Annotated in this window: 52 protein-coding genes and 1 riboswitch; of the genes, 23 read left to right on the top strand and 29 right to left on the bottom strand. The window is 57.2% G+C overall.

Features of this window, described 5'->3' with window-relative positions:
* Positions 1 to 232: 232 nt before the first annotated feature.
* From C1J03_RS01605 to C1J03_RS01595, 3 genes are all read left to right on the top strand, one after another.
* Positions 233 to 2026: an alpha/beta fold hydrolase gene (locus tag C1J03_RS01605; protein ID WP_114883050.1), complete on the top strand. Its 1794-nt coding sequence runs from the start codon at positions 233 to 235 to the stop codon at positions 2024 to 2026.
* Between the two features lie 49 nt (positions 2027 to 2075).
* The gene (locus C1J03_RS01600) at positions 2076 to 2540 is read left to right on the top strand and encodes a DUF1203 domain-containing protein (RefSeq protein ID WP_114888793.1); all 465 of its coding nucleotides are present in this window, start codon (positions 2076 to 2078) and stop codon (positions 2538 to 2540) included.
* A gap of 78 nt (positions 2541 to 2618) precedes the next feature.
* The gene (locus C1J03_RS01595; RefSeq protein WP_114883049.1) at positions 2619 to 2798 is read left to right on the top strand and encodes a zinc-finger domain-containing protein; all 180 of its coding nucleotides are present in this window, start codon (positions 2619 to 2621) and stop codon (positions 2796 to 2798) included.
* A gap of 51 nt (positions 2799 to 2849) precedes the next feature.
* On the opposite strand, the gene C1J03_RS25200 is transcribed toward C1J03_RS01595, so the two are convergent.
* On the bottom strand, positions 2850 to 3038 hold the full coding sequence (locus C1J03_RS25200; RefSeq protein WP_162798424.1) for a hypothetical protein: 189 nt from the start codon (positions 3036 to 3038) through the stop codon (positions 2850 to 2852).
* A gap of 94 nt (positions 3039 to 3132) precedes the next feature.
* Between C1J03_RS25200 and polA the strand changes: the two genes are divergently transcribed.
* On the top strand, positions 3133 to 5922 hold the full coding sequence (gene polA, locus C1J03_RS01590; protein ID WP_114883048.1) for a DNA polymerase I: 2790 nt from the start codon (positions 3133 to 3135) through the stop codon (positions 5920 to 5922).
* On the top strand, positions 5922 to 6122 hold the full coding sequence (locus C1J03_RS01585) for a YdeI/OmpD-associated family protein (RefSeq protein WP_114883047.1): 201 nt from the start codon (positions 5922 to 5924) through the stop codon (positions 6120 to 6122). Before polA ends, C1J03_RS01585 begins: the two co-directional genes overlap by 1 nt.
* A gap of 4 nt (positions 6123 to 6126) precedes the next feature.
* On the opposite strand, the gene C1J03_RS01580 is transcribed toward C1J03_RS01585, so the two are convergent.
* From C1J03_RS01580 to C1J03_RS01570, 3 genes are all read right to left on the bottom strand, one after another.
* Positions 6127 to 6354 (bottom strand): DUF2798 domain-containing protein, encoded by a 228-nt coding sequence (locus C1J03_RS01580; protein ID WP_114883046.1) that lies wholly within the window; start codon positions 6352 to 6354, stop codon positions 6127 to 6129.
* Positions 6351 to 7106 carry a hydroxypyruvate isomerase family protein gene (locus tag C1J03_RS01575; RefSeq protein WP_114888792.1) on the bottom strand — a complete coding sequence of 252 codons (756 nt, stop codon included), beginning with the start codon at positions 7104 to 7106 and terminating at the stop codon, positions 6351 to 6353. The genes C1J03_RS01580 and C1J03_RS01575 overlap by 4 nt, the downstream gene beginning before the upstream one ends.
* A 213-nt stretch (positions 7107 to 7319) precedes the next feature.
* Positions 7320 to 7904, bottom strand: a complete 585-nt coding sequence (locus C1J03_RS01570) for a DUF1285 domain-containing protein (protein WP_114883045.1) — start codon at positions 7902 to 7904, stop codon at positions 7320 to 7322.
* A 70-nt stretch (positions 7905 to 7974) separates the two neighbouring features.
* Between C1J03_RS01570 and C1J03_RS01565 the strand changes: the two genes are divergently transcribed.
* From C1J03_RS01565 to C1J03_RS01550, 4 genes are read left to right on the top strand one after another with little or no spacing between them, the layout of a single operon-like run.
* Positions 7975 to 8982: an AAA family ATPase gene (locus tag C1J03_RS01565; protein ID WP_114883044.1), complete on the top strand. Its 1008-nt coding sequence runs from the start codon at positions 7975 to 7977 to the stop codon at positions 8980 to 8982.
* A complete protein-coding gene (locus C1J03_RS01560) occupies positions 8979 to 9863 on the top strand; it encodes a DUF58 domain-containing protein (protein ID WP_114883043.1) in 885 nt (294 codons plus the stop codon). The genes C1J03_RS01565 and C1J03_RS01560 overlap by 4 nt, the downstream gene beginning before the upstream one ends.
* Positions 9860 to 12628: a DUF4159 domain-containing protein gene (locus C1J03_RS01555; RefSeq protein WP_114883042.1), complete on the top strand. Its 2769-nt coding sequence runs from the start codon at positions 9860 to 9862 to the stop codon at positions 12626 to 12628. Before C1J03_RS01560 ends, C1J03_RS01555 begins: the two co-directional genes overlap by 4 nt.
* Positions 12625 to 14670, top strand: coding sequence for a glutamine amidotransferase (locus C1J03_RS01550; RefSeq protein WP_114883041.1), 2046 nt, complete (start codon positions 12625 to 12627; stop codon positions 14668 to 14670). Before C1J03_RS01555 ends, C1J03_RS01550 begins: the two co-directional genes overlap by 4 nt.
* On the opposite strand, the gene pbpC is transcribed toward C1J03_RS01550, so the two are convergent.
* Both pbpC and C1J03_RS01540 read right to left on the bottom strand, forming a co-directional pair.
* Complete coding sequence (gene pbpC, locus C1J03_RS01545) at positions 14667 to 16694, bottom strand: penicillin-binding protein 1C (protein WP_114883040.1); 2028 nt, start codon at positions 16692 to 16694, stop codon at positions 14667 to 14669. The two genes, C1J03_RS01550 and pbpC, sit on opposite strands and share 4 nt — an antisense overlap.
* Positions 16691 to 22117, bottom strand: coding sequence for an MG2 domain-containing protein (locus C1J03_RS01540; RefSeq protein ID WP_114883039.1), 5427 nt, complete (start codon positions 22115 to 22117; stop codon positions 16691 to 16693). Before C1J03_RS01540 ends, pbpC begins: the two co-directional genes overlap by 4 nt.
* A 131-nt stretch (positions 22118 to 22248) precedes the next feature.
* Here C1J03_RS01540 and C1J03_RS01535 point away from each other — a divergent pair, with 131 nt between their 5' ends.
* Positions 22249 to 24420 (top strand): response regulator, encoded by a 2172-nt coding sequence (locus C1J03_RS01535; protein WP_114883038.1) that lies wholly within the window; start codon positions 22249 to 22251, stop codon positions 24418 to 24420.
* Here C1J03_RS01535 and yaaA read toward each other — a convergent pair.
* The 3 genes from yaaA to C1J03_RS01520 form a co-directional block, all read right to left on the bottom strand.
* Entirely contained in the window at positions 24405 to 25184 is a 780-nt protein-coding gene (gene yaaA, locus C1J03_RS01530) for a peroxide stress protein YaaA (RefSeq protein WP_114883037.1), read from the bottom strand. The two genes, C1J03_RS01535 and yaaA, sit on opposite strands and share 16 nt — an antisense overlap.
* Before the next feature lie 30 nt (positions 25185 to 25214).
* Positions 25215 to 27260, bottom strand: coding sequence for a DNA helicase RecQ (gene recQ / locus C1J03_RS01525; RefSeq protein WP_114883036.1), 2046 nt, complete (start codon positions 27258 to 27260; stop codon positions 25215 to 25217).
* 85 nt (positions 27261 to 27345) lie between these two features.
* Entirely contained in the window at positions 27346 to 27633 is a 288-nt protein-coding gene (locus tag C1J03_RS01520; protein ID WP_114883035.1) for a YggT family protein, read from the bottom strand.
* A gap of 124 nt (positions 27634 to 27757) precedes the next feature.
* Here C1J03_RS01520 and C1J03_RS01515 point away from each other — a divergent pair, with 124 nt between their 5' ends.
* The 6 genes from C1J03_RS01515 (at position 27758) to arfB (ending at position 33130) form a co-directional block, all read left to right on the top strand.
* Positions 27758 to 28306, top strand: a complete 549-nt coding sequence (locus C1J03_RS01515; RefSeq protein WP_114883034.1) for a thioesterase family protein — start codon at positions 27758 to 27760, stop codon at positions 28304 to 28306.
* A gap of 108 nt (positions 28307 to 28414) precedes the next feature.
* Positions 28415 to 29788 (top strand): MFS transporter, encoded by a 1374-nt coding sequence (locus C1J03_RS01510; protein ID WP_114883033.1) that lies wholly within the window; start codon positions 28415 to 28417, stop codon positions 29786 to 29788.
* Positions 29785 to 30723, top strand: coding sequence for a penicillin-insensitive murein endopeptidase (mepA, locus tag C1J03_RS01505; RefSeq protein WP_114883032.1), 939 nt, complete (start codon positions 29785 to 29787; stop codon positions 30721 to 30723). The genes C1J03_RS01510 and mepA overlap by 4 nt, the downstream gene beginning before the upstream one ends.
* 8 nt (positions 30724 to 30731) lie before the next feature.
* Positions 30732 to 31592, top strand: a complete 861-nt coding sequence (locus C1J03_RS01500) for an esterase-like activity of phytase family protein (RefSeq protein WP_114883030.1) — start codon at positions 30732 to 30734, stop codon at positions 31590 to 31592.
* Positions 31593 to 31695: 103 nt separating this feature from the next.
* Positions 31696 to 32322, top strand: a complete 627-nt coding sequence (locus tag C1J03_RS01495; protein WP_114883028.1) for a queuosine precursor transporter — start codon at positions 31696 to 31698, stop codon at positions 32320 to 32322.
* A 388-nt stretch (positions 32323 to 32710) separates the two neighbouring features.
* A complete protein-coding gene (gene arfB, locus C1J03_RS01490) occupies positions 32711 to 33130 on the top strand; it encodes an alternative ribosome rescue aminoacyl-tRNA hydrolase ArfB (RefSeq protein WP_114883026.1) in 420 nt (139 codons plus the stop codon).
* Here arfB and cobF read toward each other — a convergent pair.
* Genes cobF through cbiE form a run of 7 tightly spaced genes read right to left on the bottom strand, consistent with a single transcriptional unit; the run spans position 33127 to position 38550 of the window.
* On the bottom strand, positions 33127 to 33867 hold the full coding sequence (gene cobF / locus C1J03_RS01485) for a precorrin-6A synthase (deacetylating) (protein ID WP_114883024.1): 741 nt from the start codon (positions 33865 to 33867) through the stop codon (positions 33127 to 33129). The two genes, arfB and cobF, sit on opposite strands and share 4 nt — an antisense overlap.
* The gene (locus C1J03_RS01480; RefSeq protein WP_114883021.1) at positions 33864 to 34163 is read right to left on the bottom strand and encodes a DUF1636 family protein; all 300 of its coding nucleotides are present in this window, start codon (positions 34161 to 34163) and stop codon (positions 33864 to 33866) included. The genes cobF and C1J03_RS01480 overlap by 4 nt, the downstream gene beginning before the upstream one ends.
* Positions 34164 to 34165: 2 nt before the next feature.
* Entirely contained in the window at positions 34166 to 34891 is a 726-nt protein-coding gene (gene cobA / locus C1J03_RS01475) for a uroporphyrinogen-III C-methyltransferase (RefSeq protein WP_114883019.1), read from the bottom strand.
* Entirely contained in the window at positions 34888 to 36213 is a 1326-nt protein-coding gene (locus C1J03_RS01470) for a cobyrinate a,c-diamide synthase (protein ID WP_114883017.1), read from the bottom strand. The genes cobA and C1J03_RS01470 overlap by 4 nt, the downstream gene beginning before the upstream one ends.
* Entirely contained in the window at positions 36210 to 36992 is a 783-nt protein-coding gene (gene cobM / locus C1J03_RS01465; RefSeq protein WP_114883015.1) for a precorrin-4 C(11)-methyltransferase, read from the bottom strand. The genes C1J03_RS01470 and cobM overlap by 4 nt, the downstream gene beginning before the upstream one ends.
* Positions 36989 to 37372, bottom strand: a complete 384-nt coding sequence (locus C1J03_RS01460; RefSeq protein ID WP_114883013.1) for a cobalamin biosynthesis protein — start codon at positions 37370 to 37372, stop codon at positions 36989 to 36991. The genes cobM and C1J03_RS01460 overlap by 4 nt, the downstream gene beginning before the upstream one ends.
* Positions 37369 to 38550 carry a precorrin-6y C5,15-methyltransferase (decarboxylating) subunit CbiE gene (gene cbiE / locus C1J03_RS01455; protein ID WP_114883011.1) on the bottom strand — a complete coding sequence of 394 codons (1182 nt, stop codon included), beginning with the start codon at positions 38548 to 38550 and terminating at the stop codon, positions 37369 to 37371. The genes C1J03_RS01460 and cbiE overlap by 4 nt, the downstream gene beginning before the upstream one ends.
* 1 nt (position 38551) lies before the next feature.
* On the opposite strand from cbiE, the gene C1J03_RS01450 reads away from it, so the two are divergent.
* The gene (locus tag C1J03_RS01450) at positions 38552 to 39298 is read left to right on the top strand and encodes a cobalt-precorrin-6A reductase (protein WP_114883009.1); all 747 of its coding nucleotides are present in this window, start codon (positions 38552 to 38554) and stop codon (positions 39296 to 39298) included.
* Here the strand turns inward: C1J03_RS01450 and cobJ are convergent.
* The 10 genes from cobJ to C1J03_RS01400 all read right to left on the bottom strand — a co-directional run bounded on the left by cobJ (position 39274) and on the right by C1J03_RS01400 (position 48608).
* Positions 39274 to 40008, bottom strand: a complete 735-nt coding sequence (gene cobJ, locus C1J03_RS01445; RefSeq protein WP_114883007.1) for a precorrin-3B C(17)-methyltransferase — start codon at positions 40006 to 40008, stop codon at positions 39274 to 39276. The two genes, C1J03_RS01450 and cobJ, sit on opposite strands and share 25 nt — an antisense overlap.
* Positions 40005 to 40736 (bottom strand): precorrin-2 C(20)-methyltransferase, encoded by a 732-nt coding sequence (gene cobI, locus C1J03_RS01440; protein WP_174234490.1) that lies wholly within the window; start codon positions 40734 to 40736, stop codon positions 40005 to 40007. Before cobI ends, cobJ begins: the two co-directional genes overlap by 4 nt.
* A gap of 5 nt (positions 40737 to 40741) precedes the next feature.
* Positions 40742 to 41371 (bottom strand): precorrin-8X methylmutase, encoded by a 630-nt coding sequence (locus C1J03_RS01435; RefSeq protein WP_114883003.1) that lies wholly within the window; start codon positions 41369 to 41371, stop codon positions 40742 to 40744.
* Positions 41371 to 42501 (bottom strand): precorrin-3B synthase, encoded by a 1131-nt coding sequence (cobG, locus tag C1J03_RS01430; RefSeq protein WP_114883001.1) that lies wholly within the window; start codon positions 42499 to 42501, stop codon positions 41371 to 41373. Before cobG ends, C1J03_RS01435 begins: the two co-directional genes overlap by 1 nt.
* Positions 42498 to 45740, bottom strand: coding sequence for a cobaltochelatase subunit CobN (cobN, locus tag C1J03_RS01425; protein ID WP_114882999.1), 3243 nt, complete (start codon positions 45738 to 45740; stop codon positions 42498 to 42500). The genes cobG and cobN overlap by 4 nt, the downstream gene beginning before the upstream one ends.
* Before the next feature lie 3 nt (positions 45741 to 45743).
* Entirely contained in the window at positions 45744 to 46778 is a 1035-nt protein-coding gene (gene cobW, locus C1J03_RS01420) for a cobalamin biosynthesis protein CobW (protein WP_114882997.1), read from the bottom strand.
* Positions 46775 to 47137 carry a DUF1636 family protein gene (locus C1J03_RS01415; protein ID WP_114882968.1) on the bottom strand — a complete coding sequence of 121 codons (363 nt, stop codon included), beginning with the start codon at positions 47135 to 47137 and terminating at the stop codon, positions 46775 to 46777. Before C1J03_RS01415 ends, cobW begins: the two co-directional genes overlap by 4 nt.
* Positions 47138 to 47209: 72 nt before the next feature.
* Positions 47210 to 47695: a hypothetical protein gene (locus C1J03_RS01410; RefSeq protein ID WP_114882966.1), complete on the bottom strand. Its 486-nt coding sequence runs from the start codon at positions 47693 to 47695 to the stop codon at positions 47210 to 47212.
* A 42-nt stretch (positions 47696 to 47737) separates the two neighbouring features.
* Entirely contained in the window at positions 47738 to 48430 is a 693-nt protein-coding gene (locus C1J03_RS01405) for a CbtA family protein (protein WP_114882964.1), read from the bottom strand.
* A gap of 1 nt (position 48431) precedes the next feature.
* Positions 48432 to 48608: a CbtB domain-containing protein gene (locus tag C1J03_RS01400; RefSeq protein ID WP_441351124.1), complete on the bottom strand. Its 177-nt coding sequence runs from the start codon at positions 48606 to 48608 to the stop codon at positions 48432 to 48434.
* A gap of 32 nt (positions 48609 to 48640) precedes the next feature.
* A riboswitch (cobalamin riboswitch) is annotated at positions 48641 to 48863 on the bottom strand.
* A 98-nt stretch (positions 48864 to 48961) separates the two neighbouring features.
* Between C1J03_RS01400 and C1J03_RS01395 the strand changes: the two genes are divergently transcribed.
* Positions 48962 to 49876, top strand: a complete 915-nt coding sequence (locus C1J03_RS01395; RefSeq protein ID WP_114882962.1) for a DMT family transporter — start codon at positions 48962 to 48964, stop codon at positions 49874 to 49876.
* Here C1J03_RS01395 and pncB read toward each other — a convergent pair.
* On the bottom strand, positions 49849 to 51141 hold the full coding sequence (gene pncB, locus C1J03_RS01390) for a nicotinate phosphoribosyltransferase (RefSeq protein ID WP_114882960.1): 1293 nt from the start codon (positions 51139 to 51141) through the stop codon (positions 49849 to 49851). The two genes, C1J03_RS01395 and pncB, sit on opposite strands and share 28 nt — an antisense overlap.
* A gap of 151 nt (positions 51142 to 51292) precedes the next feature.
* Between pncB and C1J03_RS01385 the strand changes: the two genes are divergently transcribed.
* The gene (locus tag C1J03_RS01385) at positions 51293 to 51928 is read left to right on the top strand and encodes an NYN domain-containing protein (protein ID WP_114882958.1); all 636 of its coding nucleotides are present in this window, start codon (positions 51293 to 51295) and stop codon (positions 51926 to 51928) included.
* Between the two features lie 62 nt (positions 51929 to 51990).
* Positions 51991 to 52278 carry a DUF1330 domain-containing protein gene (locus tag C1J03_RS01380; RefSeq protein ID WP_216825888.1) on the top strand — a complete coding sequence of 96 codons (288 nt, stop codon included), beginning with the start codon at positions 51991 to 51993 and terminating at the stop codon, positions 52276 to 52278.
* Here the strand turns inward: C1J03_RS01380 and pncA are convergent.
* The gene (gene pncA / locus C1J03_RS01375) at positions 52275 to 52868 is read right to left on the bottom strand and encodes a bifunctional nicotinamidase/pyrazinamidase (RefSeq protein ID WP_114882954.1); all 594 of its coding nucleotides are present in this window, start codon (positions 52866 to 52868) and stop codon (positions 52275 to 52277) included. The two genes, C1J03_RS01380 and pncA, sit on opposite strands and share 4 nt — an antisense overlap.
* A 90-nt stretch (positions 52869 to 52958) precedes the next feature.
* Between pncA and trhO the strand changes: the two genes are divergently transcribed.
* Positions 52959 to 53870 carry an oxygen-dependent tRNA uridine(34) hydroxylase TrhO gene (trhO, locus tag C1J03_RS01370; protein WP_114882952.1) on the top strand — a complete coding sequence of 304 codons (912 nt, stop codon included), beginning with the start codon at positions 52959 to 52961 and terminating at the stop codon, positions 53868 to 53870.
* A 130-nt stretch (positions 53871 to 54000) separates the two neighbouring features.
* On the opposite strand, the gene C1J03_RS01365 is transcribed toward trhO, so the two are convergent.
* A complete protein-coding gene (locus C1J03_RS01365; RefSeq protein ID WP_114888790.1) occupies positions 54001 to 55236 on the bottom strand; it encodes an MFS transporter in 1236 nt (411 codons plus the stop codon).
* Between the two features lie 153 nt (positions 55237 to 55389).
* On the opposite strand from C1J03_RS01365, the gene C1J03_RS01360 reads away from it, so the two are divergent.
* Positions 55390 to 56235: a flagellar motor protein MotB gene (locus C1J03_RS01360; protein ID WP_114882949.1), complete on the top strand. Its 846-nt coding sequence runs from the start codon at positions 55390 to 55392 to the stop codon at positions 56233 to 56235.
* A gap of 101 nt (positions 56236 to 56336) precedes the next feature.
* The gene (locus C1J03_RS01355) at positions 56337 to 57647 is read left to right on the top strand and encodes a flagellar hook protein FlgE (protein ID WP_114882947.1); all 1311 of its coding nucleotides are present in this window, start codon (positions 56337 to 56339) and stop codon (positions 57645 to 57647) included.
* Positions 57648 to 57671: the final 24 nt, after the last annotated feature.

The following is a 57671-nucleotide window of genomic DNA, read 5'->3' as shown; positions in this document are numbered from 1 at the left end:
GCGCGCTCCCCACCTTGGGGAGAAAAAAACTTAGCACAAAAACGAACCATTAAAATTCATTGAATATGCTTAATATTTTCTCAGGATAGGCGGATTGTCGCAAGGTTCAGGTGTGTCCCCCGCCGACGCGCAAGCGTTAAGCGCGCGGGAATTGCACGAATATTTGGCTGGATACCCTATTTGAGGTATAGAGAATTTTCGAGATTCCCGCCCTAAAATACGGATTTCCCGCATGCCTAGAACCGAATCGAAATTAGTCGCGAATGACGGGCCTCATCACGACCGATTGGTCGAAAGCATCTATAGAATTGCTCTACAACCACAGACCTATGACAGCTTCATGGGAGAGTGGGATGCCTACATTTCTGAGCAGTTGGCTGAGTTGGCGACATTGCGGAAAGCTGATACGACTCAAGCAGAGGCGCTAAATCGTCCCGAAATTACTGCGCATTTTGAAATCGCAGAGCAACTTCTCGATCAGATCGGCCGCCCTGACCCAAGGACCGGCGGCACCACGTCAAGCAAAGCGCGCAATTTCCAGATCCTTGTCGACACCAAAGGCCAACTTGTTTGGACAACTGCTGCTGCAACTGAGCTTTTTGCCCTCCCACATCAGGCCAGTATTGATGATTTGGCCTTGGAGTCGGAGCAAGCTGAGCGGCTGTATGAGATGGCCGCAGCACTCGAAGACCCAGCAACCGGCAAGCAGATAGGCCCCTTGGTGATCCATGCCAACGCAAAGGGACGCAAAGGCCAACGTCAGCATCTTGTAGCGCAAGTTATGACCGATCCGCCAGGGGACGCCGTGTTGATCATTACAAAGGTTGCCCCCGAATGGCCCCCTGCGATGACGAGGATGCTTCGGGAAGGATATGCGCTCAGCCCGACCGAAATCGAGATTTGTGAACAGATTGCGGACGGACGTGGTGCTGGGGATATTGCTGAACTGCGTGGCAACGCCGTTTCGACGGTCCGCACGCAGATCAAGAGCATCATGGCCAAAACCCACAGCAACGCTCAATCAGAACTAGTCCGCCTGATGCACTCAATCATGCGCGTGGCCGAACAGAACCCTGATGCGACGGAGAGCCAAGGTTCTAATGCGCAGCGGGTCAGCGCCATTGTGTTGCCCGGACGCACGATGCCGGTGGACCATTTTGGCAATCCAGACGGATATCCTGTGATCTTTCTACATGGGATGTTGGATGGCACGGCGCTCAGCAAAGCCATGCAGGAAGAGATTGAACGCAACAACCTGCACCTGATTTGTCCGATCCGCCCGTATTTTGGCAATGCCGCCGGCCGCGCAGATACACCTGAGAATGCTCCTGAACGATATGCCCAAGACCTTGGCCAAATGATCACACATATGCAGCTAGAACAGCCCATTCTGTTGGGCCACATGGCTGGCTCTATTTACGCAAATGCCGCAGCCAGCACCTTGCCGCAGGGAACATTTCGCGCAATCCTGAACGTATCTGGAGGGGTGCCAATTCTCTCCATTCAGCAGTTCGCGACGATGTCAAAGCGCCAACGGCTTGTAGCCTACACCTCAAGGTTCACACCGGCGATCTTGCCCTTTGTCTTGCGCGCGGGCGTCAGCCAAATCGACAACGGTGGCGGGCCGCAATTCCTTCATTCGCTCTATGAAAGCGCCCCGGATGATCTGGCGATGACCCGCGACCCTGAAACCCGCGATCTGGTCCTGTCGGGTTACCGTTTTGCAACCCAGCAGGGACACCGCGCTTTTGAGGCTGATGGTAAGAATGTGGTGAAAGACTGGACGCATCTTGTGACGGGCCATGACGTCCCAATCCACTTGCTACACGGTGAAAGTGATCCGGTTGTGAGTGCATCCTCGGTCCGTGATTTCGCAGCACGTCACGCAGAGAAGGTCACACTGGAAGTCATGGAAAACACAGGCCAGTTGTTATTTTACCGGCATCCCGGTCATCTGGTGCGCGCATTATGTGCCTTGCGTGACGGAGAAAAGCCCGAGACCTATGCGCAGGTTCCGGGTCGGTGAATTGGGCGGCCGATCCTATGGTGATTTTGAAACCAACGGAGCCAAAGACATGATCACATTCACTGCCCTACCCACCGCTACTGTGCGCGCTTACCAGTCCGGCGCTCCCGACGCCCACGGTCAGCCGCCCGAAAACCATGTGTCCGATGGGGGCGGCAACCCGTGCCGGCATTGCCTGCGCAACATTCCCGCTGGTGCCAAGATGTTGGTGCTCGCGCATAAGCCGTTCGACGGTGTGCATCCTTACGCCGAAACCGGTCCGATCTTTCTATGTGCCGACAGTTGTGCGCGCGGCGGCGGGACGGATCTGCCACAAGTTTTGCAAAGCTCACCGGACTATCTGCTTAAGGGGTATGATGCCACGGACCGCATTGTCTATGGAACCGGGGCGATCACTTTGGCAGGCGATATCCCAACCCGTGCCGAAACAGTTTTCAACGACCCTAGCGTGGCCTATATTCACGTGCGATCTGCCCGTAACAATTGTTATTCCGCACGGATTGACCGCAGTTAAGCACTCCCTCGCTGGCCCTTGCCCCGCACCTCCGCATTGGTCATAACGGGACGGGTAAATGCCCGCTGAGGAACGCCCATGACAGCCCCTGCCCCCGAAACCCGGATCGTGAACACCAACCGCATCGCCTGTGATGGCGGCGAAGGCGCATTGGGGCATCCACGGGTCTGGCTTCAAATCCCGGCAGACAAGGGTTTTGTTGAATGCGGCTACTGCGACTGCAAATTCATCCTTGAGGAATTTGAGGGCAAGGTCTGAGGCAGACTGCCCGTTAAACGGGGGCCTGCGTTTATAACTTTGTATTCTAACCTAACCTTCGACGCGGTGTGGCTTTTGCCAAAAGACTAAAAGCTCAACATGATTGGGATGACCGCCTCGTGTTTCGATCGCATGCGTGTCCAGCTCCACATCACGCAAACCTGCACCCTTTGGATCAAAGACGGTGCTGCGCTTTGGCATCTGGACATGACGGTCCGATCCCGGCGCATTGTCCCTCACTTTCTTTCAGGCCTACGGGTCCACAAGAGCGAAACAGCACTGGCGAGCCCGCCGGGGCCGTGGCAAAAGGGGGCATTCCAAAGGAGAACGCGTCATGAGTTTCGGCAAAGGCCACCATCTGCATCTGATCGACGGCTCGGCGTTTATCTTTCGCGCCTACCATGCCTTGCCGCCTTTGACGCGCAAATCTGACGGGCTTCCGATTGGGGCTGTTTCGGGCTTTTGTAACATGTTGCAGCGCTATGTGGATGGCAACATTGGCAGTGATGTCACCCATGTGGCAGTGATCTTTGACAAAGGCAGTCACACGTTTCGAAACGAAATGTACGACCTCTACAAAGCCAACCGCGAGGCCATGCCCGAAGACCTGCGTCCGCAAATGCCGCTGACGCGCGCAGCGACCATCGCCTTCAACATCGCCTGTGAGGAAAAGGAAGGCTATGAGGCGGACGACATCATCGCCACCCTTTCGGTTCAAGCGCGTGAGGCCGGGGGGCGCTGCACGATCATTAGTTCGGACAAGGATCTGATGCAGCTGGTCGGTGGCGGGGTCGAAATGTTCGATGCGATGAAGAACAATCATATTGACCGCGACGGTGTATTTGCCAAATTTGGCGTCTATCCGGAACGTGTGGTTGATGTGCAGGCACTTGCGGGTGACAGCGTGGACAACGTGCCGGGCGCACCAGGTATCGGGATTAAGACGGCCGCCTTGCTGATCAACGAATACGGCGATCTGGAAACGCTTCTGGAACGCGCCGGCGAGATCAAGCAGCCCAAACGTCGCGAAACCCTGATCAATAATGTTGAGCAAATCCGGCTGTCGCGTCGGCTGGTGCTCTTGGACGATAAAACACCCTTGGATTTCACGCTGGATGATCTTGAGGTCCGCGATCCCGACCCCGAAAAACTCCTAGCGTTTCTGGCCGAGATGGAATTCCGCACCCTCACCAAACGGGTCGCTGATCAGATGGGGCGCGAGGCCCCTGTTATTGTCGATGCACCAGTCTCTGCGGATGCAGCACTCTTGGCGGATGTGCCATTTGATGCCGCGAACTACGAACAGGTGAGCGATGCCGCCGCGCTGCAAAAATGGATCGACCAGATTTACGAGCGTGGCTATGTCGCCGTGGATACAGAAACCACAGGTCTGGATGAGATGATCGCAGATCTGGTGGGCATTTCACTCGCCGTTGAGGCGGGCACCGCGTGTTATATCCCGCTGATTCACAAGGCGAGCCGTGCGGATGATCTTTTTGGCTCGGATGATCTGGCCGAGGGGCAGATGCCCACCGAGGAAGTGTTGCAAATGCTGACCCCGATGTTGGAGGATCCGAGCATCCTCAAGATCGGGCAAAACATGAAGTATGATGCCAAGATATTTGCCCAAATCGGCATCACTGTTGCGCCATTTGATGACACAATGCTAATGTCTTATGCGATGCATGCGGGACTGCATGGCCACGGGATGGACACCCTGTCCGATCGCTATCTGAACCATACCCCAATCCCGATCAAACCTCTGTTGGGGGTCGGCAAATCGGCGATCACCTTTGACAAAGTGCCACTGTCTGATGCCGTCGCCTATGCCGCTGAAGACGCAGATATTACGCTGCGCCTTTGGCAGATGTTCAAGCCGCTACTACACCGCGCACAAACAACCCGTGTTTATGAAACGCTAGAGCGCCCCCTTGTGCCTATCTTGGCCAAGATGGAACGGGCTGGCATCAAGGTTGATCGCGATGCGCTCAGCCGGATGTCCAACGCCTTTGCTCAAAAAATGGCCGGGCTTGAGGATGAAATCTACGGACTCGCCGGGCGCAAATTCAACGTCGGCAGCCCTAAGCAGCTGGGTGAAATCCTCTTTGATGAGATGTCGCTTGAGGGTGGTAAAAAGGGCAAGACGGGGGCCTATGCCACCGGTGCCGACGTGCTTGAAGATTTGGCTACCGAGCATGAGTTGCCCGCGCGTGTGCTGGACTGGCGCCAGCTTAGCAAATTGAAATCAACCTATACGGACGCGTTACAGGACCACATCAACAAGGACACGGGCCGCGTGCACACGTCCTATTCAATTGCAGGTGCCAGCACCGGGCGATTGGCCTCCACCGATCCAAACTTGCAAAACATCCCAATCCGCACCGAGGAAGGCCGCCGTATCCGCGAGGCCTTTATCGCAGAACCAGGCAAGGTGCTGGTGGCGCTGGATTACTCCCAGATCGAGCTGCGGATTTTGGCACATATCGCCGATATTCCCGCGCTCAAGGATGCGTTCAAGAAAGGTCATGACATCCATGCCATGACCGCTTCCGAGATGTTCGATGTGCCGATGGACGAGATGACGCCAGACATCCGCCGCCGCGCCAAGGCGATTAACTTTGGCGTGATCTACGGCATTTCCGGCTTTGGCTTGGCCCGCAACCTGCGCATTCCGCGCAGTGAAGCACAGGGGTTCATCGACCGTTACTTTGAGCGCTTTCCGGGCATTCGGACGTATATGGATGACACCAAGGCCTTTGCCAAAGAACACGGCTACGTCCAGACGTTGTTCGGCCGCAAGATCAACACGCCTGAGATTTCAGCAGGTGGCCCGCGTGCCGGCTTCGCCCAGCGCGCAGCGATCAATGCGCCTATTCAAGGCACGGCAGCCGACGTAATCCGGCGCGCGATGATCCGGATGCCGGATGCCATCGCCGACCTGCCGGCAACGATGCTGTTGCAGGTACATGATGAACTCTTGTTCGAAGTCGAAGCAGGGGCCCAGGACAAACTCATCGCAGCCGCCCGCGACGTGATGGAAAACGCCTGCGACCCAGTGGTAAAGCTGGATGTGAAACTGACTGTGGATGCTGGCACTGGTGCCAATTGGGCGGAGGCACATTGATGACTGAACTACCTGAAGACCTCTCACAAGCCCTCGACGAGACCAGCGCACGCAGCGGGTGGGACGCGTATTCAGAAGAGCTGAAACAGGACGCGCTTGACTGGATTGAGACCGCAAAAACGACAACCGCGCGATCAAAACGGATCGACGATGTCGCACGGCACGCGGGCAAAGGTCTGCCGCCGAGCGCCCTTCAATAAGCAATCATTCCTTGCGTACGAGCGTCATCACCAATCTGCGCGCCAGTGGTGCCACAATCAGAACAGTAGGGAAGGCGACCATCCAGTTGGGCAACCACGCGCCCAGCCACTGACCGACGAAACCCGTCATCGTGTCAACCGTGCGGTAGGTGACAATACCCGAGACCATGAGCGACATTAGCCCTGACAGGATGAATCCAAAAAGGACTGTGGCATAGCGCGCCGGAATCATGAGAACTGCATCCAATCCAATGTGTCTTCAGTAGGACCACCGGGATGATATTCGCCAGCGATATACCCGTCATAGCCGCTCGCGCGTATCTCTTCAAATAGGGCGGAAAAATTCACATCTCCCGTACCCGGAGCACTCCGTGTCGGCGTATCGCCAATCTGGATATGCCTGATCAGAGGTGCGTAATCCTGAAAGACCTTAACCGCATCGCCGTGCAGCATTTGCGCGTGATAGCTGTCAAACTGCAGGCCAAGGTTATCCGCATTCACAGATGCGATGATGTCAGCCGCCAGTGCGTAATCATTGAGGAAATAGCCCGGCTTAGCTTCTGTGCACAGCGGTTCAATTGTAAGCGTCAGGCCCTTTGGCGCAGCTTTTGTAGCCCAGCGCAAATTGTCGATCATTGCTGCCAGCGCGCTTGCGCCGGTGGCCTTTCCAGACATCACATGCAGAAACGAGACATTCAGCGCCTCGACGTATCGAAACGATCGGCGCATGTCGTATTGAAAACGATCTTTGCCATCTACGATTGCGGCATAGCCTTCGGGGGCACCGGTATAGCTGGGCGGCGGCGCATTCATCAACGTCAGGCGCAACCCACAGCGGCGCAACGCGTTCTGCGTCTCTTTTGCGGGCATATAATAAGGGGCCAGCACTTCAACCGCGGTAAAGCCAGCGGCAGCGGCAGCATCAAAACGGTCGATATAGGGAAGGTTTGCCCACAACAGGCTCAAGTTCGCAGATGGCGTCATATCAGAGGGTTGTTCCAGATTATCTAAGTATTGAAGTGCAGCAAGATCACCACTTTGCGATGCCACGACTAGCGCGGTTTGATCTCGGGCAACGATCAAGCCAAAATATGCCCTTGTAGTAAATCTGACCGCGACAAAAGCCGGATCAAAAGTGATTGCGCGACCGTCTAGCTCTCAATACGCGGTCAATCTGTTTCATCATATTTTGATATTCTAGCTCTCAGGAGGCAATTCCTCTGAAGGGATGATGCCAAAGAAAGTTCCACCTGACCAAACACCAAACCATCCATCGTGATGCACACCCAAATCTACCAACCGATAAAAGCTCTTGCGATCAATCAGCGCCTCTAGATTGCGCCGGATGTGGATATAGGGCGACGGCTCTCCGGTCTTAGGATCACGCTCCACACGAATGGGGTGATCGGGCCCGGCCCCAGCCACATCTTCCAAATTGGTCACAAACTCCAGCTCTTGCGCCTTCCCCTGCCCGCTTGCGTCGAAATCCACCGCAACAAACGGCGCGTCCTCAACCGTGATGCCTACTTTTTCAACCGGGGTAATCAGAAAGTAAGTGTCGCCCTCGCGCCACAGAATCGATGCAAAAAGTTTGACCAATCCGGGCCTGCCAATCGGTGTGCCCTCATAGAACCATGTGCCGTCACGTTTTATTTGCATGTCGATGTCACCGCAAAACGGTGGGTTCCACGTCTCCAGCGGCGGCATTCCGCGTGTCTTTGCCGCTTTTATCGACTCAGCGAGGCCTGCTGCAGATGGTGTCACGGTTTTTTGTCCGCTCATTGCTTTTGCCATTCCATGGATGCGAGATACACTTACACTGAACGAATATAGCCCGAGGAGCATAAAAGCCATGACCCAAGCCGATGATATGATCGCGCAAATCGAAGCGCTTGGCGAAAAGCTGGCGGAAGCAAAGCAGTCGATCACCGCCCGCTTTATTGGCCAAGAGCGGGTCGTGGACCTGACTTTGACGGCGCTATTGTGTGGCGGGCATGGATTGCTCATTGGCTTGCCGGGCCTTGGCAAGACCCGCCTGGTTGAAACGCTCAGCACGGTCATGGGCCTGGATGGCAAGCGCGTTCAATTCACACCAGACCTCATGCCGGCGGACATTGTGGGCTCTGAGGTTTTGGACACGGCTGCTGATGGTACCCGCGCGTTTCGCTTTGTCGAAGGGCCGGTATTTTGCCAGTTGTTAATGGCGGATGAGATTAACCGAGCCTCACCACGGACCCAATCTGCGCTGCTGCAAGCGATGCAGGAAAAGACCGTCACCGTTGCGGGACAAAACCGGGCTTTGGGTGTGCCGTTTCACGTATTGGCTACGCAGAACCCGATCGAACAAGAAGGCACCTACCCCCTGCCCGAAGCACAGTTGGACCGCTTCTTGGTGCAAATCGACGTGCCCTATCCCGACCGTGACACCGAGCGTGACATTTTGATCGCTACAACCGGCGAGGCCGAGGCACAATCTGTCGCCGTCTTTACCACTGGCGAGCTGTTGGATGCCCAGCGTCTGCTCCGGCGTATGCCGGTTGGCGATTCCGTGGTTGAGATGATACTGGATCTGGTGCGCGCCTTCCGCCCCGATGAACCTGACGCATCTGCCCAAGTCCGCGAGACAGTTGCTTGGGGTCCAGGCCCCCGCGCGGCGCAAGCGTTGATGCTGGCGGTGCGCGCGCGCGCCCTGCTAGATGGTCGCTTGGCCCCATCGGCCGAAGATGTCATCGACATGGCGCGGCCAGTCCTAAGCCACCGAATGGCGCTAAACTTTGCCGCGCGTGCACGGGGCGACAGCCTGCAAGGCCTGATCGATAGCACAGCGGCCAATCTGTCCGGGTCTAAGGCTGCCGCGTGATCAACCCTAAATCCCTTCGCGCTGATTCTGAGGCGCAGGCCGCTCGGTTGCCCGCGCTGTTGGCACGTGCGGACCATCTGGCCGGTGCCGTTCTTTTGGGAGAACACGGCAGACGGCGTGCGGGGATGGGCGACGATTTTTGGCAATACCGCCCTGCCCAAGTAGGCGACAGCCGCCGGTCAATAGACCACCGTCGCTCTGCCATGGGCGACACGGAATTTGTACGTGAACGCGAATGGCAAATCGCGCAATCGGTCATGCTTTGGGTGGATCAGGGCGCGTCCATGCGTTTTACTTCCGACCCCACGTTGCCACAAAAAGCAGATCGGGCACGGCTCTTGGGCTTGGCCCTTGCGATCCTTTTGAACAAGGGCGGCGAACGCGTTGGGCTGACTGGCACCGATTTACCACCGCGGTCAGGTCGCGCGCAGATCCTGCGTCTGGCCGATCTTTTTTGCAACGATGACCCAACGGATTATGCCCCGCCGGAACACCGCGCGATGATTCCCCATGCCCGCGCAGTATTTATCTCAGATTTCATGGGCGATATCTCTGCCGTCCAAATGGCGCTGACCAAGGCCGCAGACCGCGGTGTTCGTGGTATTTTATGTCACGTGCTTGACCCGACGGAAGAAGCATTTCCCTTCGCGGGCCGCACAATTTTTGAAAGCGTGGGCGGCACGATCAGCCATGAAACGCTGAAAGCAAACGATTTGCGCGACCGCTATTTGGAACGCCTTTCTGAGCGCAAGGCAGAATTGCAAGCGCTGTGCGCGCTCACCGGTTGGCGCTATGGATTGCATCATACAGACAGCTCCGCACAATCGGGTCTGTTGTGGCTTTATGGTGCACTAGATGCGCGCGCGGGGGTGGCAGCATGATGATCCTAGGCGGCATTGGGTTTACCGCACCCTGGCTTTTACTCGCCTTGTTTGCGCTGCCAATCCTTTGGTTGATCCTTCGGGCTGTTCCGCCTGCACCCATCCGTCAGCGATTTCCCGGGGTGGCGTTGCTGTTAGGTCTCAAGGACGACGAAAGCGTATCGGACCGCACACCGTGGTGGTTGCTTTTGCTCCGCATGCTGGCAGTCGCCGCGATTATTTTGGGGCTTGCGGGCCCGGTGCTGAACCCAGAGGCCGATCAGGCTGATGGCTCTGGTCCGTTGCTGTTTGTCTTAGATGGTTCATGGGCAGGTGCCACTCGTTGGCCCCAACAGATGGAAACGATCGATGCCCAACTCACCCGCGCCAGCCGTCTAGGACGCACCGTTGGGTTCCTGACGCTGACCAAGCCTGAGGCACCAGTGTTCCAGTCTGCAGATGTTTGGCGCACGCGCCTTGCCGGTCTTGCACCCGCACCGTGGCAGCCCCGCCCTAAGATGCTGGAGCGGGCGCAGGAGGCCTTGGCCGACAGTGGCGATTTCGACACACTTTGGTTCAGTGATACGCTGGCCTTTGACGGGCGCGATGAATTGCTCGCAACCCTTCAAGCCCGCGGATCCGTCGAAGCGTACCAGACGGCGGCCAATGTGCTTGCGATTGCGCCTGCACGTTACGAGGACGGGGCAGTTCAATTGCGCGCACTACGCACTTCAGCAGGCCCAGCTCGAGAGATTGTCATTCAGGCGCAAGGCCGCGATCCTGCTGGCAACGCGCGCATCCTTGCCTCAGCGACCGCAACATTTGACGAAGGTGCGACCGAGGCCGAAACCGCGCTGGCGCTCCCTTCCGAGTTACGCGCACGGATCACCCGGTTTGATATTGCCGGACAACGCTCTGCCGGGGCCACAACTCTTTCCGATGACGGGCTGCGCCGCCGCGAGGTCGCGCTGATTTCCGCGCGCGAGGACCGCGAAGGGCTGCAACTTTTGTCGCCACTGCATTACATTGAGCAGGCTCTTGCACCTACGGCCGACCTGATCGACGGGTCACTCAGTGATGTGCTCCCCGCCAATCCAGATGTTATCGTACTTGCCGACGTCGCTACTTTGTCAGCCGCCGAAGCAGAACCACTTGCCGCGTGGATCGAAGAAGGCGGAATGTTGATACGTTTCGCGGGTCCGAGGGTCGCGGCCAGTGACATCAGCCGCATTGATGAGGCCCCCTTGATGCCTGTTCGTTTGCGCGCCGGAGGCCGGAGCGTCGGTGGAGCCATGAGTTGGGGAGAGCCCAAGGGGCTGGCTCCCTTCTCAAACGCCTCGCCCTTTTCGGGTTTAGCGATCCCCGATGACGTCGTGGTCACCGCCCAAGTTGTTGCCCAACCGGACCCAACGCTGGCCGATCGCGTGATTGCGGCACTCAGTGACGGCACACCGTTGGTTACCCGCAAACCCATCGGTCAGGGCCAAGTCGTGCTTTTCCATGTTACCGCCACGGCGGAATGGTCCACCTTGCCCCTCTCGGGGCTTTTTGTTGAAATGATGGAACGGCTTGCCGTTTCTTCAGCCGCGGCAAGTGCAGATGCACAAAGCCTTGAGGGCACGACATGGACGCCCCAGCGGGTGCTTGACGGTTACGGAGTTCTTTCTGACGCGGGGACGCTGCCGGGCGTGGACGGCGCAGAATTGCTCTCGGCGCCGCCCGGCCCTGCCATCCCGCCCGGCGTCTACAGTTCAGGCGAACGACGGATGGCACGCAATGTCGTATTAGAAGACACACAGCTGGCCCCGGTTAGGTGGCCATCCGATGTCCCCGTGCGCGGTCTTGCGGTCGCACCAGAACAACCCGTTGCCGGTTGGCTTCTGAGCCTTTCGATCTTGTTGTTATTGGCAGATGTCGTGGCCTCACTATCTTTGTCGGGTCGCCTCCTGAAACGCAGCAATGCGGTAGCCACCATCACCCTTGTCCTGCTGACCCAGCCCCAAACGGGCGAGGCCCAAGTTTCCGAAGAAGAAGAATTCGCCATCAATTCTACCTCTGAATTGGTACTGGCCCATGTTCTGACCGGGGATGAAGAATTAGACCGCATCGCTCAGGCTGGGTTAACGGGCCTCAGCGATACGCTGTTTTTCCGCACCTCTATTGAGCCCGCAACACCACTTGCCGTCAATTTGGAGACGGATGAGTTGGCGTTTTTCCCAATCCTTTATTGGCCGGTCACACCCAGCCAACCGCGCCCGTCAGATGAAGCATACGCAAAGCTGAACGACTATTTACGCTCCGGTGGGTTAATCTTGTTTGATACGCGCGATGCGGATATCGCGAAATTTGGCGCATCCAGCCCGAATGGCCGCAAGCTGCGCGATCTTGCTGCTCCGCTGGACATTCCCGCGCTAGAGCCGCTGCCATCTGATCATGTCCTGACCCGAACCTTCTATCTGCTGCAAGACTTCCCCGGCCGCCACAACAGTCGCGATGTTTGGGTAGAGGCGGCACCTCCAAATGCACAACAAATCGAGGGGATGCCCTTTCGCAATCTAAATGATGGTGTGACGCCGGTTGTGATTGGGGGCAATGATTGGGCATCCGCATGGGCCGTGAACCGAGACGGCGGGCCGATGTTGCCCGTTGGGCGTGGGTATACGGGCGAGCGCCAGCGCGAAATTGCCTTTCGGTTTGGCGTTAATCTGGTCATGCACGTGCTGACCGGCAACTATAAATCTGATCAGGTCCACGTGCCTGCACTGCTGGACAGGTTGGGCCAATGACCTCAACAATCGTCTTTGATCCCCTGATCCCGTGGGCTCTTCTGGTCATGGTGGCCGTGATCGCTTTTCTTGGTGTGCTGTTGGCTGTTTTGCGCGGATTGCAGGGTTGGGCATTGCGTGGGCTGGCCACACTTGTGATTCTGGGCGCGCTCGCGGGGCCGTCGTTTCAGCAAGAAGAGCGCGCACCGCTAACTGACATCGTGATGTTGATCGAAGACAACAGCGCCAGCCAAAATCTAGGCACACGCCCCGCACAGATGAGCCGCGCCATTGACGCGCTGAGCGCGCAGATTGACGCCCGTGCCAACACCGAACTGCGCCGCGTTTCTGTCCCTGACGGGCTGAGTGACGCGGGCACAGAACTCATGACCACGCTCAGCGATGCCCTTGCCGAAGAACCCCGCGCCCGGATCGCAGGTATTATCGCACTGAGCGACGGCCGCGTGCATGACGCCAATCGACCAGTTGACCTGCCCGCACCCATGCATCTGCTGCTCACCGGCGAGCAAACCGATTGGGACCGCCGGCTGTCGATCAGCAACGCGCCTGCCTTCGCCATCATCGGGGAACCGGTCACGCTGACCTTGCGCGTTGATGACCTCGGCGCGACCCCAAACGACGACAAATTGGCCGAGCTCGATATCTCTGTTGATGGCGACGATCCGCAGCGGTTCCGCGTGCCCATTGGTGAGGACATGGAAATCCCGGTAACTCTGCCTCATGGCGGTCGCAACGTTATCCGTTTTGCACTCCCTCAAGCCGAAGGGGAACTGACGGATCGAAACAACGCTGCCGTGATCCAAATCAATGGCGTGCGTGACCGTTTGCGCGTGCTTCTTGTGAGTGGAGAGCCGCACCCTGGTGGGCGGACTTGGCGCAACCTTTTGAAATCCGACAGCTCCGTTGATCTTGTCCATTTCACCATTCTGCGGCCTCCGGAAAAACAGGACGGCGTGCCAGTTTCCGAACTTTCATTGATCGCTTTCCCGACCCGGGAACTTTTCATGGACAAGATTGACGATTTTGATCTGATCATCTTTGACCGGTACAAAAGGCGCGGCATCCTGCCATCGCTCTATCTTGAAAACGTTGCCAATTATGTGCGCAACGGCGGAGCGGTGCTGGTTGCTGCGGGACCAGATTTCGCAAGTGCGGACAGCCTGTACCGAACCCCTCTGGGTGCAGTGCTTCCCGCCACACCAACTGCACGTGTCCTCGAAGAGCCTTACTTGCCCGTTGTGACAGATTTAGGTGACCGTCACCCCGTGACAACAGGCTTGCCCACCGGCGGGGATTGGGGCCGGTGGTTGCGCCAGATTGACCTGAGTGATGCGAAAGGCAGCGTTGTCATGTCTGGGATTGATGACCGTCCATTGCTGGTGCTGGACCGCGTTGGCGAAGGGCGTGTTGCTCTGCTTGGGTCTGATCATGCGTGGTTATGGAATCGCGGCTATGAGGGCGGCGGCCCACAATTGGAATTGCTGCGCCGATTGGCCCATTGGATGATGGGCGAACCTGAGCTGGAAGAAGAAGCGCTCACCGCCACTGCCGAAGGCCAAACCATGCGCATCCAGCGCCGCACACTGGGCGACAACGTTCCTCCGCTGAGCGTCACTGGACCAGATGGCACCGTCATGAACCTCACACTTGAACCCGCCGGCCCGGGTCGGTTTGAGGCCGTGTTTACGGGCCCCGAAATCGGCCTTTACCGGTTGGAGAATGGCGATCAGCTAAGTGTCATCGGTCTTGGCCCTGCGGCACCGCGCGAATTTGTTGAAACGATTGCTGATGGCACGGCGATGGAGCCGGTTTTGGCAGCGGGACGCGGTGGTATTTTGCGGCTTGAGGAAGGCCTGCCGCGCTTGCGTAATGTCCGCGCAGGACGGCCCGCTGCCGGGCGCGGTTGGATCGGTCTGACACCGCGCGCAGCATATGAAACCCGCGATATACGCCAAACGCCAATCTTGCCCAGCTGGCTTGTGCTGCTGCTTAGTGCCGCGCTCATTACCGCGGCTTGGCTCGTTGAGGGTCGCCGTCGTTAATCGAGACGTATCTCAACCTGCGCAGCGCGGCCTTTCGCGTCCACCACGGAAATACGACTAAACCCCAGTCCGGAGATATCCAACATTGCGTTGCGCTGGCGCAACTGCGTCAGAACTGGCACGCCGTTTACCAGCACGGTCATCGGCATCACGCCTGCCCTTAAGCGCAGAGGAATACCGTCGCCAGTGCTACGCAGAATCGCGCCTTCTGGTGGAAAATCCACAATCGGCGCGTCGGGTGCAGGTGTGAATGCAGCTGTCCGGCTGCGAAACCGCTGAAGCGGTGGCGGCAAGGCAGCGGTTGTTACAATAAGCGCGTCAGACGGTGGGTTCGGCAATGGCGTCCGTTTTGAAGCAACACGGCCAAACGCCTCAAACAGAATTGGCGCAGCCAGTTCGCCACCAAAAGCACCCGGCACGGGAGTGCCATCGGGCCGCCCCAACCAAACACCGATCACATGCGCACCGTCATAACCAATCGCCCAAGCATCCCGGTGCCCGTAAGACGTACCGGTTTTGTAAGCCACCTCGCCATCTCGGGCCGCAGTGCCGGCCGGCGGCGTGATCCCTGACAAGATATGACCAACCTGCCAAGCAGCAACGTCGCTGACAAAGCGACGAGTCGACAAACCTTCGCGTCCTAAAGCAGTTGACAACAGAGGGGCTTCGCCACCTTGCGCAAGACCTGCGTAAAGTTGCACCAGCTCTTCGAGGGTCATACCAACGCCGCCCAAAGCGATCGCAAGGCCGGGTTTGCCTCCCGGTAATTTTGGCGCTGTGCCCGCAGCCCGCAATCCGGCCATAAGTCGCGCGGGACCAAGCTCTTGGGTCAGCAAAACCGGTGGGATGTTCAGCGAGAACTTCAACGCCTCTCGGACAGTCAACTCGCCACGAAATTGGCCATCAAAATTCTGCGGAGCGTATCGGCCAAAACTGACCGGAGCATCGTTGATAAGCGTGTCGGGATGCACCAAACCTTGGTCGAAGGCCAACGCGTAGATGAGCGGCTTTAGCGTGGAGCCGGGGGACCGCGTCGCCCGCGTCATATCCACAAATCCCAACGCACCGCCCTGCGCGCTGTAGTTTGGCGACCCGGCGCGCGCCAACACTTCACCTGTTCGATGATCGGCCACCAAAATCGCCGCAGAAACACCCCGCGGTTGGCCATTAACTGCCCGTTTGGCCAGCGCACTGATTTGGGCCTGCAAGCGGGCGTCAATGGTCACGTCATGGCGCAGCGCACTGGGATCAACAGCGCGCAGATGATCTGCCAAATGAGGGGCAAGGCGCGGATACGGGCGCATCATGCGTGGCACATCCGCTTGGTACATGTGTGCCATGGCACCAACCCGGGCGAGCACGCGTGCGCGCGCGTCACGCGCCGCCAGTGGATGCCGATCAGGCCGCCGCGCTTCCGGGGCTTGGGGCAAGGCGACCAACAGCGCCGCTTCGGCTTGGGATAACCGCAGGGGTTCTTTACCAAACCACGCGAAGGACGCGGCACGTAACCCTTCGACGGGACCGCCATAGGGCGCATGGGCGAGGTAGACCTCTAGGATTTGCGTTTTGGTCAGCCGCCGTTCCATCGCGAGTGCCAGCCGCATCTGGCGCAGCTTTCCTTGCCAGTGCCCGGTTCCTGAATTTTCCAAAAGTCGGGCGGCCTGCATGGTCAATGTCGAACCGCCAGACCGGACCTGACCTTGCCAAAGTGCCTGCCTCGTGGCCCGCAATAGGGCGATTGGATCAACACCTGCATGGGAATAAAACCGCTTGTCCTCATACGCGATCAACATCGCAATAAAGTCGGGATCGGTTTGCGCGAGGCTAAGGGCCAAACGCGTGCGCCCATCCTCAACAGTAAAGCTCCGCAGCAACGATCCATTGCGGTCTCGCACTTCCACCGATGTCTCGATCAACACAGATGGCAACTTGGTCGCATCAACCCAAGTGTCAAACTGATCCCGCAGACCAGCACCCACGCCCAAAATCAGCACTAAAGCAAAGAGGCCATACCGCCTGATCACGGCGTAACCGTCACTGCGCCCGTCTGGGTATTCGCCCGATACTCTGGGCGGTACATATCACCCACCGTCGCCGCAGGATGATGGTAAGAACCCGGCGTCACAGCGCGCACAACATACGACACCACAAAAGGCTCTGTGCCTGAATGGTTCACCGCCGCCACAAACCGGTCCGCACGGAACTCAGCGTTCTCTGCGCTTTTGGGTTCAAGCCAGTCGAGCGCTTTGACATCACCGCCACGGATCAGGTTGGGGTTGTCGATCTCAAACCCACCGGGCAGCGGGTCATCGATAATAAGCCGCGCGCCAAGATCCTCAAATGGGGTGACCTTAAGCACAGTCACCAGCCGTGTGCCGGAAGCAACTGGCCCAGTTATCTCAGCACCGTCCAAGGTGTAATACCGTCGGTCGATGCTATAGCCATAACCGCCTTTCTCAGGCGGAATTTCCAGCACGCCAAAGGTGGTCATCGTGACGTCCATCGCGGCGGTTGAGTTGTTTTGGATACGCACATCTTTTGTCGCACCATCATCGATCTGAGTTACAAAAGGGCCATCAGGAATTTCACCATCCACCAACAGTCCGCTGCTTACTGAGCCGTCATTCAGCGCATGCGCGGCCATCGTGACTTGCGCCGCTTCTTGCGTAGACAGGCGCCGCCTGGACGTGCTGATCTGCTTGGCAATCTGGGCGGTGTTGATGGCTGTGCTGCCTACCTCGGAGGCTAGCGTTAGGAGCGCCGCAGAATCGCGCAACTCACTCCCAAAATCACTCCGCCAGCCCGTGGTCTTAGCGGTGCGTTCCAACAACTCACTTGCACGCACAAACATCCTATCAGCGCGCGAAGGGTCGCCATAGGCCGCAAGCGCACTGCCCAATTGGGCTGCTGCCATCGGCGTTCTAAAATCATTGCCCTTCGTGTCGGCATAATAGCGCAAATCGCTCATGCTCGCCGCACCTGCGCGGGCAAGAACCAACAGCGCGTAGGCAATGTCTTCACCACCATCATCGAAATCAGGTGCATAACTGATCCGATTGCGCAGGTTGTCCATCGCCTGTGACAGGGCGCGAGGTGGCACCTTGTGCCCCTCAGCGTCGGCGCGAAACAGGAAGTCGGTCACGTAAGCATCCAGCCAAAACTCACCAGAGCCCACGCTCCACAACCCAAAAGCGCCGTTGGACGATTGTCGCGCCAGCACCCGGTCAATGCCCGTTGCAATTTTGCGATCTAACTCAGCAGGTGCCCCAAGCCCCGATTCTTCAGCAAGCGAGCTGAGGTATAGCAGCGGCAACGCCGCGGAGGTCACTTGTTCGGTACAGCCATATGGATAGCGGTCCAACTGACGTAGCAGCCCTGGCACATCATACCGTGCGAGCGGTCCGGCGCTGAGAGTAGCAGATGCAGTGCCTTTACGCAGACCCGCGAACACTTCGGTGTCGAAGGTAAAGCTGTCACCAGCTCCTAGGGCAAACTGCCGTGTGATTGCGGTTTCAGGATCATTGTCGCGCACCGGCATTTGCAGTGTCTTGAGCAAAATTTTGCCGTCGGGCGTCGTCAACTCAACCGTAATTTCTTGATCGCCAACTTCACGCGCTCTCAGGGAAATTGGCAGACGCGCCGAGCCTTGGTCCGTCAAAGTGACCGCAATGGGCACATCGCCAAGCACAATCCCTCGCCCGGCGGTTACCTCAAGCTGCATATCACCAGGACTGCCGGTAGCATGGACCAGTTCGAGCAGAAGGCGACTTGTGTCACCGGGGGCCAGATGCCGGGGCAAGGACGCTGTCACAACCACCGGATCGCGCGCCAAGAGGTCTGCGCTGGCGTTCCCAACGCTCCCCTCACTCCACGCGATAGCCATGAGGCGGATGGTGCCGTTGAAGCCTGGCTTTTCGATCACAATCTCAACACGACCATCTGCGCCCACAACCATGGGCCCCGCAAAGAATGCCATCAATTTTTCAGTAGGCGGCGGCGATTGAAGCTGTGCCGCGGATGCCGCGTCACCACCGGATCGGACACTGCCCATCGCACCGTTCAGCCCATCGATCAGCCGCCCATAAAGGTCACGCAATTCGACGCCTAAACGGCGTTGGCCAAAGTAGTGGTCCGACGGATCAGGTGCATCAAAGGCCGTGAGGTTCAAGATGCCAACATCAACTGCCGCAAGTGTGACATAGGCAGTTTGCCCTGGCGTTACGCCGTCAACTTGCACGCTGGCGATAAAGCTGCCGAGCTGACCGTCAACTTCTGCTGGCGTGTCGATCCGGACAGCGAGTTGTTTGGCACCGGGTCGTACCGTGGCATGGGCAAGCCCAAGAGATCGCGCGGGGTTTAATCCTTCTGCCGCATTCATTGGGCGGATCACAGAGGCACTGACATAGGCGCTGCTGCCCCAGTCAGACGTGACCTCAAGCGGGATCAGATTTTCGCCTTTAGCGACAGCAACTGTCTTGCGCGAGATCACGCGGTTGGACAGGACCGATACCAGCGCCACGCCAGCATCCTTTGCCATGATCCGAAGCTCGGCCATATCGCCTTTATCATATGCGGCTTGGTCTAATGAGACTTCAGCCAAATCAGGCGTAGCCGAGCTGTCTCCACCGCCGTACCAACCAGACGAGAATTGCACCGAGGACTGGGCATAAACCGCGCCAACCGTCTCGACGATCAGCTCGTACTGGCCCCAATCCACCGGCAACGACAGCGGCAATGGTGTGGCCCCCAAAGTTGCATCACCGGTCGCGATGCGCGTGCGACGGATCACGGGCTCCCACTCCCAATTGCCGTAGAGCTGATACCATTGATAGCGCTGGTTCACCCGATTGAGCGTCCAGCGCACGGGCATCTCAGTCGTAGCGCCATCTGTCACAGCAATGACATCAAATGCGGCCTCTACCCCTTCGGCCAACGTATCTGCAAAACCCGGTTTGATGCCAATCATTGGCCCTTCTGAGGTAAGGCGCTTAGTCATGCGCCGTTCGACAGGGCGGCCCGACCCTTCGGCAACACGTAGGATCACTTCGGCCTCAAGTGGCGTAGCGGGGGTTTCATCCAGCGCTGGCAATTTGAGCGCGAGGGTGGCGTTGCCGCCAGCGTCCGTTAGCGCGGGATCAAGATAGCTTGTGCGCGTGTCGAACCGTTGATCGTAGGCACCAAAACGGTACCCCTGCCAACCATCAAGCTCGCGGCTGGCGCGCAAACGTACTTCGCCTTCGATTGCCAAATCCGCACCGGGTGCGCCAAAAAGATAGCGTGCAGAAACGCTTAGCGGTGGCGTTTCGCCCAAACGAAGCGGCGCATTCGGCAAGCTAAGGTCAAAGTCGATACGTTCCGGCAGAAAATCCTCAACCAAGACGGTTTGGCTGGCAAGCGGGCCTTGCGAGGGGTCTGCAATAACATCGACGCGCCATGCGCCACGCGGGGCCGAAGCTGCGACGGGCAGCGCAAATACATGGCCGCCTGCTTTGCTATTCTGGCTGAGGCTGCGGCTGTATTCCACGCCATCCGGGCGCTTTAGTACAGCAACAAGCGGCAAGCCGTTCAACGCTTGACCCTTGTCATCCCGCGTTAGTGCCGTGGCAAAGATCGTATCACCCGCGCGGTAAGCTCCCCGGTCGGTGGTCAGAAAGGTATCAATCGGTGGGCTGGGCGGATGCCCTTCGACGCCGCGATCCGACAGGTCGAACGCCGGGTCCGTCAGGGGGATAAACGCGATGTCCTCGTCGCCCCACTCGGCCACCACGAGAGCCGTTGCAGAGGCACCCGTGCCACGGCTAAGTCCTGCGGCAAAACTAGCGAAACCTTCCGCGTCCGTTGTCACCTCCCCGAGCACCGCATTGGCGCGCGAGATCAGCGCCAGTTTCACGTCGCTGCGGGCTTGCGCATCGCTGAGCGAACGCACGGCGACGTGCAATCCATCCACGCCAGACCATGTGCTCAGCCCTAAATCCGTCAATACAAACCACTGCGTCGCCGCGGGGTATTCATAGCGGTCTTGACCGGGAATTGCGGCGCTTAGAGCATAGATTCCCGGCGGCTGGTCTGCCAGCGCATCGCCCAGAGGCAAGCGTGTCGTCATGTCAGCATTCAGCGTATTTTGCACAGTACCGGTACCGGTCCAAATCTCCTCGGCGAGGCTTTCGGCAAAATACTCGTCTTCGTAGGTGTTAAGCGGCTTGCCGAAATAGCTATCTTTGATGGTACGGACCAGATTTCGGTCACTCACCCGACGCAGCTTAAGTTCCACAGTATCCGCATTTACCGTCTCGACCGGCAAACCTGCTGTTGCGCTGCGCGGTAAAACAAAAGCACGCCCTGAAAACCGGACAGAGGGCGTGCGATCCTGAACATAGAGTTTCAGCGCGATGTCCTTGTGCAATGCCTCACCACTGGAAGCGGGCAGACCCTTGCGGAAGGTCACGTTATAACGAGTGCCATGATCCACACCATCAATGCAGATTTGCCGGCCCTCGGCTTGCACAACCAAACCCGCGTCAGGCAATTGCACAAATGGCGCATAATCCAACCCGACCTGCACTAGGTTCTCGGAAAATTCGGCGCAGATGCGTGGGTTGCTGCTGTTATTATCGATACGGTGTTCCGTGATGCGGAACCCATGTTTCGCGACCGCCTCGTCCAATGCCTTCACCAAATCGGGGCGCGGGGACAGGTTCGTTGCAAGACGTAGCGCCGGTACCATGTCACGGCCTCTGCCATTTTCCTCCAGAGCGCGGGCAAGCATATCCAGCGCGACAACCTGTTGGGGGCCATCTGGTGCTCGCAAGTAGGCGTTGATCGCCGCTGGCACGGCCTCGCGGCGCAGCTGACGTATGAAACGGGAGTTGTCATCCGACCTAAGCGAAACCTCGGCCAAGCGCGCCCACAGATCACCTCGGTCCGACAACGCAATCGCAGAACCCGCCGCCCGCGCCGCATCAGAAATGGCATTGCGCGCCTCGGCAATCGCAAGCGCATCCAGAAAGTTGGAAAAATCAATGTCACTCGCGGGGAAGCGGTCCGCATTGGTTTGCACAAAAAGGCGCGCGTTTTGAATGTCGTCCTCGCTCAAGAACGCCAGTTCAGCTTGGCGGGTAGCGGCAAGAGTTATTGCGCTGGGGGCAGTCAAGATTTTGGTGGCAGACAGGGCCCCAACATACGGCTCTTTTTGACTCACTGCGCTTTTTGGAAAACAGGCGTTCTTGAGGGAGTTGAAGGTAAATCCAACACAGGCCTCTTGCGCCGCGCAAGCGCGCGCGCAGGCCTCTCGGGTTGTGTCAAAAAGGTTGCCCAGATCAGATCCGTAGAAATCGACGTCCCGCGCATAGACAAATCGGCTCTCGGGCATCGACGGCTGAGCTGTGACAAGCCCCGGAAGGATCCCCAGAAAGACCAACAAGGTAGAAACCAGACGAACGTAGGGCATGATGAGGATTCCTTTTTGGGGCAATCTTACCGTGGCATGGCCCGGACCATTCAGGCAAGCCCGCGCTTTAAGGGGATATTCACCTCAATGGCCCAAGGATTAGCACAACAGAAAGACCAGCGGAGCGGCAGATGAGTCTCGCAAACAAACTGACCGAGGAACGGCGCAGCCGGCTCGCGGCGGAACGGATGCTGGAGCTGAAACAGGCGGAGCTTTTTGCCGCCAATCGCAAGCTAGGTAAGCATGCGTTGCAGCTGACCAATGAAATCGTTGAGACCCGCGCTGAGGTTGAAACCATCCGAGGCGAGAATAAACGCGTCAAATCTGACCTGACGGTGGCGAATGAAAAGATCGCAGTCGCGGAACGGCGGCTTTGGCACTCAATTGAGACGATCAAGGACGGTTTCGCCTTTTTCAACTCCGATAACGAGATGATCATCGCCAACAAAGCATATGTTGATATTTTTGATGGGCTTGAGGTGATCCAACCGGGCGTTAACTACGTCACGATCCTGCAGGTTATGACCGATGAGGGGATCGTTGATCCCGGCGATCTGACCCTCCTTGACTGGCGCAACATGATGACAGAGCGCCTGCACATGCAACAGCCGGACCCCGTCGTCGTTCGCCTTTGGGATGGTGCCCACATCAGGCTTCTGGATCAGCGCGGATCAGGTGGGGATATGGTCTCTCTTGGCATCAATATCACGTCGTCTGTGCGCTACGAAGAACAGCTCAAAGAGGCGCGCGCGATTGCCGAAAGTGCGAATCGCGCAAAATCTTCGTTCCTCGCAAATATGAGCCACGAAATCCGCACACCGATGAACGGCGTTGTGGGCATGGCCGATGTGCTTGCGGATACGGATCTGTCTGAAGAACAACTTCTCTATGTCGATACGATCAAGAACTCCGGTGAAGCACTTCTCGTGATCATCAATGACGTGCTTGATTATTCCAAAATCGAAGCAAAGAAGCTGGAAATACATCCCGAACCCTTCGATCTTGAACGCGCCATTCAGGAAGTGATGATGTTGCTGCAACCTGCAGCACGTGAAAAGGAACTAGCGCTGCTTTTGGATTATGATCTGTTCCTGCCAAACGAATTGATCGGCGATCCTGGCCGTATTCGGCAAGTCCTGACAAATTTAATGGGCAACGCAGTTAAGTTCACTGCTCAGGGGCACGTTCTGGTGAGGGTCACCGGGATCAGTGATATCGAGACCGGCGATGTGTCCGTGCATATCGCTATTGAAGACACCGGCATTGGCATTCCCGAAGACATGGTCGCGCACATCTTTGGTGAATTTAATCAGGTTGAGAACGAGCGCAATCGGCAGTTTGACGGTACCGGTCTGGGACTGGCCATTTCTCAGCGGTTGATTGACATGATGGGCGGTGAAATGTGGGTCACTTCTGAGGAAGGTGTCGGGTCATGTTTTGGCCTCAAGCTTGGCATGAAGGCTGTAAATGCGATCACGCTGGCACCGCCGCCTTTGCCAGCTGGAGTGCATCAAGCGATGATCATCGATCCTATTGCCGCCAATCGCAAGGTGTTGGAGCGGCAGCTTGACCAACTTGGCCTCAAGGTTATCAGCTGCGCAGGTGCCGAAGACGCCTTGGCCCAGATTGGTCCGCATGTGGATGTCGTATTATGCGAACACATATTGCCCGGCATGGACGGTTTGACGCTTGCGACGCGGCTGCATGAGGGTGGGCACGACGCGCCCTTCATCTTGCTGAGCTCAAACCCCGACCAGGCCGAAAAAGACCCCGCCGGAACATTCGTTTCTGCGATTTTACGCAAACCTCTGCCGCGTCGAGATCTGATCACTGCATTGCAGGGGCTGGGGTCGCACGTGCCGACAGCGGCCATAATCCAACGACAGGTACGTGTCCTTGCCGCCGAAGATAACAAAACCAATCAGCTGGTCTTTCGTAAGATGGTTAAAGACCTCGATATTGAACTTAAGTTCGCCAATAACGGCCATGAGGCGGTCGCGCTTTTCCAAAGCTTTGCGCCAGATATTATTTTTATGGATATCTCAATGCCGAAGATGGACGGCAAAGAAGCGACACGCGCGATCCGCGCGATTGAGCGCAAAAGCGGGACAAGCGTGTCAATCGTCGCGCTAACGGCCCATGCGATGGACGGCGATGATCAGGGAATATTGGCGGCGGGGTTAGATCATTACCTGACCAAGCCCCTACGCAAGCCTGCCATTCTAGAACGCATGGTTGCGGCACAGCCCGAGGGCGCGCGGCCCGTCATAGCACCAGCAGTGGACGATCAACTCGCGAGATAAGGTCGGACAAAAACAGGCATATCAGGTTTAGAGAGTTCTGGCCGATGGGTGTAGCCACCGATGTCAAAATCCAGCACGGCCTCTTCGGTGACGGCACGGGTCTGAATGATGTGGCGCGCCATGGCACCGCGCGCCTTTTTGGCAAAAAAGCTCACGATCTTCGGTGGGTTTCCGTCACCCTTATCTTCCATAAACTGAGGGGTGATGACCCTCAATTTCAACGCTTTACGGTCTACCGCACCAAAATACTCCTGGCTGGCGCAGTTGATCAACACCTTGCTCCCGGTCGCATCAGCATGCGCATTCAGCGCCTTCGACAAATCGCCACCCCAATAGTCATATAGGTTGGTGCCCCGCCGGGTTTTCAAGCGGCTCCCCATTTCTAATCTGTAGGGCTGGATCGCATCCATCGGGCGCAGCAACCCATAAAGCCCTGATAGGATGCGCAAATGATCTTGAGCAAAGGCCAACTCCTCCGCATCAAGACTGGCGGCCTCAAGGCCTTGATAGGTGTCGCCAGCAAATGCAAAGGCAGCCGGGCGTGTGTTTTGCACCTCAGGCGCGTCCTCAAATGCTCGGAAACGGTCGCGGTTCAACCGGGCCAGATCATCGCTCAGCGCCATCAGACCCTTTAGGTTTCCGAGCGTTAGGTTGCGCGCAGTTCGAGCCAAACGGATCGCGTCATCCTGAAAATCGGGCGCGGTTGTTGCCACATCACGGTCTGCCCAATCCAGCCGTTTGGCCGGTGAAATTACAACTAGCATCTAACCCCCTGTTTGATCTCAAATCGCTACTTAGCCCGCACTCCGCAGTACGTCCAGAAAAGCCGCTCCAAATCTTTCCGCACGCCGATCGCCCAGCAACCGTGTCAGCGCAGTATCATCAGCATTAGGCATCTGCGCGACTTTGGCCAATTGCGATGCTGAACAACTGAGCGGTTTTTCCGTGCCTAATGCTCCGCGCGCCAGTTCCGCTTGCGCTTCAAGCAGTTGATCATAAACCGATCCCGCGTCCCGGCCAGCAAGCTTGCGCCGCTGAGGATGCATGACCTCGACCTCGCTATTGATCACCTCAAGAAACGCGAAACCATAGCTTTCAAGCTTTTTGGCCCCAACACCCCCAACCTGTGCCATCGCATCCAGGTTTGCAGGTCGATTTTCCGCCATTTCAATCAAAGTTCGATCTGTGAAAATAATATACGCGGGAACTTTCGCCGCCTCTGCCAGTGCCCGACGTTTGGCTTTAAGCGCGCTCAGCAGCGGTGCGTCTTCGTCACTTACCATCGCTTTGACTGCTGGACGACGGTTCGATTGCGCCGCCTTGATGCTGTCACGGCGCAAGGTAATGTTGGCCTCACCCCTGAGTATCGGCAGCGCCGCATCTGTCATACGCAGCGCACCGTGGCGTTCGGCATCGGGGCGGATCAGGTCGTGACCCATCATCTGCCGAAATACGGCCTGCCATTCGTTGCGGTTATATTCTCCGCCAACGCCGTACGTCGGCAAGGACTGATGGCCGCGCTGCTTGACCTTGTCGGTCTCGTTGCCCAGCAGGATGTCGATCAGATGCCCCGCACCGAACCATTCTTCCGTGCGCAACATCGCGGACAGTGCCTTGCGCACCGCCGTTGTGCCGTCAAACACTTCTGCCGGACTGTCGCATAAATCACAGCGCCCACAGGTGATTTCCGTTTCGTCAAAATAGCCCAACAGGGTCTTGCGCCGACATTCTAGCGCCTCGGCCAATCCCAAAAGAGCATTCAGCCGTGCGTGATCGGCCATCCGGCGTTCTGGTGGAGCAAGCCCTTCGTCGATTTGAGTGCGGCGCAGACGGATATCCTCGGGGCCGTACAAGGTCAGGGTTTCAGCCGGAGCGCCATCGCGCCCCGCGCGGCCAATTTCCTGATAGTAAGATTCGATACTCTTGGGCAGGTCGGCATGGGCAACCCAGCGGATATCAGGCTTGTCGATGCCCATACCAAAGGCAACGGTCGCAACAACAATCAGCCCGTCTTCTTGTTGAAAACGCCGCTCAGCGATACGGCGGTCCTCGGCGTCCATCCCACCATGGTAATGCAGCGCGCTTTGGCCCGCCTCGCTCAAAGCGCGGGCCAACCCCTCGGTCTTGGCGCGGGTGCCACAATAGACGATGCCAGATTGCCCTTTGCGGGCGGCGGCAAAGTTCAATATTTGACTACGCGGGCTGTTCTTGGCCGCAAAAGCCAGATGAATATTGGGCCGATCAAACCCACCCAAAAATGCGCGAGGCGGAGTACCGTCAAACAGCTTTTGAACAATCTCGAGCCGGGTTTCCGCATCCGCCGTGGCGGTGAACGCAGCGAGCGGCACATCCAAGGTCCGCCGCAACTCGCCAATACGCAAGTAATCTGGGCGGAAATCATGCCCCCACTGGCTCACGCAATGCGCTTCGTCTACGGCGATCATGCTGACACCAACACGGCGCAACATCCCCATGGCAGACCCTGCAGCGAGCCGTTCCGGTGCCATATAAAGCAACTTGAGCGTGCCCGCGTCTAACGCCTCCCAAACCGCGTCCGTTTCCTCAGGCGTGTTACCCGAGGTCAGCGCACCCGCAGCAACGCCGGCTTCTTGCAACGACCGCACCTGATCCCGCATCAAGGCAATCAGCGGTGAAATCACCACCGTGACCCCTTCACGCATCAGTGCAGGCAGTTGGAAGCACAGGGATTTGCCACCCCCCGTCGGCATGATCGCAAGCACGTTTTCGCCTGCCGTTACGGCTTCCACAATCTCTTGTTGGCCGGGGCGAAAGGCGTCAAAGCCGAATACGTCACGTAACAGCGGGGCAGCGCCTGTCATGAGGGAACCTTTTGGTGAAATCTGCTCTTTTGAGCAGACTCCCACATGGACCTCAGACGGGCAAGCCCCGGATATTCAAATTGGGCTAGTAAAAGGCTGCTGCGTTGTTGGTCAGCACAATGCGCAAGACCGCCACAAGGATCAGCACCACCAACGGGGCCAGATCGATACCGCCCATCTGTGGCAACCTGCGACGGATGGGTCCGTAAATCGGTTCGAGAATACGGTTCAAACCATGCCAAATTTGCGCAACCAACGGCTGGCGCAAGTTGAGAACCTGAAAGTTGATAAGCCAAGACATCACCACATGGGCAATTAGAAAAAACCAAACAATATTCAACAAAAGCATCAGGATTTGGAACAGTGACGTCATAGCAATGGGCTCCCTTAAGGTGACAGTCAGTTAAGCTCGCCCCGCACAAAGAGCAAGGGTGCCGCGAGGTTCTAGGTTGACGTGGGCCTGTGATGCTTCACCTGAGGGCAAAAAGAGACCTCATATGTTCCCGTTCGTCCGCATGGTCAAAGATATGGTTCTAGCCAAACGCCAACCACCGCTCAAGGAATTGACCGATATCCATGTCAGTCATCACATCTGCTGGCCGCATGATCTGGATATGTGGCTTGAACTTAACAACGGGCGGGCGTTGACGTTGTATGATTTGGGACGAATGGCGATGGCACAGCGCGCCGGTCTTGTGACGGCGCTTAGAGGTGAAGGCTGGGGGCTGACCATGGCAGGCAGTTGCGTCCGGTTTCGCCGGCGCGTGCGCGGATTTGAACGTTTCAAAATGCGCAGCCGCCTCGTCTGCTGGGACGACAAGTTCATGTATTTGGAACAATCAATGTGGAAACGAAACGGAGAATGCGCGAGCAATGTACTCTACCGCGCTGCCGCAACCGACAAATCCGGGATCGTGGCACCTGAGCGGCTCCTTACAGCGATGGATTTGACCTTAGTTTCACCTGCGGTGCCAGACTGGATTTCCAACTGGATCAGCGCCGAAGACACGCGCCCTTGGCCGCCAATGCAAGACAGCGCTGCTTAAACAACGGCTGCGTTTCAGCGCCTTAAGAACCAGCCGCCGGATAAGCTTTGTCTTGCGCGGCGTGAAACGGGCTGCTCTACCCGTACCAGCACAGGCAAAGGGTCCATAATGAGCAGCATCACACAGCGCAAACGCATCTGGGGTTGGTTTTTCTTTGACTGGGCCAGTCAGCCTTATAACACGCTGATTCTGACATTCATTTTTGGTCCCTATTTCGCCCAAACTGCCTCCGCCACTCTTATGGCTGGGGGCATGCCAGAGCTCGCGGCCAAAGCGCAGGCGCAAGCCTATTGGGGTTGGGGGCTTGCAACGACAGGCATCTGCATTGCCATCCTTGCTCCGATCTTGGGGGCCGTCGCAGACAGCTCTGGGCGCAAAATGCCGTGGATTAGGTTATTCTCAGCACTCTACGTGATCGGCTCTGCGGGGCTTTGGTGGACTGCGCCACAGGATTTTTCGGTGCTCTGGTCGTTGTTCTTTTTCGGCATTGGCCTCATCGGAATGGAGTTCGCGACGATATTTACGAACTCCTATCTGCCTGAACTCCATGACGACCCGGCAGAGTTGGGCCGTATTTCAGGGTCCGGCTTTGCATTCGGCTATGCCGGCGGCGTACTGTCGCTGGCGATCATGATCGCGTTCTTCCAAGCTGGTGACACTGGCAAAACTATTGTGGGTCTCAACCCTCTGTTTGGTCTCGATATTCAAACCGGCGCGGATTCTCGCATTGTAGGGCCGCTAACGGCAATCTGGTTTGCAGTCTTCATGGTGCCCTTCTTTCTTTATACGCGCGACACGTTGAAACCGGATGCCCCGCAATACAAACTTGGGGCCGGCTTCAAGGACTTGGCTCAGACCCTACGCGGATTACCCCGACACCCGTCGATGTTGGCCTATCTTGGATCGTCGATGTTCTACCGTGATGCGCTCAACGGGATGTACACGTTTGGCGGCATTTACGCGTTTGGTGTGCTGAACTGGAGCATAATCGACATCGGCGTTTTCGGAATCCTCGCAGCGATATCCGGTGCGGTGTTCTGCTGGGTCGGCGGGCGCGTGGACCGTGCCATCGGCCCCATGCCTGTCATCGTTTCCTGCTGCGTGATTTTGATCCTGACGGCGTGCATGATTATCTCTCTCACGCCGACATCAGCGTTTTGGATCCCCTTGGCTGAAGGCTCTAACCTGCCCAATATCTTGTTCTACGTCGCAGGTGCGCTGATCGGCGCGGCGGGTGGCGCATTACAGGCATCCTCGCGCAACATGTTGACGCGGCAGGCCAATCCCAAACGCATGACCGAAGCCTTCGGTCTTTATGCACTATCCGGCAAAGCAACATCGTTCATAGCACCCGCGCTGATCGCATTAACGTCAGAGATTACCGGCAGCCAACGATTGGGCATTACGCCAGTTGTGGGGCTGTTCATCATCGGGCTGATCCTGTTAGCATGGGTCAAACCAAAGGGAGATTTTGCGAGATGACCCTCACACGTGCAGCACTATTCTCAGTCCTAGCCCTCGCACTGGCCAGTTGTAATGGCGGCAATGAGGAGCGCGATATCAGCGGCGCGCCTGTCGCCTTGCCCACGATTGGGTCTTCGGGTGGCGCTCTTAGCAATGTGCAGGCCAAACAGCTTTTTGGCGAAAAACCGCGCCCATCCGGTCAATCCTCAGCGGCTTTCGGCAGCTATGCAAAAGGGTGCATGGCAGGTGGCACGCAGTTGGCAGAAACCGGACCAACATGGCAGGCCATGCGTCTGTCACGCAACCGGAATTGGGCGCATCCTGAAACCGTCGATATGGTCCAAAAGCTTAGCGCCTTTGCGGCAAAGCAACCCGGCTGGGAAGGGCTTTATGTTGGAGATATGAGCCAACCCCGAGGAGGCCCAATGCTGACGGGGCACCGTAGTCATCAGATCGGTCTTGATGCTGACATCTGGATGTTGCCCCCCAGCCGCCTCAACCTGACCGCCAAGGAACGCGAAGGGATTTCGTCAATCTCAATGCGGCGGGCCAAAGGTGCCTATGTCAACAAAGACTGGACCCGCGCGCATCATGAGATCCTGAAAGCAGCGGCAAAAGACCCCCGCACAGCCCGTATTTTTGTCTTTCCCGGGGCCAAGGTTCAGATGTGCCAAGATGAAAAAGGCGACCGCAGCTACCTGCGCAAGATCCGGCCTTGGTACGGGCACCACTACCATTTCCACGTTCGGCTTAAATGTCCTTCAGGCGCGCGCGGCTGTACCGATCAGACCCCGCCGCCCGCCGGTGATGGCTGTGCTGATGCGGTCCAATGGCAGCAGAACATCCTGAACCCGCCGCCCCCTGATCCAAACGCACCTGCCCCCAAGCCCCGCCGCGAGCTGTTGCTTGCTGATCTGCCTGCTCAGTGCCAATCGGTTCTAGACGCAAACTGATCCGTCTGGTGGTTGCGCTGGTTTTTGCCAGCACATCTGCCGCGACGCAATCCGCTCCGGTATTGCGACTTGATCGCAGTTTTGTGTGGTCAATGGATGCGTCCTGGTTTGGCGGGTGGTCAGGGCTGGAAGTCACCGATAACGGACGATCTCTTGTCACCGTGAGCGACAAAGGGCGATTCTTGCAAGCACGGATGCTGCGCGATGACGGCCACCTTGCAGGTGTCGAAATTAGGCGATCTGTGCCATTGCTGGACCCCAAGAACCGGCAACTAAAGCACAAGCGAAGCGATGCCGAAGGGCTCGCGATTGGTTCCGATGGGATCATCCACGTCAGCTTCGAGCATTTCCACAGATTAATGCAGATCGATCCAGCAACGGGGCGAACTAAACAAAAAACGAAGCTACCTCGTGACCTAAAGGTAAAACCCAACGGCGGAATTGAGGCGTTGGCGATTGGGCCAGATGGCACAATATTCGCCTTGGCAGAACATCATTTAGGCCGCACCAGCCGCCCCTACCCGCTTTATGCCTATGCAAACGGTAAGTGGCTGGTTGCAGCAACCATCCCCAAACGCGGGCGGTTTCGTCCTGTTGGCGCAGATTTCGACCCCCAGGGGCGGTTTTGGCTATTGGAACGTGCAACTACACTCCTAGGATTTCGCAGCCGCATCCGGCGGTTCGACCTTAGCGCTCCCAATCTGGCCGAAGAAACCCTGCTGACCACTTTTCCGGGGCGTTTTGATAACCTCGAATCCATCAGCGTATGGCAGGACACTGCGGGTCAAACCCGACTTACGCTCATGTCTGACGATAACTTTCTGTCGATCCAACGCACCGAAATCATCGAGTTCTTCGTCACGAATTAAAGACCACGAACGTCTTGCGCCCGCGCCCGGTTGCCCCTAAAGCGGCCAAGTCTGCGATCCTCGCAGGCCAAGTCGCCGCACCCTTGCAAAAAACGGTAATAAAATGACACGCACATACCTTCCCGGCATCCTTGCCATGGCCGCCATCGTTGTGGCCTCCAATATCCTTGTTCAATTTCTCTATGGTGACTGGCTCACTTGGGGCGCTTTCACCTATCCACTCGCCTTTTTGGTCACCGACGTCATGAACCGCGTCTACGGTACCGGCCCAGCGCGCCGCGTTGTTTTGATCGGTTTTGCTGTCGGGCTGATATGCTCGCTGATCGGCACGCAGATCATTGGCGAATTTGGCCCATTGGTCACGGTCCGCATCGCTGTTGGCTCTGGCGTTGGCTTTCTGGTCGCTCAACTGCTTGATGTCAGTATCTTTGCTGCATTGCGTGGGGGCAGGTGGTGGCGCGCACCGCTGGTATCGACCCTTGTGGGCAGCACGCTTGATACGGTGCTCTTTTTCTCCATCGCGTTTTCTGGCGCGTTGAGCTTTTTGCACCCTGCCACGGATGTCTCTTGGGCATCAGAGGCAATACCCTTGTTAGGCACAGGTCCAGTCGCCCCGCTTTGGGTTTCACTCGCCGTCGCAGACTGGGCCGTTAAGCTCAGCCTTGCACTGATTGCGCTGGTTCCATTCCGCATAATCACGGCCCGGATGCTGCGCACATCTCAAAATTAACGAAAAACTTCTTTGCGTTTTGCCAAACCTGTGCAACGATTCAGGTGAGTTCAACAAATGTAAAGGAGGTGATCCAGTGTCAAGAAAGGTATTGGAGCGAGGTATCGGAACAGCCCGGAGGATCGCTTGTTAGGGCAGCCCCTAACAGCTGAAAACCCGGGTGGGCTATCGGTCTAACCGATCCTACCTCCTGAAACCATTCGATTGGGCCGCCCTTTAAAGGGGCGGCCCATTTCGCATCTTGGGGGGCGTGAACCTGCGCGCCCAGCTCCCGCAAAACTGTGGTTTCTGGACTTAACTGATGCCCACGCAGTACGGTATTTCCAGTCTACTCTCTGGCACCAGAACACCCCTTCACCTCAACGAGCTCCAATGCGATGTTCAGGGCATGTTACGCATCACAGATAATGTCGCTCTGCAGGATTGGGAATTGACCGAGAGCTTTATCCGCTCTTCCGGCCCGGGCGGGCAGAATGTGAATAAAGTCTCGTCTGCGGTTGAGCTGCGATTTGAAGCAGCGACCTCGCCCTCGCTCGCTCCCCCGGTCAAAACACGCCTCAAACGGCTCGCCGGGCGGCGCTGGACCAATGAGGGCGCGCTGGTGCTGCAATGTGACGAAACACGCAGTCAGGCACGAAACCGCGACATCATACGCGAAAGATTGGCTGATCTTATCCGTTCTGCTTTGACCCCACCGAAACGACGCATCGCAACGCGCCCCACGTTAGGGTCAAAAAAGAGGCGTCTGAAAGCCAAGAAAGTGCGCGGAGAGGTCAAGACACTGCGCGGCAAAGTTGATCCGGATTAGGATTTGCGCAAAAGGTAAATATCCATGATCCACCCGTGAGCTGCGCGTGCGTCTGCCCGCCGCGCGATGATCTTTTCACAAACATCAGCCAGAGGCCCACTCTCAATAATCTGCTCTTTCATGCCGACATAGGCACCCCACCAGATATCAATCCCGTCAGGGGGCAACGTCTGAAATGCGCAAGTTCCGTCCAACATCACTGCGACAGTGTCCACGCCCAACGGCCAGCCTTCATCCCGCAGCCGCCGTCCCGTTGTTACGATAAACGGCGCACCTATTTCATTAAGTACGGTAGCATGCGCCGCCGTCAGCCCCTGGAGCGACGTAATACCTGGGATTACCTCGATCTTCAGCGCAGGGTGCAATCGCGCAGCAATCCGCAAGGTGCTGTCGTACAGAGACGGATCACCCCAAACCAACAGGGCAACATTTTCTGCACCGGGATGCTGAGCAATTGCCGCCTGCCAGACCTGCGCAATGGCATCATGCCAATCGTCAACGCGCTTGCGGTAATCGGCCGTGCTCTCGTTGCGCACCGGCAGGGTGATCTCAACCAACTGTGTGGATCGATTGGTTATAACCTGCCCACAAATGTCGCGCCTCAGTTGCGCCAGATCGTCTTTGGTGGCCCCTTTGTGCGGGATTAGGATCAGGTCTTGTGCATTCATAGCACGGACGGCTTGCAACGTCAGATGCTCTGGGTTGCCAGTGCCAATGCCAATCAACGTCAGCTTCATCCCGGTATCCTCGCCAGCGCCTTCATACGCAAATCGCCCAGCAACCGTGCGTCTTCAAATGTGCCATCAGTGGATGCAACATAATGCCTTGAAAACGTCTCTAACGCTGGCAAATCAGCATCCGTAATGTCGCCGAAAAGATACGCAACTTTGCCCGGCGCACGAAAGGCGACGGTTTGGTCATCGGCGCAACCGGACATGCAATCGATGCCAGCAACGTCAACATCAGGAAGCGCGACGCGAACCCGTTCAAGAAAGCCCGCCTGCCCCAAAGTGCAGCTTGTGCACACAAACATCTTCACGATTCAAACTCAGCCAATGGACCGTAGAAAATCAGCGCCGGTGTGCTGCTGGTTGCCGCTCCAAGATGCTGGGCAAGTGTCTCTATCGTATAGCGTTCAACCCGTTCAGCAGGCGTCGACACCGCCTCAGCCAACATCGCGGGGGTATCGCCGGGCAAACCATGCTCTATCAGACGGGCGGCAAGCCCAGCAAACGTGCGCTTGCCCATGTAAACGACTGTCGTCGCCATCGGATCCGCAAGGGCGGCCATGTTCACGTCTTCGGGCAAATCGCCTGTGACATCCGCGCCTGTAATGAACTGCACCCGCCGCGCAGTAAGCCGCCGCGTGAGGGGAATACCGGCCGTTGCGGCAGCCGCTGATGCACTGGTAACGCCGGGAATAATTTCAAATGGGATGCCAGCCGCGCGTAGGGCAATGATCTCTTCCTCCAACCGACCAAACATACCGCAGTCGCCGGACTTTAGCCGCACAACCCGCAGATCAGCTTGCGCATATTCCACCAGAACCCGGCTAACGTGGTCTTGCTTGGGCGACGCCCGACCTGCCCTCTTGCCCACACCGATTAGATCCGCATCTGTGCGGGCGTGGCTCAATATCGGGCCAGAAGACAGGTCGTCAAACAGCACAACATCGGCTGTCTCCAACCGATTAACAGCCTTAACCGTCAACAACTCAGGATCGCCAGGACCAGAAGAAACAAAGGAGACGAAACCACTCATGGGGCTTCGGCAATCAGGTGGAAAAACGTACCGCTGGCCTGCCCACCGCCCTCAAACCGGCGCAAAGATCCAGTCTCTGCCACGGTCACATCATTGCTGTCGGTGATATGGGCCAATGGCGCGTCGGGCTCTTCTAATATCGACGCGTAATGGAATTCGTGGCCTCGCAACCGCGCCTTGGCGTCATATCCCGGGATGCCGACGTTCAAGTCCGCCTTGCGGTACCCCAAATGCATCTTTCGTTTAGCAAAAGAAGTCTCTAATCGAAGTAATCCGGCCATTTCATGCCGAACGCCATCCGCGTCAACAATCCCCGCGCCCATCGCCATGTACCCTCCGCATTCGCCATGAACAGGGCGGGTTTGGGCGAAATCTCGCAAGCCTTTCCGAAACACCGTAGCAGCAGCCAGCGTTCCCGCATGCAGCTCGGGATAACCCCCGGCCAGCCAGCAAACATCGGCACTGTCATCCGGTTTCTCATCCGCGAGCGGCGAGAACGGCAGTACTTCGGCACCCGCCGCACGCCAGCCCGCAAGCAAATGCGGATAAACAAATGCAAAAGCACGATCCTGCGCAAGCGCGATCCGCTGACCAGGAGGTGTTATGATGGCAGGGGCAACATGGCTTTCAACGCCGCCCATAGCTGCCGCACGAAGCGCATCAATGTCCACATGCGCTGCGACAAACGCCGCCGCCTCCGCCAAAATCTGCGGCATGTTTTCTTGTTCACCTGCTTGGACCAAACCCAAGTGCCGCTCCGGCATCTCGACTTCTTTGCGGCGCGGCAAAGCCCCGAGAACCTTCACGCCAACCTGCTCCATACCAACGCGCACCAATGTTTCATGACGCGGGGATGCAACGCGGTTCAATACAACGCCAGCCAAGGTCACATCAGGGCGCATGGTCTTGAAACCCAGCGCCGTAGCCGCAACAGATTGCGCAGCCCCCGAGACGTCCAAGACAAGCACCACAGGCCAGCCCATCATTGCGGCGATATCGGCGCTCGCCCCATTGCCGCATGCTCCGGGGATCGCGACGCCGTCGAACAGTCCCATGGACCCTTCGCCCAAGATCAGCTCTGCGCCTTCCGCATTTCCGATCAACCCATCGATGCGAGCGCGGTTCATCGACCAGCTATCAAGATTGAAAGAGGCACGCCCCGACGCTGCCGTGTGAAACGCCGGATCAATGTAATCAGGGCCGCTTTTAAACGGTTGAACGGTCACACCCTGTGCGCGCAGCGCCGCCAAAAGACCCAGCATTAGGGTCGTTTTGCCAGTTCCAGACGCTGGTGCAGATATCATAAGGCCGGGTGGTATCATGTTGTCTCCGGGAAGCGAGGGTCAGTGCCAACAGGGCGAAAGCGGCGATCATAGTCACCCGCATAGAGTCTGCTTTCGCCGAACTCTTCTGCTCCAATGGCATGGCCTACGAGGATCAGGGCTGTACGGGCCATTTCATCGCCGATGGCAGTTTGAAGGGTGGATAGCGTGGCACGGACGACGCGTTCATCAGGCCAACTTGCACGCCAGACCACAGCGACTGGGCAATCGGGACCGTAATGCGGTGTCAATTCAGCGACGACCTTGTCCAGCACATGCACCGACAAATGGATCGCCAACGTCGCACCTGTTCGGGCAAAGTTCTCCAGTGTTTCGCCCTCTGGCATCGCAGTGGCCCGGCCCGAGGTGCGGGTCAGAATCACCGATTGCGCCACGCCCGGTAACGTCAGCTCCGCCGCGAGTGTCGCAGCAGCAGCAGCAAAACTGGGCACGCCGGGCGTCACATCATATTCGATCCCAGCTGCACGCAGGCGGCGCAACTGTTCACCCATCGCGGACCACACTGACAGGTCGCCTGAATGCAGCCTTGCGACATCCTGCCCTTTTTCGTGAGCCGCCTCAATTTCCGCCATGATCTCGTCCAGCGACAAGCGTGCGGTATTGATGATGTGAGCGCCCTCAGGACAATATTCCAAAAGCGCCTCGGGCACGAGGGACCCTGCATAGAGACACACGGGACAAGCCGCGATCAAATCGCGCCCACGCAAAGTGATAAGATCCGGCGCGCCAGGTCCGGCGCCAATGAAATGTACCGTCACGTCGTGTTTCCTTTGATGTCGGCAATCGCTGCCGTTGCCATACCATCGCCCGAGACGACGCGCGCCGCAACCAGCCGGGCTTGTGGTCCCGCTGCGGCCAATGCCGCGGCTTCACACAATGATCCAGTGCCAAATTTATCAAGGATGCGCTCGGACTGGGACGGCGTAATCATACCTGCCAACTCTTGCGTCGAGACACCAAGGCCGGGAATCCCCAGTTCATAGGCCAGTTCCCGAAACACATAGCTGCGCGCCTTGGCAGCTTCTGTCACCAACGCCTCGACTGGGGCACCGCCCGCCGCTGCAATGGCCGCTTCGAGCGCATCCTGAAGCGACCCAAGTTCCGCCGCACCACGAAATCCGATGCCAGCAACCCTCACAGCGTGACACTCCATTGCACAACAGGCCGTGCGGGCGACCAGCCATGCATCCGACCCAAAGGAGCTGCGGTGGCGAGTTCTATCCGCAACAGGCTGCCACCCCGTTTCGCGTGTTGTCTCGCAAGCAAGCTTTCTGTTTCGAGAGTGACAGCGTTGACCACCAACCGGGTGCCGGGCTTCAACAGATCAAAAAGCGTCTCTAACAATGGCTCATTTGCGCCACCACCGATGAAAACAGCGTCGGGAAGTGGTCGGCCTGCCAGGAGTTTTGCAGCATCGCCATCGACCACGTCCATCCGGTGTCCAATGCCAAGGTCCTCAGCGTTCTGAGCAATGTTTGGGACGCGGCTTGCATGACGTTCAAACGACGTGGCACGACCACCAGCAAGGCACCATTCAACAGAAATAGAGCCTGATCCTGCCCCAATATCCCAAAGATATTCACCCGGACGGGGGGCCAACGCCGAGAGCGTCAATGCCCGAACGGGACGCTTTGTAATCTGACCGTCATGAGCAAATACGTCATCCGGCAACCCTGACGCACGCGACAATCCAACACCTGAAGGGAGGTGCAGTGCTACCGCCACAGGGGCAACAACATCCGTCAAGTCAAACCTGTCAGCTGTTGTTGCTCGTATCCGCTCGGTTGGCCCACCTAGACGTTCCATTACCTGCATTTTTGCGGCGCCGCAGTCATGTTTGACTAGCCACTCCGCCAACACTGCGGGCGCTTCTCCATCCCGTAGAAGGCAGATCATACGCGCGCCCGGTGCAAGCATAGGGCGCAACCGGGCCAACGGAACAGCATGCAAGCCGTGGCAGGTAATCTCCTCCATCCGCCATCCAAGCGAAGACGCCGCGAGCGTAAAGGTGGAGGGCGATGGATAGCTGCGCCATTCATCGGGCTTAACATGTTTGACCAGACTGCCGCCCGCGCCAAACCAGAACGGATCGCCCGATGCCAAAACCGCAACACGTTGCCCACGACACGCCAGGACCGGATCCACAGAGAACGGAATCGGCCAAGGGCGCGCACGATCTGTGATCCCCGCCAATTCCAGATGACGCGGTGCGCCAAATACAACATCAGCGTTCTGTAGCGCCTGATGGCTTGCGGCGGGCAGGCCAGCAAGGCTATCCTCGTTCAAGCCAATGATACTTAGCCAAGGATCACCCATCATGCGCGTCCTTCTCTTGGGTGGCACCACCGAGGCGAGCCAGCTTGCTGAGCGGCTGAAAGCTGCCGGTGTAGATACTGTTTTTTCTTACGCTGGGCGCACCAAAGCTCCCATATTGCAACCTTTGCCGACCCGCGTTGGCGGCTTTGGCGGGACTGACGGCTTGCGCGACTATCTGCGCACCGAAGGCATCACGCATGTGGTCGACGCCACGCACCCATTTGCCGCGCAGATGAGCATGAATGCACACACGGCCTGTCAGACGATGTCTATCCCGCTGATGCGCCTGGAGCGCCCGGCATGGGTGCGCCAATCTGGCGACAATTGGATCGAAACCGACTCTATTGAAGGTGTCTTGGATGTTCTTCCCGAGCAACCCGCGCATGTGTTTCTCGCTATTGGCCGCCAGCATATCGACATCTTTGCAGCCAAACCGCAGCATCACTATCTGTTGCGTCTGATCGATACGCCGGATGCCGCGCTGCCCTTGCCTCATCACACAGTTTTGAAGGCGCGCGGGCCCTTTACCGCCAAGGACGATACCATCTTGATGCAGACGCATCACATCACCCATGCGGTCGCCAAGAATGCCGGCGGCACCGCAACTGTGGCCAAACTCGAGGCCGCACGGTCTCTTGGTTTGCCGGTCATCATGATCAGGCGTCCCCAGTTGCCCGGTACTACGGTTGCGCCCGATATAGAGACTGTTTTGTGCTGGCTCGGTCATGGCGCACTACGCGGGGTGTAGACATACTTTCCAACCCTCCGTGTCGCTGAATTTCCCACCAAAACGACCGTACGCATATCTGCCATTTCAGCCGTGGCTTCACCCAATGTTACGGTATTCAGGGTCTGATCCGGCAGGCTGACGTTGCGCGCAAAGATGACCAATCGGTCGGGGCCGCATGCTCCACGCAAAATATCCAGCGCTTCGCCAAACTGATGCGGGCGCGATTTTGAGCGGGGGTTATAAAATGCCATCGCAAAATCTGCCTCTGCGGCCAGTCGCAACCGTCGGGCCACGGTTTCCCAAGGCTTTAGGTTATCGCTCAGGTTGATCGCGCAAAAATCATGACCTAAGGGCGCACCTGCCGCCGCCGCTGCAGCCAACATTGCGGTGATGCCGGGCATCACGGTAATCTCAGCGCCTGCAAATTGCGGTTGCGCCTGCATCGCTTCGAACACAGCTGACGCCATTGCAAAGACGCCCGGATCACCAGAAGAAACAACCACCACCCGCGCGCCATCTTTCGCAAGCTGCAAAGCATGGGTCGCACGGTCAATCTCGACCCGATTGTCACTGGCATGCAGAGTTAGCCCTTCGCGCGGAGCGACCCGGGCGACGTAGGGAATGTAGCCAATCACGTCGGTCGCCTGTGCCAACATATCGCGCACCTCTGGCGTGACCAATGTCTCTCGACCCGGCCCCAAACCAACGATGGCGATGTTGCCCGTCATTCCGCGGCCTCCGGACGGCGGCCTTGGCCGTGGACCAGCACAATCGCGAAATAGGGGCAATCTGCGTCTTCAACATCCGCCAATTTGGCAACGCGCTGCCCGGGCATCGTGCCTTTTTCAACCAGCCACGCACTGTCGAGCCTTCCTGAAGTTGACAGCGCGCGGCGCACGGCAGGCAAATTACGCCCGGTCTTCATGATCACCAACGCATCGGCGCGGCGCATATGTTCGGTCAGTTCCGCTTCGGGCAGCGTTCCCATCAGCACCGTCATCACATCGTCGCCCCAGGTAAATGGCGTGTCGAGCGCGTTCCAGCACCCCACCATTCCGGGGATTGCCGGCAGAACTTCAACTTCGGCGCGGCCCTGCAACCTCGTGTGTAGGTGCATAAACGAGCCGTAAAAAAACGGATCGCCTTCACAAAGGACGACAACCTCGTGATCTTGCGCCATCGCCTCTAGTTTGACCGCCCATTCCGCGTAGAAATCGATCATCAACGCACGGTATTCATCCGAGCCAAAGTGCAGCTCGGTCGTGACCGGATATTCCATTGGATATTCAATCACATCGTCGCGCAGCATGTCTTTGACGATCGTACGGGCTTGCCCCGCGCGACCTTTCTTACGAAAATACGCAAGGTGTTTGGCACCGCGAATGGCACGGTCAGACTTGACGCTCATCAGCTCAGGATCGCCCGGCCCCAACCCGGCGCAAATAACTTTGCCCACCATGCTTACTCCACCCTGCTGGCCAGCGCGTTGACCGCAGCCACTGTAATTGCTGATCCGCCCAAACGCCCGCGTACGACCATCGAAGGCACTGGTAGATCCTCCATCAGCGCTTCTTTGCTTTCCGCCGCCCCAATAAAGCCAACCGGACAGCCGATGATGGCGGCAGGTCGCGGACAGTTCGGATCTTCAAGCATGTTAAGTAAATGGAATAGGGCCGTCGGTGCATTGCCAATTGCGACAACAGCACCCTTTAAATGCGGTCTCCAAAGCTCAAGAGCAGCGGCGGAGCGCGTGTTGCTCATATCCTTTGCCATATCGGGCACGCGTTCATCGCGCAGAGTACAAATCACTTCGTTCTCGCGCGGCAGGCGCTTACGGGTGATCCCCTCACTGACCATATAGGCGTCACACAGGATCGGCGCACCGTCTTCTAATGCGGCGCGGGCGGCAATTGCCGCTCCTTTAGAAAAAGAAATATGCGCTTCTAGGCCAACCATACCAGCAGCATGGATCATGCGCACGGCAACGATCTCTTCTTCTGGCGTGAAACAGGTCAATGCGGCTTCACTCCGAATGGTCGCAAAGGATCGGCGGTAAATTTCCGCGCCGTCGGTAATGTAAGTATGGGGCATCAAATCGCCTTAATTAGGGTCTGTATTGTGAGATCATTATGGTCGGGTTCACCCGCAGCGGTTCCATTTCGGGTTAGGGCATAGCCCTCGGCGGTGGCAATCACTGTGATCGACGCGGCACGTGGGTGCGCGCATCCTTTAGCGCAGCCTGAGATATGCAAAATCTCCCCTAACTCGACATGGGCGGCCAGAGCGCGGACCAGATCTCGTGTGGTCCCTAATGCCTGAGGGCAACCCGGAGCGCCAATGCAAGCAGCAACCCGCAACAGAGGATCAGCGGGGTCAGTAATCACACCATCAATATCAGGCAGGGTCTGCGCGCCTTCAACAAGCATCAAACGCCACGGTGTCATCCGCAATGCACCATGCTTGGCAAGTGTCGCAAGGGTTTCAGCCTTCATTTGACCAAATGCCAACCCAACAAGCGAACCTTGTAACGAATGTCCCGGTTTAGGGTCGAAATTCTGCGTCTGACGGGGAACAACATGACCGGCTGGTAAGCCCAAACCTGCATCAATACATGTCGCCATCCGCTTGTTCGTTCCGCGGATTTCAGCGAACCATTTTGCCAATGCCAATGCCTCGGGTACCGCCGTAGCCACCGTAACAGATTTGCCGGTCTTGGCCCCATCAGCGACCAAGATGAAACCACCAGCAGCGTCACATTCCAGCCTGATATCCGCCGATCCACCCTGCAACACCGGCAATCTGCCCGTATCGATGGCAAACCCAAATTTGCCCGGCAACTCAGGCGCATCCTTTGGGGCAAGCGCTTTGGTCAGCTCTGCAGCAAACAATTCAGTCTGATCGCCGACTTCCCAGAAGGGGGTAACTAGGACATTTCGGCGCGATTCAGTCTCGGCATCAGGATCCAAAAGCGACAAATGCCGCAGGCCGTCTCTGAGCGGATCAAGGCTTTCTAAACGCACCCCGCGCAGCTGGATATTGCCACGACTTGATAGGTCAATCACGCCATTGCCATGGGCCGTCGCTAATGTGGCCAGCCCATCGGCCTGCGCTTGGCCCAACCTTCCAGAAAACGGGCGCACCCTTACGACCCAGCCATCACCAGATAGCATCGGGCGCAGCGCACCTGGGCACCACCCCTTGATCTGTGGCTGACAAGTCATTCAGCTGCATCCATTGCAGCGGTGATCGAATTGCGGCGCGTCACCCACAGCCCGGCATCCCGTAGGGCTGCAAATCGGTCACGCATTTCTTGCAACGCAAGCGGGTTTTCGGCTTCCATGAATGACACCAGATCATCCCGGCCCAGTGTCGCGTCAAAATACAGATCAATCAAATGCGCCGGGACATCCCGTGTCAAATGCGCAAATGCAGCTAAGTTATCAAGCGTCGCGGCGACTTCTGCTGCTCCGCGAAAACCATGGCGCATCATGCCGGTCGCCCAATCGGGATTGGCCGCACGCGCACGGACCACCCGGGCAATCTCTTCGGGCATCGTTCGGGCCTTGGGCGCACCAACCCGCGTGCTATCAACGTGGTACATCGCTGGCTTTTCAGCACCGAGATGCGCCATCGCCGCCGCAAACCCACCTTCGTGGCTGGCGTAATCCGACGCCATCAAAACATCGCTTTCCGCGAGATCTTGAATATGGGCAAACCCGTCAGCATCACGCAATCTCGCCTCAAGCCCTTCTCGGTCTTGGCTAGATTGTCCCTTGGCATCCAGTGCCCACTCAGAAGCCTTTAACCATGCCTGCCCCGCTGCCACCCGGCCTTCGTCGGAATAATCCTGCAGTGCGCTTTCCATATTCATGCCAAAAAGCCCCGGTTTAGGGCCAAAAACGCGCGGCGTCTTTGTGAGGTAAGGGTTCATATCTGCTGCTTCTTCGCGTGCTGCCAGTGCAGTGGTACCAGCCTCGAATATTTGCGCCAAACCCGGAAATACGTCTCTAAACAGGCCTGAAATGCGCAATGTTACGTCAATACGCGGCCGGTCAAGCAAGGTCAGCGGCAAGATTTCAAATCCAGATACACGCTCCGACCCATCATCCCATTTTGGGGCAAGGCCCGCCAAATGCAGTGCCATCGCGACTTCTTCGCCAGCGGTGCGCATTGTGGCAGACCCCCACAGATCAACAACCAAACCCTTGGGCCAGTCGCCCTTGTCTTGCAAATGTCTGCGCAACAGCTCCTCGGCAAGCTTCACACCTTGGGTATAGGCCGCACGGGACGGAACGGCGCGCGGATCAACCGAATACAAATTCCGCCCGGTTGGCAGTACGTCAGAGCGCCCGCGATAAGGTGAGCCAGAGGGCCCCGATGCCACACGCCGCCCATCAAGTGCGGTCAGCAAGCCATCGTTTTCACCGTCGGCCGCTCCAAAAACATGCAAGCCGTCACCGAATTGGCTTTCTTTGATGTCGCATACAAATCGGTCGATGCGGGTGATCGCCTCAGCGGCCGAAGCGTCCTCACCCAACCCCAGATCAGCCTCTACGCCTGCCGCTTGTGCTTCGTCCCGAATTGTCTCAATCAGCCGGTCACGCCGCGCAGGATCCAGCCCATCAGCAGTCGAGTATTCATCCAACAATTGTTCCAGCCGTATCAATCCATCCGGTACAGCGCTGTCTGCCATTGGCGGCGGCACATGCCCCAACGTGACAGCTCCGATGCGACGTTTGGCCTGAGCAGCCTCACCAGGATCATTCACGATAAACGGATAAATCACCGGCAGATCACCCGTCAGCGCTTCGGGCCAGCAGGCTTCGGACAGGGCCACTGCTTTGCCCGGCAACCATTCTAACGTGCCGTGTGCACCGATATGGACCAGCGCGTGATGGCCTTGTTGACGCAGCCATAGATAAAACGCGACGTAGGAATGACGCGGAATGCGCGCCAAATCGTGGTAGTCGGTCTCGCGTGCATCAATCGCACCGCGCTCGGGCTGCAATGCGACAAGCGCATCACCACAGAACTGCGCCGGGAACTGAAACGCTCCATCTGCGACCATGGGGTCGTCCGCGACATCGCCCCAAGCTGTCGACAAATCATCGCGCAACGATTGGGGAAGTGTCTCTAACGCGGCCTTATACGCCTCTAACGGCCAAGATATGCGGTTGTTCAAAAGCGTCTTGCCAAATCCCAAGGCCGGCTCGACGCTGTAGCCCGCACCTGCAAGTGTCATCAACATATCCTCGACACTCGCCAAAGCATCTAGCCCAACGGCGTGGGCAATTTGATCATCACGCCCCGGATATGTCGACAAAACGATAGCAACTTTGCGCGCCTCAACAGGCGTAGTCCCAAGCCGATGCCATCCCAATACCCGATCCGCCACAGCATCAATCCGGGCTTGATCCGCACGGTGGGCAAAGCGGGAAAACTGCAGGTCCGGGTCCTTTTTCTGCGGTGCTTTAAAACTTACAACCCCCGTAAAAATCCGCCCGTCTACTTCCGGCAAGACTACGTGCATGGCCAGATCAGCAGGCGACAAACCGCGCTCGGACTCGGCCCATTCTTTTTGCCGCGCCGTCGACAAAGCCACTTGAAGCACCGGGCACCCCGGAGCATCCAAAGGCGACGTCCCGTCCTCACCCCGCCCCGAAAAAGCCGTCGCGTTAACGATGGCAACCGGTGCCATCAGATCAAGCGTCTCGGCCAGAAAAGCGCGCGCAGCGGGCGCTTTGAGTGAGGGCACAAACACGCCCACAGCGTTAAAGCCCCGCTTTCGCAAAGCTCCAATTAAAGCATCAACAGGGGCCGTATCTGCAGCCGTGAGATAGCTGCGGTAAAATGTTACCGCAGCGACGTCCCCGTCAGTATCAGGTAGCGGTAAAATCCCTTTATCAGGGTCATAAATTCCACAATCTGGAACCGTCTTCGCCCCCAAAACCGGCCCGGCATAAAGCCCTGCTGCCAAAGCCATCTGAGCCAGTGCTGCTTGGGCCGCAACTGCCCCTCCCGCATCACACAGATGCTGCAATCGGCGCAGAGTGGAGACGGGCAAGGTTGAGTGCGCATCAAGGGCCGCATCCTCACGCCCATCGGCCGGCAGCACAGCCAGTGCAATACCGTGACGGCGCGCAAAATCCTGCACTTGCATCAGGCCGTAGGCCCAGTAGTTTTCGCCCCCAATTAGGCGGATTAAAATGCCTTTTGCCCCGGTTAGGGTCTGTTCAACGTAGTTATCGACCGAAGCCGGGTGCCGCAACGCCACAAGATTACACAGCCGTAGGGTGGGCAACGCACCCTCCTTACCGCCGCCCCGATGCCAGCCTGCCGCAAAGGCACCAAGGTCACTGTCAGAGAATGACAGCACCACCAAATCTGCCGGGCTTTGCCCCGGATCAAAGGGGGTTTCCGCATCCTCCAGCCCGTGACTTTCGCGGAAGACGACATGCATGGCTTAGGCCCCAAGCGTTTCGTGGATTTTGGCCGGATCAACGTGGTCATGCTCAGCAATCACCACAAGCGCACCATTTCGTGGATCGGCGCCCCAAGGACGATCAAACTGATGCCGGACCCGACTGCCCACAGCCTGCACAAGCAGGCGCATCGGCTTGCCCTTTACGGCAACGTAACCTTTGACCCGCAGGATTTGTTGTTCCGTCGCCAGCCGTTCAATGGCCGCGATCAATGTCTCTACATCGTCCACCTCAGGCATCGGCACGACAATCGTTTCAAAATCATCGTGCTCATGATCGTCATGCCCGTCGTGATGCGACGGACGCGCAGCCAGATCATCTTCAGCTTTGGCATTCAGACCCAAAACAACATTGGGGTCGATCACCCCTTCGCTCATTTCAAGAATTGGGATTTTGCGCGGGCTTTCAGCTTCGATCACTGCGCGCGCAGCAGCAAGACCCTCAGGACCAGCTAAATCAGCTTTGGACATCAGAACGATATCGGCGCAGGAAATCTGATCTTCGAACACTTCGGACAACGGCGTCTCATGATCAATACTGTCATCGGCCAGACGCTGGGCATCCACAGCAGCAACATCCGCCGCAAAACGTCCAGCGGCAACCGCTTCGGCGTCGGCAAGTGTGATCACGCCGTCCACTGTTATCTTTGAACGGATCGCGGGCCAGTCGAATGCCTTCAACAACGGTTTTGGCAAAGCCAGTCCAGACGTCTCAATCAGGATGTGATCAGGACGCACGGGCATCGCCATCAATGCCTCGATCGTTGGAATGAAATCGTCAGCGACCGTGCAACAGATGCAGCCATTTGCCAGCTCAACGATGTTCTCTGCCGGGCAGTCTTCGTCGGCGCAAGATTTCAAGATATCGCCGTCCACACCAACGGTACCAAATTCATTCACCAACACGGCCAAACGGCGGCCTTTCGAATTGGTCAGCAAATGCCGGATTAGGGTCGTTTTGCCAGACCCCAAAAAGCCGGTGATCACAGTAACGGGGATTTTTGCGAGGTCGTTCATGAGTTTGTCTCCATCGGAGGAATACGGGCAAGGCTTTGCTTGCGGAAAATTACGGGGCGTTCACGCCAGGGCACCAGCCCATCGCCACTTGCCGCATAAGCAGCTGCACCAGCTAGAATATCAGGCGTATCCGCAGCGGTCAGTCGACCATAAACATACGTCCACTTGCCCGGCTCGGACAGTGCTACTGCAGCCCCCTGCGAACAGGCAGACAGGCATTCAACGGCAACGATTTTGACACCTTTGGGTGCGTCCGCCTGGGTCAATGCGGCATGCAATTGCGCACCGGGGCGCGGCGCGTCTTCTTCGAGCACTTCGCCCGCGCGGCAGGTGGTGCAAACATGCAATGTGGTGGTCATGGTTTTGGTCCTTTTATCGGTCCGCAAGCCTTGCTGCGGCCTACCCTATTGGTTCTATTGCGGCAAGCCGGGTCACTCCGGGACGCTCAGCTGCACGGTTGCGGTGATTGGCGTTCCCGCGACGCTCAGTGCCCGGTGATCATTGCTATTCAGGGTCACTTGGACTTCGACATCTCCAACGGGCAACGCGTTCAAATGCATCCACGGCCCATAAAGCCGCGCCAGTTTTTCGCCGTTGATATAGACATGCGCGTGACCTTCGCCCGCCACATCCGCAAGACTTGCGGCTTCTGGCGCGAAGGTAAAGTTCTGAGTTGTCAGATGCAGGTTATATCCCGTCATCGGGTCGGGCGTCACGGCCAGCGTAATCTCAGGTGCATTGGCTGCAAGTATCTCCAATGGAGTTTCGTGCGTTTTGGCGTGATCCATCCCATCATGCTGGCTCGCGTCGCCGTGGTCATGCCCGTCAAAGGTGATGCCATTTCCTGCTGCCAAGACAAAGCCAATGCCGCCGCCGAACACCAATCCTATGATAAAAAGTGCAAAAGTCCTGCCCATGTCACATCATCCTTTCCTAAAAAAGATCGGCCAGTTGCCCAGTTAGGCCGCGGCGACCCGCGCACCTTCGCGTTGCCAGAAATATCCCGCAAAGCACCCCACCAGCAGCCAGGCCGCCAGGCCAACGCTAAGCGCGCGCGCCGCAAAGAGTGCGGCGATTTCGGGTGGCACGGTGCCGGTGAATTGGCTCGGTTCGGGCGCGCCAATGACATGGGGGGCAAGCAACAAGATCGCGGCAACACCCCAACCAAGCCAGCTTTTGCCAAACGCAATCAGCCAAAGCGCGATTATCGCCATGCCCGCCGTCGCGAACCACCAAATCTGGCGCGCACCAACATCCGCAGCAGCAACGCCCGGCACCTCAGGTGCCAGCGACGCGCCAGGCGCAAGGTGAAACGCCACATAGCCCGCAATACCCCAGATAAGCCCGGTGCGTCCGTCAATATGCGCACCACGGTCATCCGCAACGCTCATCGCGCACAAAAGCAAAATCGCATAGCCTGTATAGGTCATCATCGTGAAAACGAGGCTCAACCCATCACGCACCGGATCAAACCCCGGCAGCTCTGGATGAGCCGACACCACATCACCCGTGCCAAAATGAACAAGCGTGCCAGTTTCATAAAGCTCCGCATGGAGCAGAACAGGCTGCACGAACCAAAGCTGCAGCAGGCCGGCAATCAGACCTGCAGCAGCACCAGCGAACAACGCGCTGATCAGTACGCGTTGAAGCATGTTAGTGGCAGGGAAACCCTGTTGCATGGCGCACATCATGTGCAGCGTCATGCAAGGCAGCCGCCTGAACATGGCCCGTCAGCGTGATCACGGCCACACCAAGAACGGCCAAAAACAGTACCGGCGCGAAACGCATCACGGAAAGCTGTTTGATATCAGTCTGTGTCGTATTCTTCATCTTTTTCTCCTCGCCGTCACACCCGACAGCATTCACGTTTCAGTCGCTTGGCAGGTCTCCTGGCTCGCGGGTCGTGACCTTTTGCCAGCCTTCCCCACCCCGAGGGGCAAGTGGCATTTGTGGCGCAGGCTCACCGCTTACAGTCGCGGGGGCGGCTTCGGCATGGGGGCGTTGCCCTTTTCCGAATTCCCTTTTCGGTCCCACACCCCGTTGAGAGGGGCGCTTTTACGGAACACCAAGCCTCTCTAGGTACTCAAATTGCAGCCCTTTGCGCAAGGTTATTTGCGACATATCATGTCCATTGGGCGCATCTTTGATGGTTTGCCGCACGATTGTGACCCATAACCGCACCTATGCTGGCCAACCGCACCACCCAAGCGATTCTCTTTTCGCTCCTCGCGTTGGGGCTGTTTGACGGCATGGGTCTTATTATCAAACATCTCTCCCCAAATTACGGGGCTGCTGAGCTTTCAGCCTACCGAAATCTGTGTGGTCTGATTCCCGCGGGCCTTGTTCTTTGGTTTTCGCAAGATTGGCACGACCGCGGACGCATAGTCCGGGTGCGCCAGTGGCGACTTGCCTTGATGCGGGGCGCAATACTGACCTTTGCACAGTATTTCTTTTACCTCTCCTTGGGCCTGCTCAGCTTTGCGACTGCCTCGACCATCACCTATGCCAATGCGCTCTTTATGACGGCCCTCGCCGTGCCGCTTCTGGGTGAACAGGTTGGATGGGTCCGCTGGTCTGCCGTGCTGATCGGTTTTGTTGGTGTGATTATGGTGGTCGGACCGGGCCAAGATACGTTTACACCAGCGGCCCTTTTGCCTTTGGCTGCCGCGGCTTGCTATGCGCTCACAGGCGTAACTGCGCGGATGATCGACCAAGAAGTACCCGGCGCGCTGATCAATCTCTATTCATCAGGTGTCGCCGCCGTGGGATCACTTATACTGGCGGTCACAACAACCGGATTCAGCCCATTGCAAAGCACAAGCGACCTGGGCTGGATCCTTGGTATGGGGCTTATTGGCGGCACCGCCGTGCTGTTTTTGATCTTCGCTTACAGAATGACCGAACAAAGCAACCTCGCTCCGTTCAGCTATTTCGGCATCCCGCTGGCGTTCTTGCTGGGTTGGTTGTTTTTTGACGAACAACCTTGGTCCGAGCTTTTCCCCGGCGCACTCCTTATTGCCGCCGGTGGTTTACTCATCATTTGGCGCGAACGACGTTTGCGCCAAAATGCTCAGACCACGACCTCATCAGCCACCTGAACACCCAAATCAAACACGCGCTTATAACGTTCAATTTCGTCCGGAGGCCCCATCGCCTTATTCGGATTATCCGACAACTTGACCGTTGGTTTGCCATTGGCACTGACCGCTTTGCAGACTAACGAAAACGGAGCCAACTGGTCGCCCGGAACAAGCCTGCGGAAATCATTGGTCAACAGCGTGCCCCACCCGAACGACACGTTCACCTTGCCTGCAAACTGCAAATGCAGCTCTTTGATTTTCTCGACATCCAGACCATCACTAAAGATAACCCGCTTTGTTGTCGGGTCCTCACCTCGTGCGCGCCACCAGTCGATGGCGACCTGCGCCATGGTTGCAGGATCACCGCTGTCGATGCGAATCCCCGTCCACCCCGCCAGCCAATCCGGCGCGTTATCAAGGAAACCAGCTGAGCCATAAGTGTCGGGCAAGATAATGCGCAGATTGCCCTCATGCTCGTCATGCCAATCCGACAGGACGTCATAAGGCGCATTAAACAATGCTTCGTCATTTTCAGCCAAGGCGGCATAGACCATCGGCAACTCATGGGCATTTGTCCCGATCGCCTCCAGCTCGCGGGTCATGGCGATCTTGCAGTTGGACGTACCAGTGAATGCCTCGCCTAGGCCCGACTGCATTGCCTGCACACACCAGTCTTGCCAAAGATATGAATGCCGCCGCCGCGTGCCAAAATCAGCAATCGACAGGTCCGGCACTTCGCGCAGGGCTTCGATCTTTTCCCAAACTCTCGTCATGGCTCGGGCATAAAGCACCTGCAGCTCAAACTTGCCCATCTTGCCCAGAACTGCACGCCCGCGCAGCTCCATGAGGATCGCAAGAGCGGGAATTTCCCACAACATGACCTCGTGCCATTTGCCCTCAAAGGTCAGCTCATACTGATCGCCCTTACGCTCAAGATGATACGGAGGCAGGCGCAGGCCCTCAAACCACTCCATGAAATCAGACCGGAACATCTGGCGCTTGCCATAAAACGTATTGCCCCGCAGCCATGTGCTTTCTCCGCGGCTAAGCGACAGCGAGCGCACGTGATCTAACTGCTCGCGCAACTCCCCCTCATCAACCAGCTCGGCCAGCGGGATATGCTTGGAGCGGTTGATCAGGCTGAACGTAACCTGGGTGTCAGGTTTGTTGTGAAAAATGCTCTGGCACATCAGCAGCTTGTAAAAATCCGTGTCGATAAGCGACCGTACAATCGGATCGATCTTCCACTTGTGGTTCCAGACACGGCTTGCAATATCGACCATGGTAACTTCCTCTTAGGATTGGCCATTTGTGCCAAGGGATGTGCACTGCGCGCAAGTACCAAACGTCCAACACCCAAAACCCGGCGGCCAACCCCCTTGCAGCGCCCCGTGCGACGGCTTTAATTCGGGGCAAAACAACCCGAGGCCCGCAATGACGCCACTGCATATCCTGATGACCGTGACTGCTATTTTTGCGATCATAGGCTATATTGCCAGCCTTAGACTGCAGCTGTGGATTACCCTAATCGCAACGGCTGCACTGGCGAGTTATTTTTTCTACGTTGCCCCGCTTGACCAAACCAACGCGCCCTATTGGATCGGGGCCACCACATTTATTCTCATATGCATCGCCGCGGCACGCCGGGGCCGTACCCTACCCGCCCCTAGGCCGCGTAAAACCGAAAATGGCATCATCGTCGACGGCACCAACGTGCTTTATTGGGACGATCAGACCCCACAACTTGATACTTTGCGCGCGGTTGTCGCTGACCTGAAACGTCGCGATCTCGTACCAACCGTCTTCCTGGATGCTTCTTCCCGGCACCACCTCAAGGACACGACGCTTAACGAAAAACGCTTTGCCCATGCCCTTGGCTTGTCACAACGCGCTGTCATGGTTTGCCCTGCCGGCACCGAAGCGGATGTGTTCATCCTCAAGCACGCGCGCAGCACCGGCCAACCAATCTTATCCAACGACCGCTTCGGTGACCGCGCCCAGCAACGCAAGGGCCTACGGATCATCAAAGGTGTCATAGCCAACGGTCGCCCGGTCTTCGACGGGATTTAAAGCGCGACCTTAACGGATCAGTCATCGCCCGCTAAGATATGGCTATCAAAGGAGGATCATCCATGTCCAAAGGCTATATTATTGCCCATATCGATGTTCACAACGCCGAGAAATTCGGACAGTTTCGCGAAATGTCCGCCAGCGTTCTATCGGAGTTTGGCGGCAAGGTGCTGGTGGGCAACCCCACCGCCGAACAGCGCGAAGGTCAAATGAAGTCCCTTACAATCGTAGTCGAATTTCCGGATGTCGATACCGCCCGTCGGTTCTACGAATCGCAAGGCTACGGTGAAGCCCGCGCGGTCCGGCAGCAAGCCGCGGACACCGATCTGATGATCGTCGAAGGGGTTTAGATCAGCGTCACACCCGCCGCCGTCATCCCTGCCAAGGCACCATCCAGCGACCCGTCCAGATCAATCGCGCGGCACAAATCCTGACGGACCGTTACGTCAAACCCCAGCTTTGCCGCATCCACAGCAGAAAAGTTGACGCAAAAATCCAGCGCCAATCCAACAAGCGTCACTTGGGTAATACCGCGGGTGTGCAAATACCCCTCCAAACCCGTTGGCGTGCTGTGATCATTCTCGAAAAACGCCGAATAGCTGTCGATCGCGGGGTTAAACCCTTTGCGCACAATCAGATCGGCACGACCCTCCAACAGATCGTCATGAAACGCAGCCCCACCGCTGCCTTGAATACAATGATCAGGCCAAAGCACCTGCGGACCATAAGGCATCTGTGTCAGATCATAGGGCGACGCCCCGTCATGCGAACTGGCAAATGATGAATGTCCTGCAGGGTGCCAATCCTGCGATAAAATCACTGCGCCAAACTCTGGCATGATCCCGTTGATGCCCTGAACGATCTCATTTCCGCCTGCCACAGCCAGCGCGCCCCCGGGGCAAAAATCATTCTGAACGTCGATCACGAGTAGCGCATGCATGGGAAATCCTCACTTCTATGGCCCTATAGAGTTGGTTTTACCCCACCGGACCCTTGCACAACAGCCCCAGACGCGCCTATTTGCTGACCCATGTATACCATTGCCGCCCTTTATCATTTTGCCCGGTTTGACGACCCCGCAGCATTGAAACCACCTCTCGAAGAGTTGTGTCTGCAAGAGGGTGTGCAAGGCACGCTTTTGTTAGCGGGCGAAGGGGTTAATGGCACGATCGCAGGTTCTCGAAAAGGCATCGACGCCGTGATCAGTCATCTGCGCGCCTTGCCAGGATGCGCGGCCCTCGAATGGAAAGAATCCACTGCCAAAACGGCCCCATTTGGCAAAATGAAAGTGCGCATCAAACGCGAGATTGTCACCATGGGTCAGCCAGACGTCGATCCGCTGACAGGCACCGGTCATTATGTCTCGCCCACAGACTGGAACGCGCTGATTACCCAGCCCGACGTTGCAGTGATCGACACCCGCAACGATTACGAAGTCGCCATCGGTAGTTTTGATGGCGCGGTTGATCCATCGACCACCAGTTTTGGCGATTTTCCTGCGTGGTGGGAGGCGAACAAGGGCCGCTTTCACAACAAGAAAATCGCGATGTTTTGTACCGGTGGCATTCGGTGTGAAAAATCAACGAACTATCTGATTGGCCAAGGGGTCGAGGATGTATTCCACCTCAAGGGCGGTATTCTGAAATACCTCGAAGACGTGCCTCAAGAAGACAGCACATGGCAGGGCGAATGTTTCGTCTTTGATAACCGCGTCAGCGTCGGCCATGGGTTGGTCCCCGGCCCGCATATGCTGTGCCATGGGTGCCGTCGTCCGATCCTGCCCGCAGATACATCGCGCGAAGAATATGAGGCCGGCGTAAGCTGTCATCAATGCGTAAATGAGACCTCAGAATTCGACAAAAACCGTTTCCGCGAACGCCAGAAACAGATGCGTTTGGCCAAGGAACGTGGCGAGGTCCACTACAGGTCAGACGAAACTTAACACTTCGCTAACACATCCCACCGCGCGCCTTGTTACCAAGCCAATGTCATACGAGCCGTGTACAGATGGTGCACAGGTTGTGTACGGATTGTGCCGTCCAACTTTCCTTGTCCATATGGCGTTAACCGTCCTACCCGGCAGAAGCCGTGCGAAGTGTTGCGCGTGCGCCGGTTACGGGCTTGGATCGCGCCAGCAGCCAAAGCATGATCGCAATGTTCATTCCATTCCAGACGATGCCGTTGACAAAAGCCAGCTCATAGGAACCGCTCAAGTCATAAATCAAGCCCGACACCCAACCGCCCAGCGCCATGCCCATGATCGTTGCCATCATGACAAACCCGACCCGCGCACCGGCCTCTTTTGCAGGCATATATTCCCGCACAATCAGCGCGTAACTTGGGACAATGCCACCCTGGCTCATTCCAAAGACCAAGCTGACCACATAGAGCGAAACCATCCCTCCGGACGGCAGATAGAGGAAGAGGGCGATGCATTGCAGCACCGAACCGATCAGCAGTGTTCGCACCCCGCCCAACCGATCTGCGACCAATCCTGATACCAACCGTGAAGCAACCCCGCCCATCAGCATTAGCGACAGCATTTGTGCGCCCACGGCAGGTCCAAACCCCAATCCGACGCACAACGCCACGATGTGTACCTGCGGCATCGACATCGCCACGCAACACCCCAATCCGGCCACTCCCAGAAGGATTTGTAACGCACGTGGGCTAAGGCCGGAGGACCGGGAATTGAGGTTGGATTGTTGCTGCGCCGCGTCCCTCACAGCTTCGGGCAGTTGTCTGCGCAACGTCAAAGCCAACGGGATGACGAGCACCAGTGTCACAGCAGCCATCACTAGATAAACCGAACGCCAGCCGCTGTCTTGCAAGACACCCGCCAGCAACATTGGCCAGATCGCGCCCGACAAATAGTTTCCACTGGCCGCAATCGCGACGGCAATGCCGCGACGGCGTACGAACCAATGCGAAATATCCGCGATCAGCGGACCAAACCCAACCGCAGAGGCGAATCCAACAAGTAGCTGCGCCAAAGACAGCATTGCGACCGATCCGGACAACGTCGCCAAAGCGTATCCTGCCGCCGTACATAATGTCGCGACGATCAAAGCCAGCGTAATTCCAAAACGGTCGACGGCTCGGCCGATGACGTAATTGCCGATCGCAAACCCGATCATCGTCAGCGTATAGGGCATCGAAGACGCCGCACGGCTCAGACCGAATTCGGCCTCAACAGCAGGCATGATCACAATAATCGCCCACATACCCGCGTTGATGATCGCGCCGACAAGCAAGGTCAGCCCCAAGCGCAGCCAAGCATACCGGCTGTCCGTGATCGCTATTTCCATGCCATGCCCCTCATCTCCTGCGGGCATCAGGTGCCAAATTGAACCATAGTGCAAGGCCTGCTCTCTTTGAAAAAATAGGCGCAATTGGAATTGTTAAACTGGCTGTAACCGCTTGGAGTTAAGTCTGGTCTTCGGGTGAGAAGAGGTGACAGCATGAGTGAGCCAGCAAATGTGCGGCCCATCATTATCAAGCGAAAAAAGGTCATCAGCGGTGGTGGCCACCATGGTGGCGCATGGAAGGTGGCCTATGCGGATTTTGTAACCGCAATGATGGCTTTTTTCATGCTGATGTGGCTGTTGAACGCGACAACAGAACAACAGCGCAAAGGGCTTGCAGATTACTTTTCACCGACCATCCCGATCAACCGGGTTTCGGGAGGCGGCAATGGTGCTTTCGGGGGCGAGAGTATTTTTTCTGAGATGACCCTCCCCAAGAATGGCACCGGGGCATCATCCAAACATCCGACAGAAGAAAATCAAGCCAAGGGAAACACCGGAAATGACCCTGATGGGGCAAGCACTGCTGAGCAGGACGAAGTTTTTGAATCCCTTGATGCAATGCTGTTGGGCCATGGTGGCGAATCCGCCGTTATGGAAAACGCGCTTAAACACATCATAACGCGAGTTACCGATGAAGGTCTGATCATTGAGATTTTTGCACTCGCAGGGGCTCCTCTTTTTGTTAGTGAAACAGATATGCCGACGCCGCTGTTGTCTGACATAGCAATGGTCATCGCCGACGTATCGAAAACCGTGATCAACAGCGTTGCGGTTGGCGGACACGTCCGCACCCGGCCGGTCATTTTGATCAACAATCCGGTTTGGGAACTATCCGCGCAACGCGCATCCCGCATGAGGGTACTTCTTGAAGAAAAAGGCATCAACAAAAGCCGGATGCAACGTGTGACGGGCCATGCAGACCGAGAACCCGTGCTGAGTAACACCATGGCAGAACGGAACAATCGGCTGGAGATCGTTTTGCTACGGGACGACATCTGAAATTCCAAAAAAAGCGCTAATTTTATCTGTTAGGCCGGAATTAAGACCCCCGCTCTATCAGTTAGGCAACAAGTTATCCGACAGAGCAGAAAGGCGTGTCTATGACAATTTCATCTTCGCTAAACGCAGGTGTTGCGGGGCTTCAGGCTAACGCAACAAGGTTGGCCAGCATCTCAGATAACATCGCAAACTCCTCGACCTATGGGTACAAACGCGTTGAAACCGACTTCCATTCTATGGTCATTTCCTCGCATGGTGGTTCTTATTCCGCTGGCGGCGTCCGGGCGACCACCAACCGACTGATCGATCAACGCGGCCCTCTTGTTTCAACGTCAAATGCGACGGATCTTGCTGTGCGCGGGCGCGGAATGTTGCCTGTTGCACAAGCATCCGACGTTGATGCCGGAAACACTGACACGCAGATGTACCTCACGACAACTGGCTCCTTCCGGACCGATTCTGAAGGCTATTTACGCTCTGAATCAGGCTTGGTGCTATTGGGATGGCCTGCACTTCCCGACGGCACGATACCTGTGTTCCCAAGAGATACGATCGATGGATTGGAACCTGTTCAAATCAACGTAAACCAGTTCACTGGCGAACCAACGACCAGAATGACATTGGGCGTTAACCTTCCGGCAACTGCAACTGAAGCCACGGCACCCGGTACAAGCCAGCAGCTTTCCGTAGAATATTACGATAATCTTGGCACCTCCGAGAGCATCAGCGTCACATTCGCACCAACCGTACCGGCCATCGGCACGTCGAATGAATGGACCATGACACTGACCGATTCAGTCAACCCAGCGACAGTCATCGGCGAGTACATATTGACCTTTGACGATAGCCGTTCAGCTGGGGGTACTCTCGCCACCGTTGTAGACGCGGCAGGCAACCCTGGTGGCACTTATGATCCTGCGACAGGCACCGTTGTTGTCACAGTCGATGGTGGGCCGATGGAAATTGATATCGGCGTTACCGGCCAGAATAGTGGCCTCACCCAGCTTTCTGATAGCTTTGCACCAGTGAATATTTCGAAAGACGGCTCCCCAGTCGGGAACATGACCAGCGTTGAGGTCGACGCGAACGGCTTTGTGCATGCATTCTTTGACACGGGCATCACGCGCACAATTTATCAGGTCCCTCTTGTCGATCTACCCAACCCAAATGGCATGGTGGCACTGGACCACCAGACCTATCAGCCCTCTGTTGAAAGCGGCTCGTTCTTTCTTTGGGACGCAAGTGATGGGCCAACCGGTGATATCGTTGGTTTTGCTCGTGAAGAGTCCGCGACAGATGTTGCTGGCGAACTGACCATGATGATTCAAACTCAGCGCGCCTATTCTTCCAACGCCAAGGTCATCCAAACGGTCGATGAAATGTTGCAGGAAACCACAAATATCAAACGCTGACCCATGAGTTAATCCGGCCACTGC

Source organism: Sulfitobacter sp. SK012, assembly GCF_003352085.1.
Lineage (GTDB): Bacteria > Pseudomonadota > Alphaproteobacteria > Rhodobacterales > Rhodobacteraceae > Sulfitobacter.
The sequence above is the reverse complement of the archived record's forward strand: the minus strand, read 5'-3'. Positions and strand labels throughout refer to the sequence as shown.

Bases quoted from the DNA above. Each gene is read 5' to 3' on its own strand.
- C1J03_RS01380 (WP_216825888.1), top strand. From the start codon at position 51,991: ATGTCCAAAGGCTATATTATTGCCCATATCGATGTTCACAACGCCGAG.
- trhO (WP_114882952.1), top strand. From the start codon at position 52,959: ATGTATACCATTGCCGCCCTTTATCATTTTGCCCGGTTTGACGACCCC.
- C1J03_RS01570 (WP_114883045.1), bottom strand. From the start codon at position 7,904: ATGAGCGGACAAAAAACCGTGACACCATCTGCAGCAGGCCTCGCTGAG.
- C1J03_RS01355 (WP_114882947.1), top strand. From the start codon at position 56,337: ATGACAATTTCATCTTCGCTAAACGCAGGTGTTGCGGGGCTTCAGGCT.
- cbiE (WP_114883011.1), bottom strand. From the start codon at position 38,550: ATGGGTGATCCTTGGCTAAGTATCATTGGCTTGAACGAGGATAGCCTT.
- C1J03_RS01405 (WP_114882964.1), bottom strand. From the start codon at position 48,430: ATGCTTCAACGCGTACTGATCAGCGCGTTGTTCGCTGGTGCTGCTGCA.
- C1J03_RS01515 (WP_114883034.1), top strand. From the start codon at position 27,758: ATGTTCCCGTTCGTCCGCATGGTCAAAGATATGGTTCTAGCCAAACGC.
- C1J03_RS01540 (WP_114883039.1), bottom strand. From the start codon at position 22,117: ATGCCCTACGTTCGTCTGGTTTCTACCTTGTTGGTCTTTCTGGGGATC.
- C1J03_RS01595 (WP_114883049.1), top strand. From the start codon at position 2,619: ATGACAGCCCCTGCCCCCGAAACCCGGATCGTGAACACCAACCGCATC.
- polA (WP_114883048.1), top strand. From the start codon at position 3,133: ATGAGTTTCGGCAAAGGCCACCATCTGCATCTGATCGACGGCTCGGCG.
- C1J03_RS01510 (WP_114883033.1), top strand. From the start codon at position 28,415: ATGAGCAGCATCACACAGCGCAAACGCATCTGGGGTTGGTTTTTCTTT.
- C1J03_RS01535 (WP_114883038.1), top strand. From the start codon at position 22,249: ATGAGTCTCGCAAACAAACTGACCGAGGAACGGCGCAGCCGGCTCGCG.
- recQ (WP_114883036.1), bottom strand. From the start codon at position 27,260: ATGACAGGCGCTGCCCCGCTGTTACGTGACGTATTCGGCTTTGACGCC.
- cobN (WP_114882999.1), bottom strand. From the start codon at position 45,740: ATGCATGTCGTCTTCCGCGAAAGTCACGGGCTGGAGGATGCGGAAACC.
- C1J03_RS01365 (WP_114888790.1), bottom strand. From the start codon at position 55,236: ATGGAAATAGCGATCACGGACAGCCGGTATGCTTGGCTGCGCTTGGGG.
- C1J03_RS01495 (WP_114883028.1), top strand. From the start codon at position 31,696: ATGACACGCACATACCTTCCCGGCATCCTTGCCATGGCCGCCATCGTT.
- C1J03_RS01410 (WP_114882966.1), bottom strand. From the start codon at position 47,695: ATGGGCAGGACTTTTGCACTTTTTATCATAGGATTGGTGTTCGGCGGC.
- cobJ (WP_114883007.1), bottom strand. From the start codon at position 40,008: ATGACGGGCAACATCGCCATCGTTGGTTTGGGGCCGGGTCGAGAGACA.
- mepA (WP_114883032.1), top strand. From the start codon at position 29,785: ATGACCCTCACACGTGCAGCACTATTCTCAGTCCTAGCCCTCGCACTG.
- cobA (WP_114883019.1), bottom strand. From the start codon at position 34,891: ATGAGTGGTTTCGTCTCCTTTGTTTCTTCTGGTCCTGGCGATCCTGAG.
- C1J03_RS01580 (WP_114883046.1), bottom strand. From the start codon at position 6,354: ATGATTCCGGCGCGCTATGCCACAGTCCTTTTTGGATTCATCCTGTCA.
- C1J03_RS01470 (WP_114883017.1), bottom strand. From the start codon at position 36,213: ATGATACCACCCGGCCTTATGATATCTGCACCAGCGTCTGGAACTGGC.
- C1J03_RS01555 (WP_114883042.1), top strand. From the start codon at position 9,860: ATGATGATCCTAGGCGGCATTGGGTTTACCGCACCCTGGCTTTTACTC.
- C1J03_RS01550 (WP_114883041.1), top strand. From the start codon at position 12,625: ATGACCTCAACAATCGTCTTTGATCCCCTGATCCCGTGGGCTCTTCTG.
- C1J03_RS01385 (WP_114882958.1), top strand. From the start codon at position 51,293: ATGACGCCACTGCATATCCTGATGACCGTGACTGCTATTTTTGCGATC.
- cobG (WP_114883001.1), bottom strand. From the start codon at position 42,501: ATGACTTGTCAGCCACAGATCAAGGGGTGGTGCCCAGGTGCGCTGCGC.
- C1J03_RS01360 (WP_114882949.1), top strand. From the start codon at position 55,390: ATGAGTGAGCCAGCAAATGTGCGGCCCATCATTATCAAGCGAAAAAAG.
- C1J03_RS01480 (WP_114883021.1), bottom strand. From the start codon at position 34,163: ATGTTTGTGTGCACAAGCTGCACTTTGGGGCAGGCGGGCTTTCTTGAA.
- cobW (WP_114882997.1), bottom strand. From the start codon at position 46,778: ATGAACGACCTCGCAAAAATCCCCGTTACTGTGATCACCGGCTTTTTG.
- C1J03_RS01600 (WP_114888793.1), top strand. From the start codon at position 2,076: ATGATCACATTCACTGCCCTACCCACCGCTACTGTGCGCGCTTACCAG.
- arfB (WP_114883026.1), top strand. From the start codon at position 32,711: ATGTTACGCATCACAGATAATGTCGCTCTGCAGGATTGGGAATTGACC.
- C1J03_RS01415 (WP_114882968.1), bottom strand. From the start codon at position 47,137: ATGACCACCACATTGCATGTTTGCACCACCTGCCGCGCGGGCGAAGTG.
- C1J03_RS01565 (WP_114883044.1), top strand. From the start codon at position 7,975: ATGACCCAAGCCGATGATATGATCGCGCAAATCGAAGCGCTTGGCGAA.
- cobF (WP_114883024.1), bottom strand. From the start codon at position 33,867: ATGAAGCTGACGTTGATTGGCATTGGCACTGGCAACCCAGAGCATCTG.
- C1J03_RS01575 (WP_114888792.1), bottom strand. From the start codon at position 7,106: ATGACGCCATCTGCGAACTTGAGCCTGTTGTGGGCAAACCTTCCCTAT.
- pncB (WP_114882960.1), bottom strand. From the start codon at position 51,141: ATGGTCGATATTGCAAGCCGTGTCTGGAACCACAAGTGGAAGATCGAT.
- C1J03_RS01450 (WP_114883009.1), top strand. From the start codon at position 38,552: ATGCGCGTCCTTCTCTTGGGTGGCACCACCGAGGCGAGCCAGCTTGCT.
- C1J03_RS01520 (WP_114883035.1), bottom strand. From the start codon at position 27,633: ATGACGTCACTGTTCCAAATCCTGATGCTTTTGTTGAATATTGTTTGG.
- pncA (WP_114882954.1), bottom strand. From the start codon at position 52,868: ATGCATGCGCTACTCGTGATCGACGTTCAGAATGATTTTTGCCCCGGG.
- C1J03_RS01435 (WP_114883003.1), bottom strand. From the start codon at position 41,371: ATGCCCCATACTTACATTACCGACGGCGCGGAAATTTACCGCCGATCC.
- yaaA (WP_114883037.1), bottom strand. From the start codon at position 25,184: ATGCTAGTTGTAATTTCACCGGCCAAACGGCTGGATTGGGCAGACCGT.
- C1J03_RS01400 (WP_441351124.1), bottom strand. From the start codon at position 48,608: ATGAAGAATACGACACAGACTGATATCAAACAGCTTTCCGTGATGCGT.
- C1J03_RS01605 (WP_114883050.1), top strand. From the start codon at position 233: ATGCCTAGAACCGAATCGAAATTAGTCGCGAATGACGGGCCTCATCAC.
- C1J03_RS01585 (WP_114883047.1), top strand. From the start codon at position 5,922: ATGACTGAACTACCTGAAGACCTCTCACAAGCCCTCGACGAGACCAGC.
- C1J03_RS01395 (WP_114882962.1), top strand. From the start codon at position 48,962: ATGCTGGCCAACCGCACCACCCAAGCGATTCTCTTTTCGCTCCTCGCG.